The organism is Frankia nepalensis (assembly GCF_016786325.1).
Classification (GTDB): Bacteria; Actinomycetota; Actinomycetes; order Frankiales; family Frankiaceae; genus Pseudofrankia; species Pseudofrankia nepalensis.
The window spans coordinates 1-57,671 of the sequence record NZ_JADWYU010000144.1; the positions used below are offsets into that span (position 1 = coordinate 1).

Genomic DNA, 57,671 nt, shown 5'->3' on the forward strand with positions numbered 1-57,671 from the left:
CCACACCCACGTCCGAGCGGGCAAGGGCCACTGGGGTCATTCTGGCGCGCCCATAGTTACGTTCATTTCCGTTCCAGATCTGCCCGGGCGCCGCCCGCCTCCGCCCGGTCACGGTCGTGGGGTGGCGCCCGGCCGTGGGCGTCGCTGTCAGCGCGTGGTTGCCGGCGGCGTGAAGTGCTCGGCCAGCGGGCCGACGCGCAGGCCGCGGGCGGCGCAGTCGTCGAGCAGGGCCGGCAGCGCGCCCAGGGCCGAACGCCACGACAGCGGGGCCGAGGTGCAGTCGCAGTCGTGCAGCAGGACCGTGCCACCCCCGGCCAGGTCCCGGCGAACCGTGGCCAGCACCGTGGCGGGCGTCGCGCGGCGGGTCCAGTCCCGGCCCCAGGCGGTCCACAGCACCGGGCGCAGGCCGAGCCGCCGGGCCGCCGTCAGGGCCCCGGCGCTGAGCACCCCGTACGGCGGGCGGAAGAACAGCGGTGACCGGCCGGTCACGTCGGTGACCAGGTCGCGGGAGCGCGCCAGGTCGTCGGCGAGTGCCCATGGCGTCCGGAACGTCGTGTACCGGTGCTCCCAGCCGTGGACGGCGACCTCGTGGCCGGCGGCCACCAGCTCGCGGCCCAGGCCGGGCGCGCGGGCCAGCATCGGGCCGAGCACGAAGAACGTCGCCCGGGTGCCGGTCGCCGCCAGTGCCTCCAGGAAGTGCGGCGTGGAGGCCGGGTCCGGCCCGTCGTCGAACGTCAGCGCGACGTGGTCGGCGCGCCCTATGCCGGCGAGCCCCGGCAGCAGCCGCGCCCGCAGCGCCGGCCAGGAGGCGAGCGCGGGCCCCGCGTGCGCGACGGCCACGGCGGCCGCGGCGGTGAGGGCCACCGCGGCGGCCTGTGACCCGGAGGCGCGCGGCCCGGAGGCGCGCGGCGGATCGCTCACCGCGGCCGGCGTTGCCGTTGGCCTGCCACCACATCTGTGTAGCCCAGGCATGACCTGGTCGCCAGGCCGGTCATGCGCACCGCCGGGCACCCCGCCGCCGGAAGGGCTCCCGGGCTGTCGCCCTTCGCTGTCACCCCACTGCGGCGATCAGGTGCGGGAGCATCCCGGCCGGGCCAGCCACCGCCGGTCCGGGCCCGGGCGGTCCGCCGTGGATGGGAAAGACCCGTTTCGGGTGGTCAGCCACGGATGAGAAGGACGACGGCGGCGAGGACCAGGCCGAGGGCGATCGAGGCGAGGCCGACGTCGAGCCGGTGCTCACGCAGGACCGGGAGATGGTGGTCGACCGAGAAGCGGCCTGGGCCGGTCAGGGCCAGGGCCGCGCCGCCCATGGCGAGGACCACCTCGTACTCGATGCCGCCAGAACCGTAGAGGCTGCCGCTCCACACCACCGCCATCGCGTTGATCATCACTCCGAGGATCGCGGCGCCGGCGAGTGGCGTGAGCAGGCCCAGCACGAGGCCGGCCCCGCCCAGGGCCTCGGTGAGCCCGGCTACGACGGCGAACAGCCGGCTCGCCGGGAAGCCGGCCCTGTCGAACGACGCGGCGACGCCGTCGAGCCCGCTGCCTCCGAACCAGCCGAACAGTTTCTGGGTGCCGTGACCGAACATGATCACGCCGATGGTGGCGCGCAGCAGGAGGAGGCCGAGGTCACGCCCGGACCGGGCTGGCCGCGTTCGCGCGGTGCCCGGGTGCCCCGAGCCCAGGCGCCACAGGTCCGGGTGCCACAGGGTGGTGCGCGGTCTGGTGCGCGGACTGGTCTGCGAACTGGTGCGAGGTGTGGTCACGGGAGCTCCTGACCGCCCGGGCGGCCGCCCCATGGCTGGGCAGCGCCCGCCCAGGTTCTCCGTCTGTCCGGCGTCTCGCCTGTCTGGCGTTGCTCACCTTATGTATCCACTCGATTACCACAATACGCTGGCGGGTGACGGTCCCGCGGTGGTCGAGGGCGCCACGGACCTGGCGGCGCTGGGGGAGCGCGAGTTCGCCGGGGCACGGACGACGAGGCGCCCGGAATGCCGGCGATCGGCCGTACGCGCTCCTTGACGCCCGGCCGGGGCGCACGATGGGTCCATGGCGGTCGACGACCTCGCGGACAGGGTGGCGCCCGGGCAGTGCCCGTTCACCGTGGAACGGCCGGTGATGCGGCAGCGCTGGGAGCGGCTGGCGTTCCTGCACTGGCGCTACGAGCCCGACGTGGTGCGGGTGCTGCTGCCGCCGGGGCTGGAGGTCGACACCCATCACGGTCAGGCGTGGGTGAGCCTGGTGCCGTTTCTCATGCGGGTGTCGACCGGGAGGCACGGGCGCCGGGTGCCCGGGGGAGTCTTCCCGGAGACCAACGTGCGTACCTATGTGCGCGACGCCGCCGGCCGGCCGGGGATCTGGTTCTTCTCGCTGGACGCTGCCCGGCTCGGGGCCGTCGTGGTCGCGCGGACCACCTACCGGCTGCCCTACTTCTGGTCGGCGATGCACGTGGACCAGCGCGACGACACCCTGACCTACACCTGCCGGCGGCGCTGGCCCGACCCGCGGCCGGCGGCCAGCCGCGTCGTCGTCCGTGCCGGCGAGCTGATCTCGCATGGCGACCTCGACGCCCGCGATCACTTCCTCACCGCCCGCTTCCGGCTGTTCAGCCCGGTACGCTCCGGCCCGCCGCGCACCGCCCGCGCCTGGCACGAGCCCTGGCCCCTGTGGAGCGCCGAGCTGCTCGAGCTCGACGACACCCTGGTCACCGCGGCTGGCCTGCCCGCGCCGGAGGGCGACCCGCTGGTGCACTGGTCCCAGGGAGTCGACGTGCGGATCAGCCGCCCCGAGACCTGACCGGCCCCTCCGCCCGGACGGCCCTCGGCCGGCAACGGTCGCAGCCTGCCGCCGGCCGGCCGGACGGCGTCGGATTCGAAGCTCACGAGTCCCCGCGACGGAGACGGGTGAAGTGGGTGACGGTGTCCTGCCAGCGAGCCTGATTGGCGTCCTGGCAGGATGGCGGCATGGAGCGTGTGCTTGGAATCGGTGGCTATTTCCTGCGGGCCGCCGACCCGGCGGCCCTGAGCGCGTGGTATCGCGACTGCCTGGGTTTGGACGCGGACGGGAACGGTCTGTGGAGCCAGGAAGCCGGGCCGACGGTGTTCGCGACGTTCGAGGCCGAGAGCGACTACTTCGGGTCCCGCGCCCAGCGGACCATGCTCAATTTCCGGGTCCGTGACCTGGACGCGATGCTCGCGCAACTACGCGCCAAGGGCGCGGACGTCGTCGAGGAAACGCAGGACATGGCGGGTGTCGGTCGATTCGGCTGGGTCACCGACCCCGCGGGCAATCGGGTCGAGCTGTGGCAGCCCGCGTGACCACGTCGTCACGCGGGTACCGCTCCGGGAACTGGATCGAGTGCCCGTTTCGCGCGCGCCACACGCCGTGCGCCGACGGGATTCTTCCGCGGACCTCGGCGTCCTTCTCATGAACTGGATTTGTGGCCGTGGCCACGAGCGGTCCGCCGGCGCCAGCGCGACGGACGAGATCAGGGATGTCCCGCCGTGCGGCGTGTCGCCCAAATGACATCACGGCGAAGATCGAACTCGGGCGCCGCGGGCGACAAGCCCGACGGGCCGTGACCACATTCAGGTCTCATACCTGACAGGCGCCCGCTCGCTTTCCGGTGCCCACGCGCCCTTTGACCGGTTACCTTCGGTCTCAGGGGGCGATCTCGCCCGAATCGGCTGTTGGGGAGATCGTGTCAGTCTTCGTGCGGCTGCTCGGCCCTGTGGACGTGATGCTGGAAGACACCGTGCGGCCGGTGCCGGGCCTGCGCCGCAAGGCCGTCCTGGCCCGACTGGCGCTGCGGCCCGGCGAGGTGGTCAGCACGGACCTGCTGATTGACGCGGTGTGGGACGGACAGCCCCCGGCGACGGCGGTGAACACTCTTCAGCGGCATGTGTCCTACCTGCGGCGCATCCTCGGCGCGCCGGACGCGATCCGTGCCCAGGCGCCGGGCTACCTCCTCGGGGTCACCGCCACGGACCTGCGCCAGGCAGAGGATCTGATTGAGCGGGGCCGCGGAGCCGCGACACCAGCGGATGGCCTGGCCGCGCTGGAGCAGGCCCTTGAGCTCTGGCGAGGGCAACCCCTGATTGATGTCGCCGCGCTCAGCTGGTTCTCTCACGAGGCCGACCGGCTGGAACGCATGCGGCGGGCCGCCGAGCAGGCGGCGGTGGAATGCCGCCTGGCGCTCGGTCAGCACGCCACGCTGATACCGGAGCTCGCGAAGCTGTGCGAGCAACGCCCCTTCGACGAGGACCAGCATGGCCAACTGATGGTCGCCCTCTACCGAGGTGGCAGGCAGGCGGAGGCGCTGTCGGTCTTCCACCAGCTGCGGGCACGGCTGATGGACGAACTCGGCATCGACCCGAGCGGGCCGATCCGTGACCTGCACGCGGCGATCCTGCGTCAGGATCCCGGCCTCGACCTCCCACCGGCGCCGGCCTCCCCCGGACCGCCGGTGAGCGGGTCCACCCACCTCATCGAGCGGGCCGAGGAGACCGCGCTCATCGACCAGGCGCTCAGCCGCGCACTCGACTCCCGAACCGGACGAATTCTGATCTTCGAGGGGCCCGCGGGAATCGGCAAGACGAGCCTGCTCGACCTGGCCAGGAAACGTGGCTCCGTTCTGGGGTACACCGTCGTGTCGGCGCGTGGGACGGATCTGGAGACCGACTACGGCTGGGGGTGCGCCCGGCAGCTCTTTCACCGCTACGGCGAGGCCGAAAGCGCCATCTCGCCGTTTCCGCCAGCCGACCAGGAGGCATCAGGCGGCGAGTACCAGCCGATCACGTCGCTCTTCTGGCTCGCGTGCGACCTGGCGTCGAGGAATCCCCTGATGATCGTCCTCGACGATCTGCAGTGGGCGGACACCCCATCGGTCCAGTTCCTGGCGTTCTTGGCCTCCCGCCTCGACGCCCTGCGTATCGTGATTGTCCTTGGGCTCAGACCCGGCTACGAACGCATCGGCAGGTTCGTCTCGTCCATCGCGGGACTGCCTTACAGCAGCACGGCGGTGCCGCGCCCGCTCAGCCCGCAGGGCTGCGTCGAGCTTCTCGCCGAGGTGATCGATACGCCCGATCCGGAGCTCGCCGACCGCTGTCAGGCCCTCACCCGCGGCAACCCCTTCCTGATGAAGGAACTGGCCCTGTCTCTGTCCGCGGCCGGCGGCGACCTGACGAAGGCGTTGCCCGAAGGCTCGCCCACCGTCCACCGCTTCGTGGCGCGGCAACTGCGCTACCTGCCCCCGTTCTCGGTCGAGGTGGCCCAGGCCCTCGCGGTGCTGGGCGACGGGACCGGCAGCGACTGGTTGGCGACGATGACGAGGACCTCGGCTCAGGACGCGCTCCACGCGCTGCCACCACTGGTGTCGAGCCAGCTGGTCGTCGCCGAGGGCATTCCCGTGCGTTTCTCCTTCGGCCATCCGTTGATCCGCGACAGTGTCTACGAATCGATTCCCGCCGCGCAGCGAACCGAACTGCACCTGCGCGCGGCCCACGCGGCCATGGGAGCCCACGACCCGATCAGGGCCGCGACCCATCTGCTGCGCGTTCCGCCCGGCTACGGCACGTACGACCCCATACCGATCCTCGCCGAGGCGGCGGACATCAGCCTGGCGAAGGGCTCGGTGAACAGCGCGGTCACCTTCCTGCGCCGGATCATGGAGGCGGACCTGGGCGAGCGCCGGACCGAGATGCTGACGCGCCTGGGCTCGGTCGAGGCGCTCGTGGACCCCAGTTCGGCCATCGAGCACCTGTCCGAGGCCCTCGCCCGGTCACCCGGCCCCGAAGCCCGCGCGCGGGTCGCGTGCGGGCTGGCCTCCACGCTCTGGATCGCCGGCCGACCCCGGGAGGCCGCCCGTGTCTGCCTGGCGGCGCTCGAACGCGACCGCGGCATAGCGGACGACACCCGGCAGTTCCTGCGGGGCTGCCTGGCCATGGTGGCGTACGGAACGCGGCACGGCACCGACCTCATCGGGCTGATCGACACCTATCAGGACGAGACGACCGGCGCCTCGATCGGAGGAAGAGTCCTCGACGCGGGCATGGCGCTACACCACATGCATCAGAACCGTCGCGACGACGCGGAGCGCCGGGCTCTGAGCGCCCTCGCCGGCGACCGCCTGATCCACGAGCCGATGGCGGCCGGAGCGTCCTTGACCTGCGCCTGGTACGCGCTGGTGCCATGCGACTCACCGGCTCTGCTGCCGTCCATCGAGAACGCGCTCGACCACAACCGCCGGTCGGGCTCGTTGAGCGGACTGTCCGGCGCCCTCTACCTCCGCTCGGAGGCGATGTACGCCCAGGGCCACCTCAGGGACGCGCTCAGCGATGCCTGGGAGGCATGGGAGGTCAGTGACATAGCCGGCGTTCGGCTCGGCGGATCGTTCATCGCGAGTGTGCTTCTGCGGACCCTGGCCGCGCGCGGCGAGTTCGACCGGGCGGTGGAGATCCTGCGGCAGACGAAGGCCAGGCACGCCACCGGCGTCACTCCTGTGCTCTACGCCCCAGGAGAGATCGCCCTTCATCTCGCGATGGGCCAGACCCGGCGCGCGTTGGCCGCGGCGCTCGCGACACGCGACCAGTGCGCGGGACGCATCTTCAACCCGGTCGTCAGCGACTGGCGGGCTCCGCTGGTCCGCTGCTACAGCCTGCTCGGACGCGAGGACGAGGCACGGGCGACGGCCGAGGAACTGCTGTCCGCGTCGAGGGAGTGGGGCACGGCCCGTGCCGTGGGACGGGCGCTGCGCCATGCCGCCGTCGTCGAGTCCGGTACCCGTGAGCTCGAGCTGCTCGAGGAGTCCGTCCGGCTGCTGGACACCACCAAGGCGGCCCTCGAACAGGCCACCTCCCTGTACGCCTTCGGGAATGCCCTGAATCGTTGCGGCCATCCGGTGGAGGCGTGGCGCCGGCTGGGCGCGGCGTTCGATCTGGCCGAGTTCTGCGGCGCCCGCCTGCTGCGGGACGCGATCGGCTCCGCCCTGCGCCGCGCCGGCGAAGCGCCGCTGACACCGGCGGTGATGGCGGCTCTGTCCCCCACCGAGACGAAGGTGGCGGACCTCGCGGGCCGCGGCATGTCCGCCCGGGAGATCGCGGAGGAGCTGTACCTGACCGTGGAAACGGTGCGGCAACGGCTCGCGGTCATCGAACGCAAACGAGCGGGCACGAGCGGGCCGTCGGCTGCCCGATAGGTCGGGCCACGCCCCGCCGGCGATTTCGAGTACCGGGTCCCCGGCTCCGGGCCTGAGCGGCCGCCCATAGACACGTCGAGGCGCGCCGACGGGTGCGGAAATCCTCGCCGCACCCGTCGACTCAGGCCCGCGCGCAGGGCCGTGGCAACCCGTGGCTGGATGTCCCCATCGCCTCACCCGTGCCCGCCAGGAAGATCCCGCCGGTGCTTCTCCGACGCCGGGGGCGTCGACGGTCATCGTTCGCCCGTGATCTCGGTCCCAGTCGCCGTCGGGACCAGCGCGGCGTTGCGGCGGGTGAGCAGAAGGAGCTCGTCGAGCAGCGCGAGGCCGCCGCGATGGGCAACGAGCCCCGTATCCGGAAGCAGCTCAGGGGTGTAGGTCCGGCGCGCGATCGTCAGATGTTTTCCGCGGAAGACGACCAGGGCGCGCAGCGAGCGAGCAAGCTCCCTCGCGCTGGAGGTGACCGCGGCGGCGGATCGCGCGGGGGAGCCGCCGACCTCCGCCAGCGCGGCCGCGGTCCGGGTCACCAGGGAGGGCCGGTCGGCGAATTCCTCATAACAGCGCCTCCACTGGGGAAGCCCATACTGCGCCACGCCTCGCCAGTAGTCCCGATATCCGGATGTCGCGTGGTCGGACGCCCACAGCTGAAGATCGATCAGCGGTACCGGCACATGCGCCGCCGCCGGTCCGACGTAGCTGCCGTCGCCCACCCGTACCTTGCTCACGAAATACGGGCGCATGGTGAGCGCGAAGAACTCCGGCGTGACATTCGCCGTCACGGAGTCGATGGAGTCCTCGAGCGCCAGCAGTGTCTCGGCCAACTGCTGGGCGCCCTGGGCGAAGTCCGGTTGCCGCGGATCGAGTTCCGCCAGGCGCGAGCCGGCCTCGATGGCGGCCGCGAGCGCGGGCATCGGCTCCCGAACCGACGCGACGAGCGCGCGCTCCATGGGCTCACCGGTGAAGAGGCGCTCCCGTGCTCCGACCGGGTTCCACGTGCAGTAGTGATGCACCGTGTCCCGCGGGATCATGCCGGTACGCGCGCCGAGCGCGAGCAGGACGGGCTCGGCTTCTCGGACCGTCTCGACCGGCTCCGCGCCGTGCCGGCGCAGCGAGCCGACGATCAAGCCGAGGTCCCGCATCGCGGCGAGTGACTCGGGCAGCGAGAACCCGGCGAGACGGTCGTCCGCCGGAAGCGAGTCACGCAGCAGGGATGCCAGCGCGTCGACGTCGGCGCGGGCGTTCATTTCCCACAGCCGAGGCAGACGCGAGTCGACGTCGAGCGGATCGAGAGCGGTCACCGCGGCGGGGCTGACGTCGAGCGTGACGATGTCCGTCGTGGTCATCGTCAGACCCTCGCGATCCCGACGGCGGGCGCGGACATCCCTGCCAGGGCCTGTTCGCCCAGGTCGTCGTACGGGTATTCGACTCCGTGCCGTCAGGGGAACAGGTGGAGGTTCCACGTGTTGAGGCAGTTGGCGTAGAGCGCGAGCGGCCACAGGACCCGGATGAACTCGTCCTTCGTGCGTGTCTCCCGAACGGCCAGCAGTGTGCGTTCCGTGTAGTCCCGCAGCTTCTCGAGCCCGCAGTATCCGAGGAACTCCGCCGGCGTGTGGACGAAGTTCGGTGTGATCAGCTGAAGTGCCTGCAGGGTGAGGTCAGGACGCTGACCGAGCCGGATGAGGCCGTTCAGCGCGCAGTAACCGAGGGGGCGCGTCTCCCCGTTGACGAAGACCTGGGTACTGAAGTACTGGTCGCGCGACCCGGCCCGGCTCCTGATCCGCCCGGTATGAATGTCGAGCAGTTCCTCGGGCGGGTACAGCCAGATGCGTTCGGTCTCACCGATGATCTCCTCCACCAGTTCCTGGAGCCAGGCCCGTGAAAGCGCGGGGAGGCGGGGGAGCCGGCCGACCGGAGTGGGGTCGTCCTTTCGGTGGACCCGCACCTCGACGACCTCCTTCGAGGTGTAGGCGGACTCCCAGCAACGAGCGCCAGCCTCCTTCAGGAGGGCGATGTCCTCCGCGCGCACCCGTCCCACGGGTGCCGCCGGCAGATACTCGGAGAGCGGTCCGTACTTGATCCCCACGTGCTGGAGCTGGGAGAGGAAGATTGTTCCGTCGGGCTCCTTCGTGCGGTCCGCGACCCGCATCGTCGGCTCCGTGTAGATGAGCTCCGGATGCGGGACCAGGTGATACAGATGGTCGCCGGAGACCAGAGCGTGGTTCTGGAGGCTGTTGTAGGGGAGCTTGGACCACAGCAGGTCGACGAGGTTGGGATTGCGCTCCTCGTCCAGGTCCGCGGTCACGCGGATGCCCGCGGGCCGCCACTCGATCTCTATCTGACGCATCTGACACCGCACCTTCCGAGCGGGTGGCTCCCGCGCCGGCACCTAGTGATCACGGGACGAGTGAGTCCAACTCCGGCATGAGGACGACGGTCTCGTCCGCCGTGGGTTCCGTGCGCGCGACGACCCCGACGATCGCGGCGGTCGCGCTGCGGTTCACCGACACGTGTGGACAGCCGGGCGGAACGTAGATGAGGTCTCCCGGGCCGACCTTCATGCAGTTCTCCAGCCGCTCGCCCCACCACATCTCGGCCTCGCCGCTGACCACATAGAGAACCGACTCGTGCCCACCGTGCCGATGAGCCCGGGCGCGACCGCCGGGCGGGATGGTCACCTCGTGCATGCTGATACCCGTGGAACCGGCCGTTTCGCTCGTGATCCCCACCCGGTAGGGAAGGCCTCCCCTCGTCTCAAAGGTCGAGACGTCGCGAAACACCTTGCACTCGAGGGCCACTGAAAAACCTCCACATGGAGCGGAACTGGCGGGGTGAGGGGCCACCGGTCATCGCGCGCGACTCCGGTATCGGCAATCGTGATGAAAGCTCGCGGGTTCCGGAATCCGTCGACCGCCCTCTCGTCGAACGGGATCTCCCGGTCGGTCGCCTCCTGGAGCACAATCGAGAAGTCCATGAAGCGCGGTGACTCGACTACCGGTTGTCGACCAGCTCCAGGTCGTCATCCAGCTCGACGTCGGCACGGGATCCCGCGGCCAGGACGCGACGTCGTCGCCCACGAGTTTCCGCCCTCGCACCCCTTAGATGGATTTGGCGGCTCCGGCGCCCCGACCTATTTAAACGGCTTGTCGAGGTGTCCGTCGCAACGCTTTCGGCGTTTCTTCTGCCACTTCAGCACCGTGCGCTGAAACCGCGCTGATGTGTCACTGAAACCCGGCGCGGACGCCGCCGAACCGAACGAGTTTGAAAACACCAGGGAAACGAGGCGCATTCAACGCCCTCGTAACCCAATATTTACCCGGCGTTGCGTCGACCAGCGTGACGACGAGGTCGGAGGCTGTTCCGGGCCTTGATCCCGGGCGTCCACCCGGCGGTGAGGCGCCGGGTAGACGCCCGGGCCCGGCCAGCGCGACGAGAGCGCCCGCGACGGCGGTGAGCGCGCTGGCGCGCGCCGCGTGGGGATCGTCCGGGGCGCGGGGCCGCTCGGGACGGGCGCGGGGAATGCGGCTGACCGGCGTGCCCTTGAGCTGAAGGTGAGTGGCGTTGAGGGTTCGCTTCCGTTGGCCGTGTTGGACTTCGTCGGGATCGAGCACGGCGAGAGCCCGAGCGCGGCGATCGCCGGCGCGGTGAGCATCGCCCAGTCCGTCGAGGCGGCCGGGTACCGGCGGTACTGGGTGTCCGAGCACCACAACATGACCAGCCTGGCGTGCAGCGCCCCGGAGCTGCTGACCGCGCACGTCGGCGCGCACACGTCCCGGATCCGGGTCGGCGCCGCCGGGATCATGTTGCCCAACCACACGTCGTTGAAGGTCGCCGAGACGTTCCGGACGCTGCTGGCGATGTACCCAGGGCGGATCGACCTCGCGCTCGGCCGCGCGCCGGGCACCGATCCGCTGACCGCGCATGTGCTGCGCCGAGGGGTGTCCACCGACCCGGGCGCGGAGTTCCCCGCGCAGGTCGGGGAGCTGCTGGCCTTCCTCGGGGACGGCTTCCCGGCCGGGCACCCCTACGCGCAGCTGGTGGCCGCTCCGGTGCTCGACGAGCGGCCCGAGCTGTTCGTGCTGGGATCGAGCCCCTACGGCCCACGGTTCGCCGCCGTCAACGGTCTGAGCGCGGTGTTCGCGCATCACATGAGTCCCGACCTCGCGTTCGAGGCGTTGCGCGCCTACCGGCGCGAGTTCACCGCCCGGAGCGAAGGCGCGGCGCCGTACTCGGCGATGTCCGTGCTGGCCTTCGCGAGCGCGGACGAGGAAGCGACGCTCGAGTTCGCGGCGGCGTGGACGCTGACCATCCAGAACATCAGCCGCGGCAGACGTGAGCCGCTGCGACCGGAGGACGTCCGCGAGTTCGCCCGGTCGGCGCGGTTCCGCGCGGCCCGCCACGACGACGGCCGGATGGTCGTCGGCGAGCCGAAGGCCGTCGCCGAACGACTCCTGGAGATGAAGCGGGACGCCCAGGTCGACGAGATCGTCGTCGTCACCCCGAGTCTGGACCGCGATCGCCGCAAGGCCAGCTTCACCGCCCTGGCCGAAGCCTGGCGCCACACGATGTGAACAGACGCCGAGGCTTGTTCGTCCCGGGATATCCGTGGGATGCCCGGGTCCGCGCTCAGCTTGCCGCGGTCACGCTCGAGGTCGCCGGCCGGCCCGCGGCCAGGCTTCGCCGTCTCGCTCGCCGGTCGCTCGGTCCAGGCTGACAGGCCGAGGATTCTCTCGCGGGCCGGGTGCCCGGGTCAGTCGGGCGCCGGCCGCGGCGTCGGCGCGCCGGACGTGTAGAGCCGGGTGACGACCTCCTCGATGGGCGGCTCGCGGATCGACAGGTCCACCAGCGGGTAGCGGGCGGCGATCTCGGCGACGAGCGGCGCGGCGCTCGCGGTGGCGGGGAACGCGAGCCACTGGCGGGGCCCGTCGACCCGGATCACCCGTGCCCCCGGCGTGGCGACGGACAGCGCGGGGAGCGGCTCGGCGAGGTCGACGACCAGGGTGCGGTCGCCGCCGAGGCGCTCGCGCAGGACGGCCAGCTCGCCGTCGAAGCCGAGCCGGCCGTGGTCGATCACCAGGACCCTGCGGCACAGCTGCTCGATGTCGGCCGTGTCATGCGTCGTCAGCATGATCGTCGTGCCGTTCTCGCGGTTCGTCTCGGCGAGGAACGCCCGCACCGCCGCCTTCGACACGACGTCCAGCCCGATCGTCGGCTCGTCGAGGTAGACGATCGCCGGGTCGTGCAGGAACGCGGCCGTCAGGTCACCGCGCATCCGCTGCCCGAGCGAGAGCTGACGCACCGGGGTGTCCAGGAACGGGCCCAGGTCGAGCATCTCGACGAACCGGCGCAGGTTGGCCTGGAACCGGTCGTCCGGGATCCGGTACAGGTGGCGGGCCAACGCGAAGCTGTCCCGCAGCGGCAGGTCGTACCACAGCGTCGAGCGCTGCCCGAACACCACGCCGATCCGGCGGGCGAGCGCGATCCGCTGCCGGGCCGGATCGATCCCGGCGACCCGCAGGCGGCCCGAGGTCGGGGTGAGCACCCCGATCAGCATCTTGATCGTCGTGCTTTTCCCGGCGCCGTTGGGGCCGAGGTAGCCGACGATCTCGCCAGCCCGCACGGTGAACGACACGTCCCGCACCGCCGCCACGTCGACCCGCTCGCGCCGCAGCCGCCGCTCGCCGCGGCGGCGCTGCACGAACGTCTTCGTCGCCCCGGCCACCTCGATCACCACGTCGTCCTGGTCGGTCACCGTCAGCTCCCCGTGCTTCGATGGCGGCGGTCGCCGGCACGCCAGGCCAGCGTCGCGAGGGCGGTGGTGACGAGCGCGACCAGCGGCGAGGCGAACCGGAAGCGAGCGGCAGGCCGAACGCGGGCCTCAAGACGGGGGTTCGCGGAGGTTGGCCGGTCCAGAGGGCGGTGGATGCGTCGCGACTACTCGCGGATGACGTCGTCGAGGGTGGTGGCGGTGACGGCGCGGCGGAGCCAGATGTCGAGCTGGTCGAGGTCGGTGCAGGCGATGATGCGTTCGCGGGCGTCGTCGGGCACGTGCACGCGGCGGATCTCCAGGATGGTCAGCAGGTCTTCGGCCTTGCCCTCCGCCTTGCCTTTGGCCTGGAGGTCGCGGAAGATCTTGCTGCGGTACTCGCGCTTGACCATGGTGGCCATGTAGTCCTCCCAGAGTGACCTGAGCGCCTCGGGTAGCCCGGCCAGGACGATCTCATGATACTTCTCGCCCATCTCGGGGCTGAGTGTCTGCATGCCTTCGGCCAGCGCGGGGAAGGCCTGCCGCGCCTTCGTGCGGTGCCAGAGCATGGAGAGCAGGGCGACCGCGGGATGGTTTTCTTAAGGCCTTGAGAGTAAAAGTTTCGCCGGAACTCCTTCCTTTGGTGGTCAGTTCCCGGTGCTCCGATACCGGCGGACCCCGGCGCGCCAGGCGAGCGTCGCGACGGCGGCGGCGAGCAGCGCCACCAGCGGCGAGGCGAACCGGGTAGCGAACGGCAGGCCGAACGGGTCGGGCCGGTCGAGGACGTACAGCGCCGGCAGCCAGCTGACGAACCCGATCGGCGCGGCGACGGTGAGCAGCAGCCCGAGGCGCCGGCCGTAGATCGTCATCGGGTAGCGCGCCGCCAGCGCCGAGCCCTGGGCGAGCGCGGCGACGGCGACGGTCGCGTCCGGGGCGACGAACAGCACCGACGCGGCGGCGACGAACGCGCTCCCGGCGATCACCGTCCCGCACAGCACCATCGCCGGGACCAGCAGGGTCCTGCCCGCTGTCCAGTCGACGTCGAGCGCCGCGCAGCTGACGACGACGATCACCGCCGGCTGGACGACCCGGCCGATCCGCTGCGGCGCGAAGCTGAGCGTCGCCGCCTGGACGAGCACGCTCACCGGTCGGATCAGCACCACGTCGAACCGTCCGTCCCGGATATGCCAGCCAAGCCGGTCGACGGGCCCGACCAGCGCTTCGGCGAGGGCGAACGCGAGGGCCGAGGTGCCGTACAGGAACGCCACCTCGGCGAGCGAGAAACCGTCGAGCGCCGGCAGGTGGGCGAACACGATCCCGATCGCGGCCAGGTCCAGCATGGTCGCCGCGACCTCGGTGGCGGTCATCAGCGCCAGCGAGGCCCGGTACTGCGCCGCCTGCCGGAACGCGATGCGCACCAGCAGCAGGTAGGCGCCCAGCTGGGCGCGCAGCACACCGACCGGGCCGGCCTCGTCGACGGGCGCCACGGCCGTCAGCCGCCCTGGGTGACGAGCCGGCGCAGCGCGACTCGGGTCACCAGCCAGCTCACGGTGAACAGCGCGGCCGCCCAGCCGGCCTGGAACGCCAGCAGCTGCCCGATCCCGGCCCCGCCGGCCGGGCGCAGGTAGACATCCATCGGCACCTGCAGCACGGCGGCGAACGGCAGCGCCCGGGCGACCGACCCGAACACCCCCGGGAAGATCGTCAGCGGCAGCACCGCGCCGGAGAAGAACGTCAGCGCCAGCGACGACGCCGCGAGCACGCCGCGCACGTCCGTCGTCCAGAACACGGTCATCGCGACCAGGTAGCGGATGGCGAACCCGACGAGCAGCGCCAGCGCCAGGCTCACGGCGAACGCGGCGCCGGCCGCCCGCGAGGCGGGCGGCTGGGCGCCGAACAGCGCCACGCCGACGACACCGGCCGGCACGGCCCGGCTGGCGAAGAACACCGCCGCCCGCCCGAGCTCCCGGGCCAGCCACCAGCGCAGGAACCCGAAGGGCCTCGCCAGGTCGACGACGATCGCGCCGCTCTCCACCCGCCACGGCACGTCGATCATCCCGCCGAACACCGCGAACGTGGTCACCAGCGCCTGCCCCAGCACCACGAAGGTGATCGCGTCGTCCAGGTCATAGCCGGCGAGGCCCGGCCGCGCCTCCCAGACCGCGATCGCGAGATAGCCGCGCAGCACCGTCATGATGACGTTCGACAGTGTCGACGCCGCGACCGTCGCCCGGTAGGCCACGTTGACCTTCGCGGTCGCCGCCGCGACCGCCGCCCACGCCCGGGCCTCGGCCCAGACCTCGCTCGGACGGGCCCGGGTCGCCTCGACAGCCATCGGCACCCTCCCCCGCGGGCTCCGCGCTCTCGCCGGCCGCCCGTCGCCGGCCAGGACTGGCCGTCACCAGTGTCCCCGGCGAGCGCGCCCCGCGCGGGGCCTTGCCCCAGCCGCCGTGACCTCCGCGTGGCCCACGGCGGCGCCCACGGAGGAAACACGACGCGATGTCGCCCAGGCCGGACCGATCAGGACGTGTCCTGGCCGGCCGGTCGCAGCCGGTACACGTGCAGCGGCCCGTGATCGCCTTGCCGCGTGTCGGTCCGCGTCGCCCCGAGGCGGCGCACGAGCGCGAGCGACGCGCCGTTCGCCTCGTCCACCTCGGCGTGGACCTCCGCGAGCCCCAGCGTTGCGAACGCGTGCGCGAGAACCGCTCGCGACGCCTCCTGGGCGAGGCCCTGGCCCCAGCGCGCCGGGGTGAGAGAGCACACCAGCTCGACTCCGTCGCCGGCCGCGCGGTCCATCAGCCCGCACACCCCGACCGGTTCCCCGACCGGTTCACCGGCCCGAGTCTCGGGACCGGGCGTCGCGCGGCGCAGGGCCCACAGGCCGCGCGCGGACGCGGCCATCGTCGTCACGCTCGCCTCGACCAGTTCGGCCACCTGATCCGCGGTAACCGCCACGTCGTCGAACAGGTACCGGCGGACCGCCGGTGAGTCCCACAGGTCACGCAGCCAGGACCGGTCCGCGGCCGTCACAGGACGTAGGACCAGGCGCGCGGTCCGCAGCTCGGGCACGATCCCATGATCCGCGTCACCGACCGGCTCGGCCACCGGGTTTCCGCGCGGCACCGGGTCTACGCCGGTGGGCGTGTCCAGGCGCTGACGGCCAGCTTGCCGGTGGTGCCGAGGTCGACGTGGAGTGCCACGGCCACCGGATCGGCGCCCTGCTGGTCTCGCAACCTGAGCAGCGAGATCCCTGCTCTCGGACGTCGGGTAAACGCCCCAAGACCGGGTCGGAGCAGGCACGCGGGTTTCGCGGGGTGCTTGTTTGGGCGCATCGTGAGCTCAGGTGAGCGATATTGGCTGTGCGACAGGCGTCACATCGGTCCGTGGTCAGGAGGTCCAGCGGTGACGGTCACCAACCAGGATCCGGACGCGGCGGCCGGCCCCGGGGCCGGTCCTGAGGCCGACGCGGAGGCCGACCGGGCCGGGATCTACTACGACCCCTATGACGCCGTCATCGACGCCGACCCGTATCCGGCCTGGCGGCGGCTGCGGGACGAGGCTCCGCTCTACTACAACGAGAAGTTCGACTTCTTCGCGCTGAGCCGGTTCGACGACGTCGAGGCGGGGCTCGCCGACTGGCGCACCTACCGGTCGGGGCGCGGCTCGGTGCTGGAGTTCATCAAGGCGGACCTGGACCTGCCGCCGGGCCTCATCCTGTTCGAGGACCCGCCGGCGCACACCGTGCACCGCGGCATCCTTTCCCGGGTCTTCACCCCGAAGAAGATGCTGGCCCTGGAGGCGAAGGTCCGGGAGTTCTGCGCGCGCAGCCTCGACCCGCTCGTCGGCGCGGGGCGGTTCGACTTCGTCACGGACCTGGGCGCGCCGATGCCGATGCGCACCATCGGCTACCTGCTGGGCATCCCGGAGTCCGACCAGGAGTCGATCCGCGACGGGATCGACGAGGGCCTGCGGCTGGAGGGCGACGGCACCGACCTGGCGCCGACGGTCAGCGACGGCTCCCAGTACGCCGAGTACATCGACTGGCGGGCCCGCCACCCGTCGGACGACCTGATGACCGAGCTGCTCACCACCGAGTTCGAGGACGAGACGGGGACGACGCGCACCCTCACCCGGTCGGAGATCCTGGTCTACGTGAACCTGCTGGCGGCGGCGGGCAACGAGACGACGACCCGGCTGATCGGCTGGGCCGGCAAGGCGCTCGCGGAGAACCCCGACCAGCGAGCGGAGCTCGTCGCCGACCCGGCGCTGATCCCGAACGCGGTCGAGGAGCTGCTGCGCTACGAGGCGCCGGCCCCCGCGCACGCCCGTTACGTCGCCCGCGACGTGGTGCACCACGGCCAGCCGGTCGCTGAGGGCAGTGTCATGGTCTTCCTCGTCGGCGCGGGCAACCGGGACGAGCGGCGCTACCCCGACCCGGACCGGTTCGACATCCACCGCGACGTCGGCCGGCACCTCACGTTCGGCTACGGCATCCACCACTGCCTCGGCGCCGCGCTCGCCCGCCTCGAGGGCCGCGTCGCCCTCGAGGAGGTGCTGCGCCGCTTTCCCACCTGGGAGGTCGACTGGCCGCGCGCGGTGCGCGCCCGCACGTCGGTGGTCCGCGGCTGGGAGTCGCTTCCGGTCCTCACCGGCTGAGCCGCGCGGCGGCGTCACCGGGCACACCCGTCACCCGGCCCGCGAACCCTTCCGAGGGAGGGTTCGCGGGCCGGCCATCGATCATGCGCTGAGCTCCTCACGCCTGGCCGAGCCCGCCCCTGGCGGAGCCACCCGGCTGCCGGCGGGTCAGCCGACGCCCTCCGGCGCCGAGACCGGCGGCGGCACCCGCGTGAAGCCGGCCGGTGGCACGACGGTCAGATTGGCCAGCGCGTCCGGCGTCCGCGCCAGCTCGCTGAAATCGGAACGCACCGTCATCCTGATGCCCGGGGTCGCCTTCTCCGCCTGGGTCCGGAGCACGTCGTAGGTCTCGGCGTCCACCCAGATCTGCTCCGAGCCGCCGGTCCCGGGGGCATCGTCCTTGAAGTCGCGGCGCAGGCAGATCGTGGCCCTGCCGTCGAGCTCCGCCGGACCGACGACCGTCCAGGACTCGGAGGCGCCGGTCAGCGAGTCGCGCACGTCGGACGGCGTCGTGCCGAGCAGGCCGCCGCCGACGTACGGACCTTCGCCGGCCGACCGTGGCGGGAAGGTCTCGGTCCACCAGGTCCGGCTGGCGAAGTCCACGACCGTCGTGACGACGTTGCCACCGGGCGAGGCCTCGGCCATGGCCTGGTCGCGCCGCGGGCTGCTCGGCGAGTCGGCGCCGACGATGCGCTGCGCCCCGGTCACCGTGTCGAACCAGGTCTCGCTCTGGCTGGTCTGACCGTCGAACGTCACCTGGCTCACGACGTGCTGGACGACGTCGCCGGTGTTCGACACCGCCGCGTCGACCCGCGCCGCGACGAACGCGACCGTCGGGAGCTCGGCGATGACGGCCGGCGAGGTCGCGCCAGGCGAGACCGCGCCAGGCGGTGGCGCCGCCGGCCCCGCGGGGCCGCCACCGATCGCGACGACCAGGACGGCACCCGCGACCGTGAGGGTGCCGGTGGCCGACGCCGCGCGGCGCGCCACGACCCGGCGGCGATGCCGGCGGGCCGCCGCCACGAGGACGTCACCGCCGAGGCGGACCGAGGCGACCCGCTCGGCCATGCCGGCGGTGAGTTCCCGTTCGAGATCGGTGGTCATGAGGCAACTCCGTTCCTGGTGTGGGTCTCCTCGACGGCCCAGGCGGCGGTGACGTCCCGCAGGCGGGCCAGCCCGCGCGAGGCGGTGGACTTCACGGTCCCGACCGAGCAGCCGAGCACCGCCGCGGCCTCGGCCTCGGTCAGCTGCTCCCAGTACCGGAGCACGAGAACCGCCCGCTGCCGGGGCGGCAGCGTCCCCAGCGCCTGCACCAGGGCACCGCGCAGGTCCAGGGTGTCGGTGCCGTCCGGCTGCGGCGCCGGCTCGGTGGGGGCGAACACCTCGGGACGCCGGCGGCGGCGCCGCCAGTCGTCGACCGCGAGGTGGTACATCGTCCGGCGCAGGTAACCCTCCGGGTCACCGGACATCCGGTGCCAGTTCCGCATCAGCCGTTCGAGGGCGGACTGGACCAGGTCGTCGCCGGCCGCCCGGCTGCCGGTGAGCAGCACCGCCGTCGCGAGCAGCGCGTCGCCGCGTTCGGCGACGAACGCATCGAGTCCGTCGAACGTGTTCCTGCCACGCACTCGGACCTCCTTCCGTCGCCACCAAGTACGACGCGCGAACCAGAATGGTTGACCCGGTCGACGACGAGACGGCGGTGGGCGGGACGGCTGCCAGCCGAGCGGCCCGCGGACGGCGGGCGTCGGCTACGAGGACGAGGCCGCGGCGAGGCGAGTGAGCTCCTCGCGGGCGAGGTCCGTGGCCCAGGCGGGGTCGGCGTCGCGGGGCTGGGTGAGCAGGTGGAACGCGAGGCCGTCGACGAGGGCGTGCAGCCGCCGGCCGTCGGCCAGGGTGCGCTCGTCGCGGGGCCGAGCGGTGAGGAACTCGACGACCTGGATGCACAGGTCCTCGACCTGCTGGTTGGCCTCGTCGCGGATCGCCGCGAGCCGTGGCACGACCGGGCTCTCGGCGAGCAGCGCGATCCAGATCTCGAGCTCGGCCCGGCTGTCCGGTTCCAGCGGCAGCAGGTGGCGAACGATCCGGAAGGCGTACTCCAGCGGGTCGTCGGCCTGGGGGGTGGCGCGGATGCGGGCGCTGGCGCGCTCGACCGCGAGCTCGGCGGAGAACTCCAGCAACTCGGCCCGGGTCGGGAAGACGTGGCGCAGCGAGCCGACGACGACGCCGGCCTGCTCGGCGACGGTGCGCACGGAGACGGCGCCGATGCCGCGCTCGACGACGATCCGCCAGACGGCCTCGGCGAGCTGGGCCTTGCGGGCGTCGCGGTCGATCGTCCTCGGCACGAGCGCAAACTAGCACGCCCGTGCTACCGTCTTTTTCTAGTACAGCCGTGCTACGAAAAGGAGGAGCTGTGATCGCCGGAGTCATCGTCGCCTGTGAGATCGGCTTCTGGGTGCTCGTCGGCCTTGGTCTCGCCACCCGCTATGTGCTGCGCCGGCGGCGGGCGGGCCTGGTCCTGCTGGCCCTGACGCCGCTGGTCGACGTGGTCCTGCTGGTGGCGACGGCGCTCGACCTGCGCGCGGGCGCGACCGCGAACCCCTTCCACGGCTTGGCGGCCCTCTACCTGGGCTTCTCGGTCGCCTACGGCCACAAGCTGATCCAGTGGGCGGATGTCCGCTTCGCGCACCGGTTCGCCGGCGGCCCCGCCCCCGTCCGGCTGCACGGCGGGGCGTACACGCGGGAGTGCTGGCACAACGTGCGCCGCACGGCGACCGGCGTGCTCGTCGCCGCGGCCGCCCTCTGGTTCCTGACGGTGCTCGTCGGCGACCCGGAGCGGACCAGCGACCTGGAGGCCCGCTACCCGCTGCTGGCCATCATCTTCGTCGTCGACCTGATCTGGGCCACCAGCTACACCGTCTGGCCGCGCAAGCCCAGGCGGCTCGCCGAAACGGGCTGAGGAGGGATCCGAGGCGCGACCGGGCGCGGGCCGCGGACGCGGGCATCCACCCGTGCCGCGGCACCACTCGATCATCGACCTGTTCGGGTCCGCTCCTCGTCGTGCTGGTCACGGTCGATCAGGATCGGCTCGCCGGCCACGGCCACGCCCTGAACGCGATCATCGCGGTGGACTCCAGCTCTCGACGCGAGGCGCCGTCACGTGCCTGTTGGGCCATCCCCTGCAGGACCACGCCCGTGAACACGGCCAGCGACCGCGCGTCGGCGTCCTCCGGTAGCTCGCTGGCGCGGATGGCGGCACGGATCGCGCGCTCGAGCGCGTCGACCCCGCTGGTGCGCAGCGCGCGCAGCGACTGTTCGACCTCGGGCGACCCGCAGTTGACCGCGGCGCTGACGGCGAGGCAGCCGGGCGGCCGGTCCGGGCGCGTGTAGGCGGCGGCGGCCTCGCGCAGCAGCCGTTCCAGCCCGCGCCGGAAGGTCGGTTCCTCGCTGAACGCCCGCACCATGAAGGCCCGGTACACCTCGCAGTACACCTCGAGGACCTCGTCGAACAGCGCCCGCTTGCTGCCGAAGGCGGCGTAGAGGCTCGGGGGACCGACGCCCATCGCGGCGGTGAGGTCGGCGATCGAGGTGGCTTCGTAGCCCCGGTCCCAGAACAGAACCAGTGCCCGCTCGAGCGCGGTGGCTCGGTCGAACTCCCTCGGTCGCCCACCACGGGAGGTGGTCATGACGGGATTCTATAGCGGTCATTAAAGAACCTGCTACGGTGAGCCGGCGAGGTTCTGTAGTGGTCGCTAGGAAAGGGTGGCTGAGCATGGGTACGTTGGCCGGCAAGACGGCGCTGGTGACCGGCGCAAGCCGGGGGATCGGCCGGGGCATCGCCCAGCGGCTGGCCCGCGAGGGCGCCCTCGTCGCCGTTCACTACGGCAGCAACGAGGCGGCCGCCCGGGACACGCTGGCCGCCATCACGACGGCCGGCGGCCAGGCGTTCGTGCTGCGGACCGAGCTCGGACGGGCCGGGGACGCGCACGCGCTGTGGTCGGCCTTCGACAAGGGCGTCCGCGAGTTCACCGACTCGCCGCACGTGGACGTGATCGTCAACAACGCCGGGATCGCGCTTTACGCCCCGGTCGGCGACGTCGCGGACACGAGCTTCGACGAGGTCTTCGCGGTGAACGCCAAGGCGCCGTTCTTCATTCTCCAGCACGGCCTCGACCGGCTCCGCGACGGCGGCCGCATCATCAACATCTCGTCGGGAGCCGCCCGGCTGGCGACCCCGATGCTCATCGCCTACGCGATGACCAAGGGCGCGCTCAACGCCCTGACGCGCACGCTCGCGCTGGAGCTCGGGCCACGCAACATCACGGTCAACTCCGTCGAGCCGGGCATCGTCGAGACCGACATCACGTTCTTCCTCTCCGATCCCCGGATGAGCGAACTGGCGGCGTCGTGGTCGGCGTTCAACCGGCTCGGACAGCCAGCCGACATCGCCGACGTCGTCGCGTTCCTCGCCTCGCCGGACTCGCGCTGGATCACCGGGCAGGCCATCGACGCGTCCGGCGGCCTCCTGCTCGGCCCGACCTTCTAGGGCCGGCGACCAGGACACCGAACGGCGACTACGAGCCCAGCCCGTGGCCGGGCCCGGAGGACCCGCTGGCACGCCCATGAATCGTCGTCCTTGCCACGTCCCGCCAGGGGCTACGACCACGGCTACCTGCGCGCCTTCCTCCGCGAATGCGGGATCATCCCGTGCATCGCGCGGTGCGGCAGCGAGTCGAGCGAGAAACTCGGCTGAACCGGGCGGACCGGCGGACGGGGCGGCAGTGGCGCGGCGCACACTGCTGGCATGTGTGGGCACGGCGACGAAGCCTCGACCCCGGCCACCGCCCCGGCGTCACCGCCGGCGGCCTGGGCCGCACCCCCCGCGGCCGGACCCGCCGCCAGTCCGGCCACGGAGCCAGCGCCGCCCGGCGAACCAGCGGCGCCTGAGACGGCGCCGGACACCGCGCCGCTGGCGCCGCCGGGGCGGTGGCGGCGCTGGCCGTCGCGGCGCGGGCTGATCCTCGGCGGGGCGGCCACGCTCGGGCTCGCCGCCTGCTCGGACGGCGGCGGGTCGAGCGCGGGGGCGCCGCGGGCGACCGTCACGAGCTTCCCACCGGCCCGGCGGGTGGTGCTCACGGCGACCGCGGCCTCCCGCGGCCAGTATTTGTACCTGCCGTTCGACGTCGGCCCGGGGGTGAACCGGGTCCAGGTCGACCTGGAGAAGGCCGACCCGAACGCCAAGGTCGGCGTCGGCCTGTTCGACCATCGCGGCCCGGCCTACGGATCGCCGGGCTTCCGCGGCATCTACGGCGAGGAACGGACCTCGTTCTTCGTCGCGGCGGACAGCGCGTCGCAGAGCTTCCTGCCCGGTCCGGTCGAGCCGGGCCGCTGGACGGTGATCGTGCCCGTGTTCGCCGTGCCCGCCCCGTCGCAGATCAGGGTGACCGTCACGCTGTCCGGCGGGCCGGCGCCGGCGAAGCCGTTCACCGCCGGCGCCACCGTCGGCACCGTGCTCGACCGGCCCGGCTGGTACCGCGGCGACCTGCACTGCCACACCCCGGAGTCGTCGGACGCCTGGAAGCAGCGCACGGCGCTCACCCCGGCGGACTGGGCGCGGACCTGCCGCGAGCTCGGCCTCGACTTCGTCGCGATGACCGACCACAACGTCGTCTCGCAGAACCTGTTCCTCGGCCGCGACGCCGGCTCCGACGTCCTGCTGATGCCCGGAGAGGAGATGACCGACTGGTTCAACGGGCACGCCACGGTCTCCGGGATCGACGTCGGCGACTGGCTCGACTTCCGGCACTCGCCCGAGGGCGTGGCGCTGATCGAGAACGGCGCCCGGATCGACCGCTTCATCGCCACCGCCCGCGACCTCGGCGCCTACGTCGCCGCCGCGCACCCGTCCTTCCCGTCCCTGAAATGGGGGTTCGGCGCCGAGATGGAGCGGCCCGCCGGCCGCACCGACGGCTACGAGGTCTGGACCGGTTCGTTCGGGCCGGACGACGAGGAGTCGGTGCGCGCCTGGGACGGCATGCTGCGCCGCGGCTGGCGGGTCTGGGCGAACGGCGGCAGCGACCTGCACGGCGTCGACAACCAGTACGGCTTCCGCGCGGGCACCCCGACGACCATCGTCTACGCCGACGCCCTCGAGACCAGGGCGGTCGTCGCCGCGCTGCGCGCCGGGCGCAGCTTCGTCACCCGCCGCCCCGACGGCGTCGAGTGCTACCTGACCGCCACCCGGCCCGGCCAGCAGGCGATCGTCGGCGGCACGGTCTACGGCGCCGCCGGCGACCCGGTCGAGGTGAAGGTCCGGATCCGTCGCGGCGGTGGCTACCGGGCGATCCTGCTCACCCAGGACGGCGTGCTGTCCACGACCCCGCTGACCGCCGACGACCAGACCATCGAGGCGACCATCCCGATTCCGGCCGGCGCCACCGACAAGGGGGCCGGGGGCGGCTTCGTCCGTGTCGAGGTGCGCGGCGCCCGCCGCGACTACCCGGGCCAGCCGCTCGCCGGCGAACTCGACATGGAATGCCTCACCAACCCGATCTTCCTCGCCGCCGGCGACCCGCCCGCCGACCTGCGCCCCATGACCGCGCCCCCGCCGGACCGCCCCGGCCCTCGCCGGGTCACCACGGCCTGACACCGCTTGGCCGTACCCGCGCCTGGATCGTCGTCAGGTCCTGGTCGTCGGATCACGGGATCCGGGCCGAGTCCCTCGGCTCGCCCGCGCCGTCAGGAGGTGGTCGTCCGCGCGGGGCGCAGCGCGCCGTCGAGAAAGGCGACGATGCCGGGAAGGCGGTCCGCGAGCGGGAACGCCAGGCCGTGCTCGACTCCGGGCAGGATCGTCAGCTCGACGGACCCGCCGACGGCGCGCAGGCCGGCGGCCAGCTCCTCGGACTGCTGGTAGGGCACCAAGCTGTCCCGGTCGCCGTGCTCGATGAGGAACGGCGGCGGGGTCCGGCCCGGGCTGAGGTAGCTGACCGGGTTGGCCTCGCGGACCAGGTCCGGCACCTTGCTTATCCGCCGGCCCAGGAACAGCGACTCCGGCGACTTGCGGGCGTCGTGGACCATCGGGCGCCGCACATGCGGGTTCGCCCGCTGCTGGGCGTCCATCGTCAGGAAGTTGACCGGGCCGAAGAGGTCGACGACGGCCTGCACGGCGTGCGGGACGCCGTGGTTTCCCAGCGCGGCGTCCTGCGGGAAGACGAGGTCGCCGGAGGTGCCGAGCATCGCGGCGAGATAGCCGCCGGCCGACTCGCCCACGGCCGCGATCCTCGTCGGATCCAGGCCATACCGGTCGGCGTTGGCCCGCAGCCAGCGCACCGCGCCCTTCACGTCCACCACCGCCGCCGGGAAGGCCGCCTCCCCGGAGAGCCGGTAGTTCACGCTGGCCACCGCGTAGCCCCGCGGCACCAGCGCGTGCGCGAACCGGCGCATGTGCTTCTTGTTCCCGCGCAGGAACCCGCCGCCGTGCAGCGCCACGACGACCGGCAGCGCCGCCGCCCGGCCGCCCTCCGACTGACCGTCGGCGGCCGGAGTGGGCGGGCGGAACAGGTCGAGGCGCTGGGCCCGGGACAGCGATCCGTAGGCGAGATCGAGGTCGGCGCGCATGCCGGCTGGCGCCGGCCACCGGTCCTCCTCGGAAACGATGTCCGATCTGACCCCGAGTAGCGCGCTCAGGTCCGCCAACGCCCGACCTCCCGTCGATCCGCCCCTGCTGTGAGCCGGTTTCCCGACCGCCCCGCGCGGGACGGCGCCACCCTCAGCCTGGCAGGCGCCCGCCGGACGCCTTCGGGTGGCCCCGCGATGAGACTTCGGGTGGCCGGGCGACCCGGCCTCGGGCACGGCCGGTGACCCGGACCCGGACCAGCGCGCTCCGGCGCTCCGGTTCAGGTCCTCCAGGTCCAGGTCCGGGTCGAGGCTCAGGATCGAGGATCAGGAGGTGGGGATGGCGACGGGCAGCGTCTCCCAGCCGCGGACCGTGGAGGTGCGGGCCTGGACGGCGCCCGTCCAGTCGACGTCCCACTCGGGGAAGCGCGCGAGGACCTCGTCGAGGGCGACGCGGCCCTCGAGGCGGGCGAGCGCGGCGCCGAGGCAGTGGTGGATGCCGTAGCCGAACGTGAGGTGCCGGCCGACGTCGCGGTGGATGTCGAACCGGTCCGGGTCGGGGTAGCGCCGCTCGTCACGGTTCCCGGAGCCGTTGAGGAACACCATGATGGATCCCTGGGGGACCGTCCGGCCGTGGTGGGTGACGTCGCGGGCGACCCAGCGGGCCTGCACGGGGGAGGGCGCCTCGTAGCGCAGCAGCTCCTCGATCGCGTTCGGGATCAGCGACCGGTCGGCGACGAGCTCGCGGCGCTGGTCCGGGTTCTCGGCGAGCACCTTCCCGGTCCAGCCGATCAGCCGGGTCGTGGTCTCGTTGCCCGCGCCGGCCAGCAGCATGATGTAGGTGAGGATCTCGGTGCGGGTCAGGGTGCGCCGCGTGCCCGTCTCGTCCTCGAACTCGGTCGTGAGCAGCTCGGTCATCAGGTCGTCCGACGGGTGCTGGGCCCGCCAGTCGATGTAGTCGCCGTACATCTCGGCGCCGGCCGTGTAGTCGACCTCCGGGACGAGGTCGGTGCCGTCGCCCTCCAGCCGCAGGCCCTCGTCGATCCGGTCGCGGATCGCCTCCTGGTCGGACTCCGGGATCCCCAGCAGGTAGCCGATCGTGCGCATCGGCATCTGCGCGCCCAGGTCCCTGATGAAGTCGAACCGGCCGGAGCCGACCAGCGGGTCGAGGCTGCGGGCGCAGAACTCCCGGACCTTCGGCTCCAGCGCCAGCATCTTCTTCGGGGTGAAGACCTGAGAGAGGATCTTGCGGTGGACCGTGTGGACCGGTGGGTCCTCGAACAGGATGTTGCCGGGCGGCAGCGTGATGTTCGCCTTGATCAGCTCCAGGACGGAGCCCCGGCCCGACCGGTAGGTCTGCCAGTCGGCGAGCCCCGCCTCGACATCGTCGAACCGGCTGAGCGCGTAGAAGTCGAACTTCTCGTTGTAGTAGAGCGGAGCCTCGTCCCGTAACCGCCGCCACGTCGGGTACGGGTCGACGTCGATCACCGCGTCGTACGGGTCGTAGTAGACCTCGCCACCGGTCGTCGTCGCGTTCTCGTTGGTGGTCGTCACCGCTGCCCTCCTGGACGCCCGTCGCTGTGACGAGCGTCGCACGCCGGGACGGTTCGGGTCACGTTCACACGTCGCCGCGGGTGCCTCGGGTCGTGGCTATGCGGCGTGCGCGACCGGGAAAGAGCAGGCGGCCCAGCCTGTCAACTCGCGGCCGGTGGCCACGACGCCGGCCGTTGGAAGTCCGTCGACAGTCGCGTCCGTGCGTTCCCGCTTGCCACATCCAGCTGTCCCGGGACCAGGCCCCGCGCGTCGACAAGGTCCGCTCCACCCAGCTCCGTCGCGTCCAGGCTGGCGCCGGTCAGGTCCGTCCTGTTCAGCCGGGCGTCGGTCAGGTTCGCGAGGTTCAACGTGGCGTCGGTCAGATTCGCGTCGAACAGCGAGGCGCGCGTCAGGTCCGCGTCGAACAGCACGGCGCGCTTCAGGCTCGCGCCGTCCAGCCGGGCGCGGGACAGGTTCGCCTCGACCAGCACCGCGCCGGTCAGGTCCGCCCCGTCCAGCCGGGCGCCGGTCAGGTTTGCCTCCACGAGCAGGGCGTTGGTCAGGTCCGCTCCGGCCAGCCGAGCGCCGGTCAGGTTCGCCCCTAGCAGCGCGGAACCCGTCAGGATCAGGTTGTTCAGCTGGGCGCCGGTCAGGTTCGTCCGGTGTAGCCGGGCCTCGGCCAGGTTTGCCGAGCTCAACTCGGCGCCGGTCAGGTCGGCGTCGGTCAGATCGGCGCGGTGAACACCTCTACGGAGGGGCAGGCGCCCCAGGATGGTCAGCGCGGCCTGCACATCGGGCTCGAGCCGTCTCGGCCCGGCCGGGGTAGCTGGCCCAGCTGGGGCTGGCGCCGACGGGCGGGCCTTCTCCCGAACGAACGCGGAGACGACCTCGACCACGGTGCGCTGGTCGTCCGGCGAATCCTTCGCGATGCGCTCCAGCGCGTAGATCCCGCCGAGCCGGACCGTGATGTTTTCCGAGCCGAGTTGGTCCACCGCCCGGGTATAGAGCTCGCGGACGTGGGTGTTCGCGTTCGATCGCCGGGTCTCCGCCAGCGCCACGAGGCCGCCCACGACCGCGACCAGTGCCGCGGCCGCCGTCAACAGCCCAGACTGCAACGCCGCCCGCGCATCGGAATGGTCCGCCGTCGGGTCCACCGACCGGTACACCACCGGAGGCAGCAGGAACACCGCCACCACGGTCGCCGCCGCGAACGTCCCCGCGACGCAGATCGCCACCCATAGCCAACGCTGCCCGGAACGCCGCCGCGTTCCCCCGGTACCGGCCATGTACAGGGTTGTACGCCATTGTCACCACACGCCATGACAAGAACGACCTGACCGCTGTCACCCTCAGCACGGCGAGGCGGGCGCGGTGAGCGCGGCTGACGCCATGTCGAACAGGTCGGTGACGTACCGCTCGTAGGGCACGGCCCCGGCCGGGGAGTCCAGGAGGGGGTCCCGGGACGGGCCGGGTGCCGGGAGCCGGTCGTAGTCGGCCAGGGCCGTCAGGCACATGATGGTCGCGTGCCGCAGCCGCAGCCGGCGCAGCGGCTCGGGCACCGCGGTGAGGCGGTCCAGGATCGCCAGGGTCACCTCGTGGCCGACCGGGGCCGCCGGCTCGCCGGCCGACCACCACGGGTGCTGCTCGGGGGGATGGGAGCCGAAGCGGCGCAGGAAGCGGACGTAGTGACTGTCCGGCCGGCGCGCCTCCTCGGCGAGCGGGCGCAGCAGGACGTCGAGCAGCTCCCGCGCGCCCGGCTCGCGGCCCGCCGCCCCCACCGCCGCGAGCAGCGCCGCCCGGCGCTGGTCGAGGGGGCCGACCCGGTAGGCGACGATCGCCCGCAGCAGCCCCGCCTCGTCACCGAAGTGGTACTGGACCGCGTTGTTGTTGCCGTTGCCGGCCGCCCGGCAGATCTCGCGCAGCGACACCGCGTCGTGTCCCCGCTCGGCGTAGAGCCGCTCCGCGGTGAGCAGGAGCCGCAGCCGCGCCTCCCGCGACCGCGGCCCGGCCGCGGGAGGCGCCGGCTCGGGCGCTGTGGCAGTGGTGGGGCTCATCGGCGGCTACTCGGCGCCAACGTCGGTCTCGATGCTCATCTCCTCGCCGGTCTCGCCATCGGTCTCGTCGTCGGTGACGCCGAGCTCGGCGAGCAGGCGGGCGCGCAGGGCGCCGAACTCGCGGTCGGACCGGTGGCGGGCCTCGGCCAGGCGGACCGGCTCGTCCAGGGACAGCCGGCCGTCGGTCAGGACGAGCACGCGGTCGGCGAGCAGGATCGCCTCGTCGACGTCGTGGGTGACCAGCAGCACGGCGGGGCGGTGACGCCGGCACAGGTCACGCAGCAGGGTGTGCATCCGGATGCGGGTGAGGGCGTCCAGCGCGCCGAACGGCTCGTCGAGCAGCAACAGCCCGGGGGAGCGGACCAGCGCCCGCGCGAGCGCGGCGCGCTGCGCCTCCCCGCCGGACAGGGTCGCCGGCCAGGCGCGTTCGTGGCCGCCGAGGCCGACCTCGGCGAGCGCGGCGCCAGCGGCCGCCCTAGCCCCTTTGCCCTTCAGCCCGAGGGCGACGTTGTCGAGCACCCGCGCCCACGGCAGCAGCCGCGGGTCCTGGAAGACGACGGCGTTGCGGTCGGGGACGGTGGCGTGGCCGGTCGCGTCGGGGTCGAGGCCGGCGAGGATGCGCAGCAGGGTGCTCTTGCCGGAGCCGGAGCGGCCGAGCAGGGCGACGAACTCGCCGGGCGCGATGTCCAGGTCGATCCCGGCGAGCACCGCCCGGCCGGCGAACTCGCGGCGCACCCCGCGTACCCGCACCGCCGGTGCCCCTGCCTCGTCGGCGGTCGGGCCGGCCGCGCGGCCGTCGGATGCCGCCAAGGCGGCCGCGAGGGTGGTCATGTCGCCTCCAGGCCGCGACGCCAGGCGAGCGCGTGGCGTTCGAGGAGTCGGACGAGGGCGTCGGACAGCAGGCCGAGCAGGCCGTAGACGGCGAGGCCGACGACGATGACGTCGGTCTGGCCAAAGGTGCGGGCCTGGTCCATAAGGTAACCGATCCCGCTGGAGGCGTTGATCTGCTCGCTCACGACGAGCACCAGCCAGGAGACGGTGAGCGCGAACCGCAGGCCGACGAGGAACCCGGGCAGCGCCCCGGGCAGCACCACCCGGCGGATGACCGCGGCCCGGCTGAGCCGGACGGTGCGCGCCAGCTCCATGAACCGGGCGTCGACGCCGCGGATCGCCGCGAACGTGTTGATGTAGACCGGGAACGCGGTGCCCAGCGCGACCAGGAAGATCTTCACCTGCTCGCCGATGCCGAACCAGAGGATCGCCAGCGGCACGAGGCCCAGGATCGGCACCGCGCGCAGGATCTGCACCGGGGCGTCGACAAGGTCCTCGCCGAGCCGGAACAGCCCGGCGACGACGGCCAGCACGACCGCCGCGCCGACGCCGAGTACCAGGCCGAGCGCGACCCGGCGCAGCGAGACCAGCAGGTTCTCGTGCAGGGTGCCGTCGGCGGCCAGGTCGTAGCCGGTGTGCAGCACCGTCCAGGGCCCGGCGAGCACCGAGGAGTCGATCAGGCCCGCCGACGAGCCGACCTGCCAGAGCGCGACCAGCAGCACCGGCCCGAGCAGCCGGCGCAGCCCGCGCGGGACCGGCCGGCGCGCCGGCCGGTCCGGGTCGGCGAGCGCGATCTCGACACGTCCCGCCGGCCCGCCGCCGGGCGCGGCACGTCCGGGCTTGCCGGCCCGGTGCGGCTGCGTTCCGGGAGCCGCCTGGGCCCCGGGCGCGGCCGGGCCGCCGGAGCCGTCGAGGACGGCTCCGGCGCCCTGACCGTCGAAGACGGCGGTGGTCACGAGAACGAACCGCCCTCGAGGGCCTCGGACGGCTTGCCGTCGGGGCCGACCGGCACGTCGCCGGCCAGCGTGATCCGGTGCATCACGCGGTCGTAGCCCAGGTGGCCGTAGTCGGTCGGGACGAGGTGTGCCGTGGCGCGGTTGTCCCAGAAGGCGATGCTGTCGGGCTGCCAGCGGAACCGGACCGTGAAGGCGGGCGTGGCGAGGTGCTCGTAGAGCAGGTTCAGGATCGCCTTGCCCTCGGTGTTCGACAGCTCGACGATCCGCTTGGTGAAGTTCGGGTTGACGAACAGCGCCCGCTCGCCGGTCTCCGGGTGCACCCGGACCACCGGGTGGACGGTCTCGTACGGCGTGCTCGCGAACTGGGCGGCGAGCTTGTTGCCGTCGCCGTACTCGAGGTGCAACTGGTTGACGTGCACCGCGTGCAGGCCGTCGATGAACGTCCGGACCTCGGGGGAGAGCGTCTCGTAGGCGGTGACCAGGTTCGTCCACTGGGTGTCGCCGCCGTAGGGCGGGACGATCAGGCCGCGCAGGATCGAGCCCATCGGCGGGTTCAGGACGAACGTGACGTCGGTGTGCCACAGGCTCTTGACCCGGAAGCTGTCGCCCAGGCCCTGGTAGGCGCGGCTGTCCAGCGGGAAGACCTCCGGGTGGCCCTCCAGCGTCGGCAGCGTCGGGTGGCCGGGGGTGACCTCGCCGAACAGCCGGCCGAACGCGATCTGCTGGGCCGGGGTGAGCGGCTGGTCCCGGAAGAAGACGACCTTCCACTTCAGCAGCGCCGCGCGGATCTCGGCGACCACGGCGGGCTCCAGCGGCGCCCGCAGGTCGACGCCGAAGATCTCCGCGCCGATGTGCCCGGACATCGGCCGCACGTCGAGCCCGACGGCCGACGGTGCGCTGGTTTCGGATGTGGTGGTCACTTCGTGGCCTCCTCGACCGCTGAGTTGTAACGGGTGTCGAAAAGCTTCGACATGTCGAGCTTCTTGGGGATGACGCCGCTGTCCTTGAACAGGTCGGCGAGTTTCTGCGCGCCCTCGACGACGGAGCCGTCGATCGGCGTGAACGTCGCCACGCCCTGTTTCGTCAGCAGCAGCTTCCCGATCTCGGCCGGCTGGTTCTGCTTCTCGACGTACTGCTTCTGGACGAATTCGTCGACGTGGGTGTCGCGCCAGGTGAGCCCCCTGACCCATCGCTTCACGAAGTCGCCGATCGCCGCGGCCTTCGCCGGGTCGTCGAGCACGTCGCGCGTGGTGATCAGGTACTGGACGAACGGCGCGACCGAGCCGCCGCTGACGACCAGGCGCGCCGTCGGGTTGTCCTTCAGGTAGGGGCTCGCGAGCGGCTCGACGAGCACGCCGGCGTCCGCGTCCCCGCGGGACAGGGCGCTGCCGATGTCGGTCGGCAGCAGGTTGACCTGCTCGACGTCGCGCTGCCCCAGGCCCACGCTGTCGAGCGCCCGCAGCGCGAACGCCTGCAGGATCGTGCCGGTGGAGTACGCGACCTTCTTGCCCTTCAGGTCGGCGAGGTCGTCGATGTCGCTGCCCGGGCGGGTGACCAGCGTCATCTGGTCGCCGGACGACTTCCAGGAGGCGACGACGGCGAGGTCCTGGCCGGAGGCGGCGGCGAGCACCGGCGGGGTGTCCGCGACGAAGCCGATGTCGACGGCCTTCGCGCGAAACGCCTCGAGCAGCAGCGGGCCGGCCGCGAACGTCGACCAGTCGACCGAGTACGGCAGGTCGGTGCCCTGCCCGGACAGCTCGATGGGTCCCCGCAGGGTGTCGCCCTGGTCTCCGACGCGCAGCTTGGTGCCCGCGGGAACGGCGGTCGGATACCCGGTGACGGCCGCGGCCGACGGGGCCGGTGTGCCGTCGTCGCCGCCGGAGCCGCAGGCGGCGAGCCCGGCGACGGCTATCAGCACGGAAAGGACCGGAACGAGGGCGCGGCGCGGCCGCGTTCGGCCGGCCCGGCGAGCAGGCAGCACGGGACGAGCTCCTCACAGATAGGCGGCCGCGAATGCTCGATGCGGCCGTGAAAGGGCGATCCGTGGGCGGAACGCAGCCCACGAAAGACCGGCGCCTGGCAGCGTCCGTAGTAACGGAAAACGGACGGTGACGACGGCGCGTGGTGGTCGGCGCGACGGCGGCAAGGCGTCGCGGACGGCGGGGTCAGTGAGCCGTCGGGCGCCTCGGCGTGTTGCCGGGTTTGTCTTCCGTGCCCTCACTGAAGCAGTTAAGTCAGCTGTTTGTCAACCAACTCGGTGGAAATGCTGCGGTACTGTTACAGGTCGATCTTCACGCGCCCGCCGTGCCCGTCGAGGCCCGTCGTCACGGTGGCCACGGCGGCGGCGTGCCTCGAGCGCGGTCGGCGGGGCTGTGCCGCCATTCGGCCGGCGCCCGCGCGCCGCGCTCCCGTCGGGCGCGGATGTGTCGAATCGGTCGCGCGACCCTTGTGCGGAGCGACCCTCCGGCGGCGATGATGTCTACGCTGTGACGTCGGACACGCCAGCGGGCCGGAACGGGAGCGGGCCCGTTCCCGAGCGAAGGAGCATGCGGTGAGTCGTCAGGTCAAGGGCGTCGTGTCGATGAGGAAGGGCGCGCCGGTGGAGCTGCGCACCGTCGTCGTGCCGGACCCGGGGCCCGGCGAGGTGACCGTCGACGTCAAGGCGTGCGGGGTCTGCCACACCGACTTCCACTACCGGGAGGGCGGGATCAACGACGACTTCCCGTTCCTGCTCGGCCACGAGGCCGCCGGTGTCGTGGCCGAGGTCGGCCCCGGCGTCAGCAACGTGGCTCCCGGTGACTACGTGGTGCTCAACTGGCGGGCCGTCTGCGGCCTGTGCCGCGCCTGCCGGCGTGGCCGGCCCTGGTACTGCTTCGACACGGCGAACGCGACCCAGAAGATGACCCTCGAGGACGGCACCGAGCTTTCCCCCGCGCTCGGCATCGGCGCGTTCCTGGAGACGACGCTCGTCGCCGCCGGCCAGTGCACGAAGGTCGACCCGGCCGCGCCGCCGGAGGTCGCCGGGCTGCTCGGCTGCGGCGTCATGGCGGGGCTGGGCGCGGCGACGAACACCGGCGAGGTCGGCCGCGGCGACAGCGTCGCGGTGATCGGCTGCGGCGGTGTCGGCGGCGCGGCCATCGCTGGCGCCCGGCTCGCCGGCGCCGCGCGGATCATCGCGGTCGACCTCGACGACCGCAAGCTGGAGCTGGCGACGACGCTGGGCGCGACCCACACGGTCAACTCCGGCCGGACTGACGCGGTCACGGCCATTCAGGAGCTCACGGGTGGCTTCGGCGCCGACGTCGTCATCGACGCGGTCGGCCGGCCGGAGACCTGGAAGCAGGCGTTCTACGCCCGCGACCTCGCCGGCACGGTGGTCCTCGTCGGCGTGCCCACCCCGGAGATGACCCTCGAGATCCCGCTGCTCGACGTGTTCGGCCGCGGCGGGAAGCTGAAGTCGTCCTGGTACGGCGACTGCCTGCCCGAACGCGACTTCCCGATGCTCATCGACCTCTACCTGCAGGGCCGGCTGCCGCTCGAGACGTTCGTCTCCGAGAAGATCGCCCTTACCGACGTCGAGGCGGCCTTCGAGGCGATGAAGCGTGGGGATGTGCTGCGTTCGGTCGTGATGCTCTGATGTGCGGCCCGACCCACCGCGCCCCCGGCAAGGGAGATGAGCTGGTCGCCGCGCCGGACGGCGGCCCGCCCGCGGCGCCGCCCGACGACGAGCCGGCCGGCGGCCGGATCCGCGTCGATCACCTGGTCACGTCCGGGGTGTTCACCCTCGACGGCGGCCGCTGGAACGTCGACAACAACGTCTGGCTGATCGGCGACGACGAGGAATGCGTGCTGCTCGACGCGCCGCACAACGCGGCGGCGATCGTCGCCGCGGTCGGCGACCGGCGGCTGCGCGCGATCCTGTGCACGCACGCGCACGACGACCACGTCGACGCGGCCCTCGCCGTCGCCGCCGCCACCGGCGCGAGGATCTGGCTGCACCCGGCCGACCGGGAACTGTGGGACCGGACCCATCCGAACCGCGCCCCCGACCACGAACTCGCCGCCGGCGCGGAGTTCACGATCGGCGCCGGCGACGACGCCGTCAGCCTGACCGCGCTGCACACCCCGGGCCACACCTGGGGGAGCGTCTCGTTCTACGCCCCCGCCCTGAGCACGGTCTTCACCGGGGACACCCTGTTCCAGGGCGGGCCCGGCGCCACCGGCCGCTCCTTCTCGGACTTCCCGACCATCATCGACTCGATCACCGGCCAGCTCCTCGGCCTACCGCCGGAGACCGTGGTCCGCACCGGCCACGGCGGCTCCACGACGATCGGCCGGGAGGCGCCCGCCCGCCAGTCGTGGATCGACCGCGGCCACTGACCGGCCGCGAGGAGGCGTCAGCGGCTGTCTGGTGTCAGCGGCCGCCTCCGGCGATCGCTGGCTCTGGCCAGCGGTGAGCCCGCGGTGCCTGCCAGGGAATGAACGGCAGCATCCGGTGCGCGGCGCGGTGGCGCGACCGGGACAGCCGCCGGCGCATCAACAGGCGCCGGGCGGGCCGTTCCACCGAGTGGTGCAGCACGGCGGCGAGCGCGGTCGCCAGCACGAGGCACAGGAACAGGCCGAGCCCGGCCCTGGCGGCGGTCGTGACGTCGAACAGGCCGAGCTCGACGCCGATGGTCAGCGCGACCGGGTGAACCAGGTAGAAGGCGTAGGAGATCTCGCCGAAGTAGACCACCGGGCGAGAGCCGAGCACTCTGATCCGGCCTCCATCCGCTTCCCGCGTGCCTATCAGGAAGATCAGCGCGCCGAAGGCAGGGATGAGGAAGCTGTCGATCAGGCCGTGCCGGTGGCCGTAGTCGGAACCGAGCAGGAAGGCGGTGGTGATCCAGGCAGTCGTGCCGACGGCGAGCGCGGCGCGGAGCCGCCGCGATCCGCGGACGCCTTCGCGCGCCATCAGGCCGAGCGCGACCCCCAGCACGAACTCGCCGATCCGCAGCCCGGGGTTGGCGTAGGCGGCAAGGTCGAACTGGTTACCAGCGAAGCTGGCCGTCACCGCGACCAGCGAGGTCGGAAGGACGACCACGGCGGCTGCCCGGAGCCGGCCGCGGGTGTCCCGGCCCGCCAGGCGCCGGTAGATGATCGGGAAGGCGAGGTAGAAGAACGCCTCACAGGACAGCGACCACAGCACGGCGCCGCCCCAGCCGAAGTAGATCGACTGATCGGGCACCCAGGCCTGCAGGAGCAGCAGAGCCGGCAGGATCGCGAAGAGCTTCGAGCCGAACTCGCCGAACATCTCGTAATGCCAGGCCAGCGCCAGCCAGATCCAGACCGATACGAAGTACAACGGGTAGATCCGGGCGAACCGCCGCCACCAGAACGCGCTGTCCGTGCCCGACCCGGTCGACCAGGCCAGGACATATCCGGACAAGATGAAGAAGAACGTCACCCCGGCGTAACCGATATCGCCGAGCACGGCGATCGCGGGGATCAGGACCTCGACATCGACGTAGATGTGCCGGGTGAAGACCATCAACGCGGCCACGCCGCGCAGCCCGGTGAGCGTCGGTAGCTGGAGGTTGACGTCCGGCGGCCGCTCGGCCCGTCCTGCCGCCGGGTTGCTCGCCGCCCGCTGGCTGGCGAACAACGGCATGGTCGACGGATCCGGGCCGGCCTGGGCCGCTGGAACGCGATCGTGCCCGGTCGGTCGGCTTCCGCGGATTCTGATCGGAACTGTGGGCCGGCCGGTGCTGCCAGCATGGCCCGCCAACGGTCGAGTCGCCTCGGCCGGAGTCAATGCGCTCTCCCTCGCGGTGTTGGAACGCCCGGTCTGTATACGCGCGCGCCCTCTGCGCAAATCCACCCTAACGTGAGGGTTGTGCGGCCCCGCCCGGGGTCCAGACCGCTGGCTGCCCACCGTCGCAGGCTCTCGCCGTATGGCGCAGCCCAGGCGCGCAGTGGCGCAAGGCAGGGCGGCGCGGCCCGCGCGTGCACGCGGCGCCGCGTCCGGTGACGTTCCGCCGAGACGCGCGCGGGGCGGCCGTCGGATGAGCGCTCCGCGGCTCTCAGTGTCCGACGATCACCCAGAGTGCGGCGAGAGCGAGGGAGAGCGCTCCCGCCAGCAGGGCGCGGCGGAACAGGTCGAACTCTCGGGCGGTGATGGTGGCCAGCGTCATGGCCTGTGTCCAGGCCTCGCGCCGCACGGCCTCCGGTGTGGATGAGCTGGTCGCCGCGCCGGGCGGCGGCCAGCCCGCCGCTTTCCCCGATGACGAGCCGGCCGGCGGCCGGATCCGTGTCGATCATCTCGTGACGTCCGGGGGGTTCACCCCCGACGGCGGCCTGAACCGCGCCGAGCACCAGCCGAACCGCCGGCCGGCGGTCGGCGGCCGTCCGACGGGCTGGGTCAGCTGGGAAGAGTGATGGTGAAGACGGCGAACAGCAGGGCGGCGGCGGCGCCGGCCCGCAGGGCGAGCAGGAAGCCGCGGTACTTCGCGAGAGCTATCCCAGCAAGGGTCTTGGCCTGATCCCATGCCTCACGTCGGATGTCATTCGGCGTCGCCGCCGTCACCACCTCGTCCAACGAGGTCACGGCGAGATAGGAGAAGGAGAACCGGTTGCGACCGTGGTAGGGAGTACGGGGCTTCAGAGCGGAGTACAGGCCGACTCCGGCGACGCACAACGCGACCATCCCCGCCGCGGCGAACACGAGGGCCGCGATTCCCCGGACCCCCGGATCGCGGAATACCGCCTCGACCTCGCCGTGCTTTGTCACAACTGTCCCGCCGAGGATGGCGAGCGCGGCGCCCAAGATGCCCACCTTGCCGTCGGCGTTGTCGATACGGCTGCTGACCATCTCGATGGCCGCGATCGCGTCGTCTCCGGTACGAAGAGCCTCGCCGCTGGGAGGCGCTGATCCCGCCGAGGACTCCCCACCGGGCGACGTCGAACCGGCCGAGTTCCCACTCTCGCCCTGCGTGGCCGTCACCATGTTCCCCCTGACTGACATGCCGAGCGCTGCGATGCCCGGACGACGCGACACCTCGATGATCTGCGGCAAGGTTATCGAGGCCGGCCAGAAGAGACCCCGACAGCGGAGTTGGACTCGGCGGGCGGCGCGGCTCGACGCGGCATCCCCGTACCACCCGCCTCAGCCGCCCGTGACCAGTTGAGAGGTGGGGCCGCGGCGTCGGTGGCGGCTGACCTTCGTGCTGGCCCAGGGAGGACGCCGCCACCAGGCCAGCACGGGCCGGGCTCGAGGGCGGCGAGGATACGAGGGATGACAGGAACAGGTACCGGGTCTTCTTGACGGTCAGGGCGGCGGGCAGTCGTTGTCGGGTGCGCCGGTCGGCGATCCCCGGGTGGCGCCGCGCGGGGCGCTCACCCGGACTCGTCGGTCCAGGGACCGTTGGCGCGGGCAAGAAAAGCCCGCGAGGCGGACGCGTCGGGGTCCACGGCGAGCACCATCAGCAGGTAGACCTTCCCGCCCGGATTCTCGCGGTCGGGCGACGGGCTGCCGACCTGGGTGAACCCGTGACGCCGGTACATTCGCTGCGCGGGGACGTTCCTGATCTCCACCCACAGCCGGACCCCGATCGCGCCGACCGAGCGAGCCCAGGCCACCGCCGCGCTCACCAACAGGTCAGCGGCCCCGGTCGCGCGCATCGCCGGCGCGACCCACATCGCCGCGAGTTCGCGGAACTCCGGTACCAGGGAAGGCTGATGGACGTCGACCATGCCAACCGGTTCGCCGTCGTGCTCCAACAGGAAGGTCGCGTGGGCATGGCCCGCGGCGTTGCGGGCGGCGCGACGCCGCCAGTCGTCGTCCGGGCGGGCGGCCTCGGCCTCCCAGGTCTGCCAGAACGCTCCGGGCGCCTCGGCGAGTGCCGCGAGCCGCACCTCACGCAGCCGCGCGCCGTCGCCGGCGGAAACACGCCGAACTTCGCCCACCATCTTTGTCCGTTTCCCTGGAAACAGGCCGGGTGCCGCCGGGACGGGTGGTTCGTCCAGCCCTCTCATGATTGATTCTCGAGCCTAGACGCCATAGCGGGACTGGTATTTGTCGAGTATGGCCGCCGTGCGGTTCCTCATTCTGTTCTCCGCGCGGGACCGCGCGAGTTCGCCAATGCTCGCCGGATCGTTGCCGAGCCAGCGCATCAGGTTCAGGGCGACGCTTATCAGGTCGATGACCTCGTACTCCGCGCCCTTGCGGTTGTCTGACGCCAGATGCGCCTCCATCTCGTCGAACTGGATCTCCAGCACGCGACGGAAATGTGACAGGGGCTTTTCCGTGATCTCTCGGTGCGACTCCTCCCACGCGTCCCAGAGGGGTTGGAACGGGCCCAGGTCCTCGTTTGCGGGCCCGTTTTCGGCGGTGATCATTGTCGTGCGGCCCTCCGTTATTATTCCGTTGAAGTGAGATCATCGGAGCGTCGGGTGACCTTCGACGCGGGAGCCGCGGGCCAAAGTCGAACGCCGACAGGAAGATCAAATGGCCGAGGTTGTCGGATGGCGGCGCCCGGGCGAGCGTTCTTCGGTGGTTCTGCGCCTCAACGGGCACAGGCCGCTCGTGGCTTGGCGGGCACCACGGCGCCCCGCTCGTCACCGACTGTCCAGACTTGGGGGGAATTGTCGCCGTCCGGGTCGCTGTTGTCAACAAGCGACGCCGAATACCGCGACCCGATGACGAGGGCGCGATATCAATGACAGAACGTGTCGCGGGCGATCGGCGCCCCGCGTGGATCATCGGCTCCCCGCGCAGGCCGTCGAAGGCGGGTCCAGCGCCACCTCATGGGCACGATCGGAGCCATGGCCTGGCGGCTACGTTGATGGCCGGTACCACTCTTGGCGACGTTCGCCCGGTCAGCAGGCGCCCGACCACCGGCATGATCACCGAATGCTCGCGAAAACTGCTCGCGTCATCATTTCCGCGAGCAAACTGGTGATCAGCGGGCCGGGACGCAATCATCCGACACCAGGCGCTGGCTGGGTGTCGGTCGTCTTCGAGGACGAGGTCGGCCGAAAGGGGCGCCCGCGGTCGCCCCTGGCCTCCGGGATCCCAACGCGCGGATCCCGGAGAGCCGGGTCCTGGTGAAGACGGTAGGTCAGTCGTTGACGAGCATCTCGCCGGACTGCTGCTGCCAGAGGCGGTAGTAGTGGCCCTCGGCGTCGAGAAGGTGCTCGTGGCTGCCCTGCTCGACGATCCGGCCGGCGTCGAGGACGACGATCCGGTCCATCCGCAGCAGGGTGGACAGGCGGTGAGCGACCGCGATGACGGTGCGCTCCCGCCACAGCTCCTCCAGGGCGTGCTGGACGAGCAGTTCGCTCTCGCTGTCGAGCGCGCTCGTGGCCTCGTCGAGCACGAGCAGCGGCTTGTGGTCCAGGAACGCCCGGGCGATCGCGATCCGCTGCCGTTGGCCGGTCGACAGCCGGATGCCGCGCTCACCGACGAGCGTGTCGTAGCCCTTGGCCGCGCGAACGATGAAGTCGTGGGCGTGCGCCCGGCGGGCCGCCCTCTCGACTTCCTCGTCCGCGATCCCCTCCAGAGCGCCGTAGGTGATGTTGTCCCGAATCGATCGGTGGAACAACGAGATGTCCTGCGGAACGTAGGAGATCGCGCGGGCGAGCTGGCGGTTCGGCAACGGGCGGCCGTCGAGGGCGATCATGCCCAGAGGCAGCGGGTAGTAGCCGAGCAGCAGCTTCAGCAGTGTCGTCTTGCCGCTGCCCGAGCGCCCGACGATCCCGACCTTCTCGTGCGGGGCGAGCGTGAGCGTCACCCCGTCGAGGACCCGGACCGCCGAGTTGTCCGGGTAGGCGAACGTGATGCCGCGCAGCTCGAGGCTCCCCAGCGGCCCGCCGCCGATCCCGCCGCCGTCGTCGCGGGGGCGGGTCGCGGCGACGCCGATCGCAGCCTGGGCCGGGATCTCCTCGGGGCCGGGGGCGTCGGCGTCCGGGAAGTTCTTCGGGTCGAGGATCTCGCGGTCGCCGAACAGGTAGCCGTAGGCCTCCTCGACCCGGGCGAGCCGCAGGTTGAGCTGCGAGAACTCCCAGATCATGGCCCAGATGTAGTCCGAGAAGATGACCAGCGCCGCCAGGAAGGTGGTCAGCTCGCCGATCGTCAGCCTGCCGTGCAGGAACAGGTACAGGTTGAGCAGGATCGCGGTCGGCCAGATGAGGTAGCGCACCACGAGGCTCATCGAGCCCCAGAAAACGATGGCCCAGAACATCGACCGGTTCGCGGCCTTCACGACCGCGTGGCGGCGCTCGACGACCAGCGTGTGCTCGACGCGCTCCCGGCGGAACGACTTCACGCTGACGAAGTTGGCGACGACGTCGAGAATGTAGCTCTCCATGTCGGCGTTGACGTCGGTGAATCCCTTTTCCTCCTTGGCCGACCGCCGCGCGGTGTACCGGCCGATGAGGAACAGCAGCGCGATCGCGCCGGTGAACAGCAGGCCCGTGGGCACGTTCACGGCGAACATGATGATGACGATCGACGGGAGCCGGACCACCAGCTCGACGTAGTTGAAGCAGGTGTTGTCGAGGAAGTCGCGGTACTCCTGGCCGAGGGTCCTGACGTACCCGCCGATCTTTCCGGTCGCCCGGTCCGCGAAGAACGGGTACTCCTGGTGGACGACCCGCCGGAACAGCAGGTTCTGGTAGTCGAAGCCACGCGGGTTCAGTAGCTTCATGTAGAACAGCTCGGCGCCTCGCCAGAACAGGTCGTGGCCGACGCTGCAGGCGATCAGCGCCGCCGTGTAGAAGACGACGTCGTCGTGCGGGATCGGGTTGCTGTCGAGTGTGGCGACGAACCGGCCGATGAACAGCGGAATGATCGCGATCAGGACGTCGGCGACGACGAACAGCGCGATCACCAGCGCGAGCGGCCGGCGGAAGGTGGCCGTGAACCGGAGGTAGGAACGAAGCCCGGCGTGCCGTGCGCGCCGCGTCGCCTTGTCCATCGTCTCCTTGTCCCGCGCGGAATTGCCGGGCGTGCTGACCGGAGCGCCGTCGTCCGGAGCGATGACGTCCAGAGAGCCGTCGTCCCGCGTGGAATATTTGGCCGGCTGAGGGCCGCTTCGACTCGGCTCAGGGGAGGTGACGAGGGAAATCCCGGTCACCGGCCGTCGCCGCCGAGACCGCCGGCGGGCCTGTGCTCGTTTTCGCCAGGGTCCGCGCGGGCGGCTCCCTACCGGTTCTGCCCCGTTGTCCACCGAGACAGGATCGCCGCCCTCGCCGAAAGCCGCATCCCATTTTCCGGCGACCCGGAATGCCGCGGTCTCCCGCCCGGCGTCCCACGCCGTTGTCCACGCCGTTGACGGCCCGGCCGTGAACGAAACGATCTTGGGTGGGGTGTCTCGGCGAGGCGAGGACTTCGTAGTCCTATTGACCCGTTGTCATCAGGTGGGTCACATCGGCCCAGGACCTGGCCGGGGTGGCCCATGGCGGCGGGGAGAGGAGGGAGACCACCCTGGCAACCACGCCGGTGAGCGAGGCGGACCAGAAGGCGATGTGGAACGGATCCGGTGGAAACGGCTGGACTTCGGCGCAGGACCTGATCGACGGCGCGGACCGGCCCTTCGAGGCTTTGCTCGCCGACGAGGTCGCTTCCGGGGCGAATGTGCTCGACGTCGGCTGCGGCACGGGCGCGACGACGGTCGCGGCCGCGCGGCGAGCAGCGTCGGCGGAGGATATCGCGGCGGCCGGAAGGTATCTGTTCAGCGAGCCTGACCGAAGGTCCGGGTCGTCGCGAGCACGGCGAGGCGGTCGTCGGCGCCGCTGTCGCGCACCTCCACCCGGCCAAGGCCGCCGCGGACCCGCGCGGTGGCGACGACCGGGCCGACCCGGGCCGGGCGCAGGTAGCGGATCGCGAGGGAGGCCAGCGTCTCGCCCGGAGTGAGGGACAGGGCCGCCTCCTCGGCGGTCAACGCGAGCAGCCCGCCGTTGATGGTGTTCGACGCGTTGAGCGCGTCCTCGGCGCGGGGCAGTGTGGCCACGCCCGGCTCACGGATCTCGCAGCGGGCTCGCTCGGCCAACGGCCTGCTCAGGCGTCGCCGTGGGCGCGGGCGGGTCCGTAGGTCCGCCAGGTCGGGCGGCATGACCACGGCGGGGTTCGGCGCGGCCATGAACGAGGTGACGGCGAACCCGATCCGCCCACCGTCGCTGCCGGTGAACTCGACCTCGACGACGCCGACCGACTGGCCGGCCTTGACCAGCCGGGCGGCCGCGTGGATCGTCTCGGACTCGCGCGGCGGAGCGAAGACCTGGACCTCCAGGTCGAGCGTGACCGGGACGCGTGGCGCGAACCGGTCCATGACCGTGTAGCCGGCCGCCGTGTCGGCCCAGATCGCCAGGATCGAGGTACGCACGCTACGCGTCCCGGGGGCGAACATCTCCGGGACGACCGGCGCCGACCCGCGCCACTCGCCGTCGACCAGGTCCAGGCCGAAACCCAGCTCGAGCAGGATGTGGTCGTCAGGGTGCCTGACGGGCTGGACGCTGTCGATCGTGGTCATCGCCGCTGCCCCCGGGCTGTGCGGCCGCCCGGCTCGCCGGGCCGGCGACGGCGCGCGTGCCTACGTCGGCTGAAACGGCTTGGGCCGGGCACTGATCTCCGATCCGTTCCTCGGGGCGGAGCACGAGCAGGCGTCCAGCTGGCAGCCGCGGAACTCCGTGGTCCACCCATACTGGCGTCCTGGTCAGGACACGCGACCGTAGGTGTGGCGCACCACCCATCCATGGCGCCGACGGCGCTCAGACGAGCGCGCGCCGCGTGTCCGTGTCCGTGCCCGGCGCGGGGCACGCAGCCCTTCCTGACGGCGGTCGTACCGCGCGCGACTCCAGGATTCTCGGCGCTAGGCCACGTCGGGGACGCGGTCGAACCAGGGGCGGGCGGTCTCCAGCTGGGCGGCCAGGCGCAGCAGGGTGCCCTCGCCGCCCAGCGGGGCGACGAACTGGACGCCGAGCGGGAGCCCGCCGGGCGTCCAGTACAGCGGCACGCTCATCGCCGGCCGGCCGGTCATGTTCGCCAGCTGCGTGTAGGGCACCCAGCTCAGGTTCGCGAGCACCGCCTTCTCGACGAGGCCGAGTCGGCGCAGCAGCTTCCCGCCGCGCAGCCGGACGAACGCGCCTCCGGCCGCCCGTTCCCGGGCCGACGTCGCGACCTCGCCGACCCGCAGCGGCGCGCGGCCCAGCGTCGGGGTGAGCAGCAAGTCATAGGAGCGGTGGAAGTCGGCCAGCGCCCGGATGTGCGCGTGCCAGCGGGCCCGGCTGCGCTCCAGCTCGACGGCCCCGGTCGCCCTGCCCAGCTCGGCGGCGATCAGTGTGTCCGGCTCGAAGCCGCCGTCGCCGCCGCCGAGCTCGCGGGCCCGCTCGACGAGCACCGCCGACTTGGCGAACCAGGTCGTCAGGAAGTCGGTGGCCACGGCGGCCTCGTCGACGATCTGCTCGACGGGCTCGACGGTGTGCCCGAGCTCGGCGAGCAGCGCGGCCGCGTCCTCGACGGCGGCCACGGCCTCGGGCGCGGGCGTCGGGTTGAGCGCCGACGCTGTCCGCATCCCGATCCGCAGCCGCCCCGGCGCGCGGCCGACCTCGGCGAGGTAGTGCCCGGGCGGGGCCGCCGCCGGCAGGTACGGGGCGTACGGGTCGGCGCCGGCGAGCACGTCGAGCATCGCCGCGCTGTCGCGCACCGAGCGGGAGACGACTCCGTCTGTCGCCATCCCGGCGCCCTCGCCCTCCGTGGGCCCGTGCGGGACCAGCCCGCGCCCGGGCTTGAGCCCGAACAGGCCGCAGCAGGCGGCCGGGATGCGGATCGAGCCGCCGCCGTCGTTCCCTCCGGCGACGGGAACGATCCCGGCGGCGACGGCGGCCGCCGAGCCCCCTGAGGACCCGCCGGGGGTGTGGGCCAGGTTCCACGGGTTGCGGGCCGGCCCCCACAGCGTCGGCTCGGTGATCCCCTTGGAGCCGAACTCGGGCGTGTTGGTCTTGCCGAAGATCACCAGGCCGGCGTCCAGCCACCGCTGGACGACCGTCGCGTGCTCGGTGGCCGGCACGTCGGCGAGCGCCCGGCAGCCGCCCGACGTCGGCACGCCAGCATAGTGCTGGCCGAGATCCTTGATCAAGAACGGCACTCCGGCGAATGGGCCGGTCAGGTCCTCGGTGAGCCGCTGGTCGGCGATGTCGTCCATCGGGCGGACGATCGCGTTGATCTTCGGGTTGACGGCGGCGGCGCGTTCGCGGGCGGCGGCGAGCAGCTCCGCCGGCTTCACCTCGCCGTTCGCCACCAGCTCGGCCATCGCCACGCCGTCGAGGGACCGGTACCGCGTGAAGTCCATCAATCCTCCGGGTGGCCGACGGTTTCGCGCACGTTAGCGCACCGGGTGGGCCGCGGCGTGCCCGGCGCGATGCGCCCACCCCGGTCGGCCACCCCGCTCAGGCCACCCCCGACAGGCTGGCACGGTGCTCGGCGGGGCTCACGCCACGGACCCGCTTGAACGCGGCGCTCAACGCGAACGCGCTGCCGTACCCGACGCGGCGGGCGACGGCCTGCAGCGTCACGTCGCGCTCGTCGCGCAGCAGGCTCGCGGCGAGGTCCAGGCGCAGCCCGGTCAGGTAGGTCATCGGCGGTTCACCGACCAGGTCGGTGAACCGGCGGGCGAGCGCCGCCCGCGACACCCCGGTGTGGGCGGCGAGCACGGCGACCGTCCACGGATGATCCGGGTTGTTGTGCAGCAGCCGCAGCGCCCGCCCGACGACCGGGTCGGTGTGCGCGCGCAGCCACGGCGGCTCGCCGTCGCCGTCGCCGCCCTCCGGGCCGTCCTCGCCGTGGCCGCGGGCGAACCAGGTCCGCAGCACATCGATGAGCAGCAGGTCGAGCAGCCGGTCGAGGACCGCGTCCTGGCCAGGCCGGTCCCGGGGGATCTCGCTGGCGAGCAGCGGCAGGACGGGGCTGTCCCAGCTGTCGGCCGCGAGCACCAGCAGCCGCGGCAACGCGTCCAGCAGCCGCCGGTTCACCTCGCCGGCGAGCTGGTAGACGCCGACCAGCATCACCGTCTCGCCGTCGGCGGCGTCGCCCCAGGTCCGCACGCCGAGGTCCATGTCGTCGCACAGGTCGACGCCGCCCGGGGTGGTGGTCCGCTGGCCGGGATGGATCACGACCCGCGGTGGGGTCGACGGGTGGTCGGCCACGGTGTACGGCTCCGGGCCGCGGACCACCGCCACGTCGCCCGGCCCGAGCCGCGTCGGCCCGCCGTCGTCGAAGGAGATCCAGGCCTCGCCGCGCCACTGCGCGACGACCGTGAGCGGCGACCTGTCCTGGACCCGCAGCGACCAGGGCGGGTCCAGCACCGCCCGCAGCAGGAAGGCGCCGCGTGCCCGCGCGCCGTCGAGCAGGTCCGCGAGGGCGTCCACACCAGCGAGTCTAGATCGCCGGGCACCTGGACGACGGCGTATGCGCCGAAGCCTCTCGGCGATGGCCGCGACCCCCGCGCACGCGGCTTCATGGAGGGGACCTGAGGGACGAACCGGAGGAGACGGACGTGACCGGCGTACGGATCGGGACACTGCTGGGGGCGACCCTGGCGACGGGGCTGATGGCGGGCATCTACTTCGCGTTCGCCTGCTCGGTGATGCCGGGCCTGCGCGCCACCGACGCGCGGACGCTGGTGGGCACCATGCAGTCCATCAACGTGGCGATCGTCAACGGCTGGTTCCTGCTGGTCTTCGTCGGCGCCCCGCTGCTCACGCTGGTCGCCGGCGCGGCCCATCTGCCGGTCGCCGGCCGCGGCGCGCTGCCGTGGATCGCGGCCGGTCTCGCGCTCAACGTCGTCGCCTTCGTCGTCACCGGCGCCGCGAACATCCCGCTGAACAACGCCCTGGACGCCGCCGGGCCGATCGACCAGATCGCGGACCTGGAGGCGGTCAGGGACCGTTTCGAAGATGCCTGGATCCGCTGGAACCTCGTGCGCACCGCCGCGACGACGGCCGCCTTCGCCTGCCTCGGCTACGCCCTCGTCCTCACCCACCGCCCGCGCTGAAGCCACCGCCCGCGCTGACCGTCAGGCCAGAACGCCTTCCTCCGGGTGAAGCAAATCCCCGGTCACGAAACGCAGGTCGCCGGACGGGGTGACGTAGGTGATCGCGCAGGTGAAGGCGCGGCTGCCGGCCCGCCAGCTCTCCTCGGCGATCGGCAGCCAGCCGACGCGGACGGTCTCGGTCTGCTGGAACGATGGCCCGAGATAGTCGCGCGCCACGGCCGCGCAGAGCGGCTGCGCCTGGGCCTTGAACTCCTGCTCCGACGGCGCCGCGCCATGCCGGGTGTCCGCGAGCCGGGCGCCGCCGATCGCCACCTGCTGATGAGGCTCGGCGCACGCGACGCCGACCACGCCGTCGGCGTCGGACGCCAGGCAGGTTCCGGCCGGGAAGACCCATGCCTGGTCGGCGCCCTCGGCGCTGCCGGTGAAAAGGTCGTGCCGGCCGGGCGTGGCGGCGTACGGGGTGCGCCCGCTCAGCCCGCAGTGGACGTCGCGCTCTCCGCGCTGCCAGCCGTCCAGTGAGGGATGGACCGCCGACAGGTAGAACCTGCCGTACGGGTCGAGTGGGTGGCCAAGAAAGCGTTCCACCGGGTCGACGCAGTACCTCTCCTCGAGGGCGATCCACGTCTGGTAGTCGGGGTAGGGGGCTCCTAACCGGTATTCGGATCCAATATCTACGGCGTCGCCGCTGACCGACTGGAACAGGTGGGGTTCGGCGCAGGGGACGGTCCGCACGCTCGTCTGGGCCGCGTCCTGGTCCCAGCGGTAGCAGTCCCCGCGCCGGTAGTCGTGCCGCCACAGGTCAGGCCCGGTTGTGCCTTCCGGGCCGGGCGACGGATCACCGGCCGGTGGGCGACCGGAGGCAGCCGGCCCGTCGTCAGCGCCGTTCCCGCCGCTCCACGGGAACGGGAGGCCCACGACGAGGTAGCCGGCGACGAGGGCGAAGATCAGGATGACGGCCGTGCTGATCACACGCCGTTTGCGCCGCGCCGGTGTCGTCTCCTCGGTGGGGGTCCAGGAGCGGGGCGACGCCGGGGTGACCGGCGGCGCGGGCCTGGAGCGTCGCCGCCGGCGCGACGGGGCGCCGGGCGCGCCGGCGAGCTCACGGCGCACGGCCAGCCGGCTGCGGGCCGGGGCCTCGTAGACGGAGGCCGCCCTGACGAACGCCTCGTCGAGGACGAGACCGGCGAAAGGGTCGTCCGGATCGGCCAGGTCGCTGGGCTGGTCGTCGGTCACGGCGGTCGCTTCCTCGTCGGTCGGGCCTGTCGGTGGGGCGGCGCGCGGGGCGGCGCCGGGAGCGCACGCCCACGGCGCCGGCGCGCGGGCCCGGATGTGTGGCGCCGCACATTACAGCGCCGGGTGTCCGGATTCGACCGGTAGGACCCGGTAGTAGGCCATCGGCGATGGCGGCGGCCCGGACCGGTCCGGGCCGCCGCGGTCGAGCTGGCCCCGGTCAGGCCGGGATCGGGTTGCGCGCGTCGCCGGTCACCGGCCTGGGATCACCGGTCGGGGTCACATAGCTGACCAGGCAGCTGAAGGACCGGCTTCCAGCCGCCCAGCTCTCCGGGGAGAGCGTGAACCAGCCGACGTAGACCGAGTCCGTCTCCTGGAAAGGCCCCCCGAAGAACGTGCCCGCGACGGTCGCGCACTCGCGCGCGGCCTGCTCGTCGAACGCGTCGTCGGTCGGCGGCGGGCTGCCCGGGGCGCCGGGAAGGTGGACGTCCCCGATCGCGACGTGGTGGTGCGCCGTCGCGCAGGTCACCGCGTACAGGCCGTCCGCGTCCTCCACGAGGCAGGTGCCGGGCCCGTAGACCATCGACTGGTCGGCGCCCTTCGCCGACCCGGAGACGAGGTCGTTGTCGGGGTTCTCGGCGGTCGGGGCGTACCCGCCGATGCCGCACTGCAGATCGCGGTCACCGAGCGCCCAGCCCTCCTCCGTCGGCCTGATCGTCGAGATCCCGAACCGGCCGTACGGGTCGAGCGGGGAGCCGAGGTAGGCCGCGACCGGGGCGCCGCAGTGCTCGTCGGCCAGCCGCGACCACTCGTCGTCGGTGGCGGGGAACGGGGCGTCCGGCGGGAACGACGCGGCCATGCTCACGGGGTTGTCGCTGACTGCCTCGAACCGGTGTGGCTCGGCGCAGTCCACCTCGTCGACCTTCGAGGAGGCGCCGTCGAGGTCCCACAGGTAGCAGCGCCCACGCTCGTAGGTCCGGTCGGTGAGCTCGGGATCAGTGGTCGCCGACGCGGCGCCCGACGGCACGGGCGCCGCCGCCGGCCCCGAGCCGCCGTCGTCGTCACCGGCGGCGAAGCCGATCGCGGCCAGGCCGACGAGCACGACGACGACGCCGCCGGCGACCACGGCCGCGACGCGCCCACGGGTCCACCGCGACCGCCGGGGCGGGGGCGGGGAGGGCCGCCAGGGCTGCGGCGTGCCCGGTGCCGGGGCACCGGGCTGCCCGTACGGCTGCCAGGGCGCGCCCGGCGCGCCCCAGGAAGGCGTGCCCGGCGCCGGGCTCCCGCCCGGGGCGGGCCAGCCGGCGGGCGGGGGCGCGCCGCCCGCCGCGGGCTGCCCCGGGCCCTGCGGCCAGGGTGTTCCCGGCTGCTGGGGCCACGGCGTGGCCCCTGGTCCCGCCTGCGGCGGGCCGGCCTGTCCTGCCCCGGGTCCCTGCGTCGGGGGCGTCTCGTCGGCCACGGTCGTCTCGCTCCACCCATCGTGTCGGGCGCCGCCGACGGTCGGGTGAGCGCGCCGCGTGGCCAGGCCACGCCGCTCCGCTCGGCCCGCTTGGCGTCGCGGCGCGCAGATTGTGGCGCGCAGAATATCGGCGGCCTGCGACGGTTTGCGCGCAGGGTGCCGTGTGCCCGGAATGGCCCGTCACCTGGTCGTTCACCCGGCTGCCCGCCGGCGCGGCCGGAACTGTCGGCGCCGGGTCCTAGGCTGATCCTGTCCGCGGTGGGTTCGCGCCCGCGGACGTGGGTGACTGGCTCGGTGGGTTGGCTGGGCGCATTGGGTTGGCTGGCTCGGCGGGCCCGGCCAGGGGCGCAGGGGAAGGGGGCGGTCGGTGACCGCGGTGCCGGCGGCGCGGGGGCAGCGGCCGACAGGGCCGGCGGGGCCGGGGGAGGCGCCGCGCTGGGCGCTGCTCGACGCCGTCCTCGAGCGGATCACCTACGCGAACGAGGAGAACGGCTACACCGTCGCCAAGGTCGACACCGGCCGGGGCGGGGACCTGGTGACCGTCGTCGGCGCGCTGCTGGGGGCGCAGCCGGGGGAGTTCCTGCGGATGCGGGGCCGGTGGGGGAGCCACCCGCAGCACGGCCGGCAGTTCCAGGTCGAGGACTACACCCAGGTCCTGCCGGCCACGGTCCAGGGCATCCGCCGCTACCTCGGCTCGGGCCTGATCAAGGGGATCGGGCCGCGGCTGGCCGAGAACATCGTCGACCACTTCGGCGTGGACGCCCTCGACGTGATCGACCGGGAGCCCGAGCGGCTCATCGAGGTGCCCAAGCTCGGCCCGAAGCGGACGAAACTGATCGCCGCCGCCTGGGAGGAACAGCGCGCGATCAAGGAGGTCATGGTCTTCCTGCAGAGCGTCGGCGTCTCCACGTCACTCGCGGTCAAGATCTACAAGAAGTACAAGGACGAGTCGGTGGACGTCGTGCGCCGCGAGCCGTACCGGCTGGCGAACGACGTGTGGGGGATCGGTTTCCGCACCGCGGACACGATCGCCCGGGCCGTTGGCATCCCGCACGACGCCCCCGACCGGATCAAGGCCGGCCTGCAGTACACCCTGTCCGAGTCGACGGGCGACGGGCACTGCTACCTGCCCGAGCAGCGGCTGATGGCCGACGCGGCGCAGATCCTCGAGGTCGGCCTGGAAGGGGTCATCGACGCGCTAGGCGAGCTGGTCGCCGAGGAGGGCGTCACCCGGGAGGAGATCCCCGGCGACGACCCGGAGCAGCCGGTCGCCGCCGTCTACCTGGTGCCGTTCCACCGGGCCGAGGTGTCGCTCAGCAACCAGCTGCTGCGCCTGCTCGACGCCGACGCCGACCGGCTCGCCGCGTTCGGGTCCGTCGACTGGGACGCGGCGCGGCGCTGGCTGCGCGCCCGCACCGGCGCGGACCTGGCACCCGCCCAGGACGAGGCGGTGCGCCTGGCGCTGACCCGCAAGGTCGCGGTGCTCACCGGCGGCCCGGGCTGCGGCAAGAGCTTCACCGTCCGCTCGATCGTCGAGATGGCGGCGGCCAAGGGCGCCAAGGTGCTGCTCGCGGCGCCGACCGGCCGGGCCGCCAAGCGGCTCACCGAGCTGACCGGCCACCCGGCGGCGACCGTGCACCGGCTGCTGGAGCTGCGCCCCGGCGGGGACGCCGCCTTCGACCGCGACCGGCCGCTGGACGCCGACCTGGTCGTCGTCGACGAGGCGTCGATGCTCGACCTGCTGCTCGCCAACAAGCTCGCCCGAGCCGTCGCGCCGGGCGCGCACCTGCTGCTCGTCGGCGACGTCGACCAGCTGCCGTCGGTCGGCGCCGGCCAGGTGCTGCGCGACCTGCTCGCCGAGGGCACGCCCGTGCCGCACGTCCGGCTGACCCACGTGTTCCGCCAGGCCGCCCAGTCGGGCGTCGTCACGAACGCGCACCGGATCAACGCCGGCGAGTTCCCCCAGGTCCAGGGCTTGCCAGACTTCTTCCTGTTCGCCTGCGACGAGGCGGAGGACGCCGCGAAGATCACGGTGGACGTGGTGGCGAACAGGATCCCGCGCAGGTTCGGCCTCGACCCACGGGTCGACGTGCAGGTGCTGACTCCGATGCACCGCGGCCCCGCCGGCGCCGGCTCGCTCAACGGCCTGCTGCAGGAGGCGCTCACCCCGAGCGGGCCCGGGACGGCGGAGCGGCGTTTCGGCGGCCGGGTGTTCCGCGTCGGCGACAAGGTCAGCCAGATCCGCAACAACTACGACAAGGGCGCGAACGGCGTCTTCAACGGCACCCTCGGGGTCGTCACCGCGCTCGACCCCGTCGAGCAGACCCTCACCGTGCGCACCGACGAGGGCGAGACCGTCTCCTACGACTTCGCCGAACTCGACGAACTGACCCACGCCTACGCGCTGACGATCCACCGGTCGCAGGGCAGCGAATACCCGGCCGTCGTCGTCCCGGTGACGATGAGCGCCTGGATGATGCTGCAGCGCAACCTGCTCTACACGGCCGTGACCCGGGCGAAGAAGCTCGTCGTCCTCGTCGGCTCGAAGAAGGCGATCGGCCGCGCCGTGCACGCCGCCTCCGCCGGCCGCCGGCACACCGGCCTCGCCCACCGGCTGCGCGCACGCCGCATCGTCACCCTCGCGCCGCCGCCCGGCCCCGCGGACGCGTAGAAAAACCTGTTTGCGGCCGGTGGGGCGACCGTTAGGCTTTGTCCTGTCCGAAGTGAGGACCGCGGGCTACTTCGTTTGCCGAATGATCGAGCCCTCGGTCGGCTGGTTCTCGGACGTCACCGTCGGATATGTCGGTGCCGAAGTGCACGGCGAAGCGTACTTCTGATCTGCGGGTCGCGGGTTCGATTCCCGTCCGGGTTCTCTGTGAGCGCCCGGTAGCTCAGTGGAGAGAGCTGCAGAAGCGCGCGCGCTTCCCGAACCTGGTTCTCGGCACCGTCTTCCGTGATGCGACACCGAAGTGCAGGGTGGGGTTCCTTCCGCTGTCAACGGGGTAACGCGGGTTCGAATCCCGTCGGAGCTTCGGGCTCCGTCGTCTAGTGGCCTAAGACGCCTTGGTCCGCACCCGACCTGGTTCTCGGTGTCGTTTCACGGAAATCCGATGTGGCGTCCCCGACAGGAAGGGGTCAAGGTGGGAAAGCTCGCGAAGGCGATGTCGAAGCGCGGTATCACCGGTCCCGTCCGCACCACGGGCCGGCGTACGGTCACCGCCGAGGGCGGCGCGGGCTGGTCGCGGGATGTGAAGGGCGAGCTGTTCACGCTCGCGGTCACGAACCTCGTCGCGGAGGACACCTTCTACGAGCGTGGCCGCGACCGTGACGACCGGTTCGTGAGCCTGCTGTGGGAGGCCGTCGCCCAGGACGCCGGCTGGGTCGCCCGGTTCGTGCCGTGGCTGCGCGACGGCGCGAACATGCGCACCGCGTCGGTCGTCGCCGCCGCCGAGTACGCCCGGGCGCTGGCCGCGCTGCCCGCCGACGCCCGCGCGGCCGCGCCCACGGCCCGGTCGGTCATCGCGGGCGCGCTGCAGCGCGCGGACGAGCCCGGCGAGTTCGTCGCCTACTGGCTGGCCGGGCGCCGCCCGGCCCGCAACAGCCTGCCGGGTGGTGTGCAGCGCGGCGTCGCCGACGCGGCGACCCGGCTGTTCACCGAGCGCGCGGCGCTGAAGTACGACGGTGTGGCGCAGGCGGTCCGCCTCGGTGACGTCGTCGAGCTCGCCCGGCCGACCCCGGCCGCGCCGTGGCAGAACGACCTGTTCCGCTACCTGCTCGACCGCCGCCACCACGGCGACGGCGTCGCGACCGAGAACCTGCCGATGCTGCGCGCCCGCGCCCAGCTCGAGGCGGTCCCCGCGCCGCGGCGCGGCGCCGAGCTGCGGGCCTGGGGCGCCGACGCGCCGCGCCGGCTCGCGGAGGCGGGCGTGACGTGGGAGGCGCTCGCCGGCTGGCTCGGCGGGCCGATGGACGCCGTCGCCTGGTCGGCCGTCGTGCCCTCGATGGGCCTGATGGCCGCCGTGCGCAACCTGCGCAACCTCGACCGGGCCGGGGTGGACGACCAGGTCGCGGAGCAGGTCGCGGCCCGGCTCGCCGACGCCGCGCAGGTCCGCGCGTCGCGGATGTTCCCGCTGCGGTTCCTGTCGGCCTACAAGGCGGCGCCGTCGGCCCGCTGGGCGCGGCCGCTGGAGCAGGCGGTGGGGCACTCGCTGGCGAACGTGCCAGCGCTGCCGGGGCGGACCCTGGTGCTCGTCGACCAGTCCGGGTCGATGGCGGCCCGGCTGTCGGCCCGCTCCGACCTGACCCGGGCGGAGGCAGCGGCGCTGTTCGGCTTCGCGGTCGGCCTGCGCGCCGAGGAGGCGGACGTGTACGTCTACGGCGCGGACGGCGGGTGGAAGGACATGACGCCGAAGCACCGTCAGGTGCGGATGCCGAAGGGAGGCTCGCTGCTGCGGCTCGTCGAGAAGCACGGCCGGGCGGACCTGGGCGGCACCCTCACCTGGACGACGCTGCGGCGCACCTACCACGGCCACGCCCGGGTAGTGATCGTGACGGACGAGCAGGCCCATGACTCGCCGGACAACCTGCCGGACGTTCCGATCATCACGTTCAACGTGGCCGGCTACCGCGCCGCGCACGTCGAGGCGGCCCCGAACCGGGTGACGGTCGGCGGCCTGTCGGACGCCGGGTTCACCATGCTCGGCCACCTCGACACCCGCCACCGCGGCGGCTGGCCGTTCTGAGGCCCGGGCCCTGGGCCGGAGGCGGCGCGGCGGATCCCCACCGCCCGCGCCGTCTCCGGCCTCCGCGCGTCTCGGTGCCCCTCTGAGGCGCCGGCTCACCCGGAGCCGGGCCGGGCCGGGCGTCGCGCCGGCCCGGAGGCCGGCCCCGTGCCCTCGGCCCGGCGGACTACCGGGTGCCGGTGGCCGTCCCGCGGCGGTTCTTGTTGCGGGTGACGGCGTCGGCGGGGCCTCCAGGCCCGGGTTGGCCGGTGTCGCGCCTAGCCAGCGGCGGGGGTCGCGGGGTCGGCGGGTCCGCCCATGCTCGAGGTCGCCGTTGCCGTCACTGCCGACGACGGCGACGGCAGGCGGGTCTGGGCGACCTCCGGGGCACTGCCGCACACCGGCACCGGGTTGCACATGGTGGCCGTGGACCGGGCGAGCAGTTCGCCGGCGGAGCTGTAGGCGTAGAGGGTCAGCGGCATCTGGCCGATGGCCTGGAACTGGGCGAAATTCGGGGCGGTGACCTGGATACGGACGATGAATGCGCCGGTCGAGGGCTCGAAGGGGACGACGACGGCGTCCGTGGTGGGGAGCGCGGCGACGAGCAGGGCGACCTGCGGGGACACCTGGCCGACGGCCCACTGCCGCGCGTTCCACTCGATTGGCCCGCCGGACCCGTCCCCGCCGGAGCTGAACACCTCGACAGGGCTGGTGGGCGGCTTCGTCAGGTCGTGGCGGTCGCCTGACCAGAGGATCGGGCCGTTGATGTCGGTGAGGTCGGGGACGGCGGCGGGGCCATTGAAGGTCCGGCACATCCCTGCGCCGTAGTCGCCCGTGAGGAAGGCCAACACGCCCCACCGATCGGCGACGGCGATGATCAGGCGCGCAGCCTCCGGCGCGCAGTGGGCGTCGATCTCGTCGCGCTGGGCGTCGGTGAGGGTCAGCAGCCGGGGGGTATCGACGTAGCGTAGCTGCAGCGGCGGGCCGCTCGCGGCGGCGGGGACCTCGGAGGGGATCGCCGGCGCGGGGCCGCGGACCACGGTCGGGGACCCGGCGGCAGGCTGGATCGTCGTCTGGCTGCCCGCCCGGCCGCCGACGAGCACGCCCGCCCCGATCACGACGGCCGCCAGGACGGCGGCGCCGGCCGGGACGGCGACGGCGAGGCGGCGCCGCCGCCGGGCGGCGGGCACCGTGGCCAGCGCGGCGGGCAGCAGACCGGCCGGCGGTCGGACCTCCAGCTGGCCGGCTGCCGCGCGCAGCCAGCCGGCGACCGTGTCGTCGGAGCTGGCGGGCGGGGTGCCGTTCATGGCGACTCCTCTCGCTCCCGCGCAACGACGGGGTACGCGACCTGGGAAGGGACTGGCGCGCCGGCCGAACCGGTGAGCGCGGGGTGGGCACGCAGCTTGGCGAGGCCCTTCGCCGCCTGGCTTTTCACCGTGCCTGCCGAGCAGCGCAGCAGCGCGGCGACCTCCGCTTCGGGCAGGTCCTCGCAGTAGCGCAGCACGACGACGGCCCGCTGCCGCGGTGGCAGCGTGGCGAGCGCCGCGGCGAGTCCTGCCCGGTCCTCGACGGCGGCGAGCTGCGGCGACGGCTCCGCCCGCTCCGGCGGCACGTCGACGAGCACCTGGCGGACCCGGTGGCGGCGGAACCGGCTGGCGTTCGCGTTGACCATCACCCGGCGGGCATAGGCGTCGGGCCGGTCATGGCCGCGGACCCGCCCCCAGACGACGAACACCCGGGCCAGCGTCGTCTGCGTCAGGTCCTCCGCCTCACCCGCGTCGCCGGTCAGCAGATAGGCGAACCGCAGCAGGCCGGCAGCCCGCGGCGTGAAGTACGCCGTGAATCCGCCGTCGTCGCCCTCGTCCATACGCAACACGACCTCCCTTGCCTACAGAGGCCGGCGGGCCGTCTCCAGGTTGCCCGGCTTGCGAACTTTCCGAGGGCGTTGCCCGGCTGTGCGCGGCGGGGCAACGCCCTGGGCGTCAGGGCATACCCGGCGCCGCGGCGAGCTGGGCGAGCGGTTGTCGACGCCCCGCGGGGTCTGCGGGCAAGCGCGGGGCCGGGTGGACAGGCGACCGTTTGGCGACGAGATCGCGCGACGTGCCCGGCCGCGCGGAGCTACCTGTTGTCTTCTTACGTCGACCGAGCACCGGGCTCTACACGGTCCCGTTGTACGGATGGCCGGTCCCGAGCGCTCAGAACACTCGAACCTGTGGCCTAGTCGTTGTCCTGCGGGATCATGGGCCTGAACAGGCGCTTGTCACGCTGGACGGCGGTGGGGTCCGCTGCGAGCCTGCGGTCGAAGCCGAACCAGGGGGCGGGCGTGAACGCACAGGTCAACCGGTACGTCGGACGGGCGCGTCGTGTAGCCCAGGACGCCGGTCTCGGCCCGGCACTGAAGCTGGCCCGGCGCCACATGCTGCCGAGCGCGCGCCGCAACCGGATCGACGACCGGAACCTGGGTCTGCTGATCTCGTTCCTGCTGCGCGAGGACTCGAACTGCATCGACGTGGGCGCCCACCGAGGCGACGTGCTGCGGGCCATCGTGAACCGGTCGCCGCGGGGCCAGCACATCGCCTACGAGCCGATTCCCGACCTCTACGCGGAGCTGTGCGCCGAGTTCCCGGGTGTCATGGTCCGGCGGGCGGCGCTGGCGGACCGGGTCGGAGTCAGCTCGTTCGCCTACGTGCGCAGCCGCCCCGCCTACAGCGGGCTGCGGCAGCGGGTGCCGGACGGCATGGAGGAGATCGAGCAGATCAGCGTGGACGTCGAACGGCTCGACGACATCGTGTCTGTCGACCGCCCGGTGACCCTGATCAAGATCGATGTCGAGGGCGGCGAGTACGGCGTCCTGGCGGGCGGGCAGAAGCTGGTGACCCAGTCCCGCCCCCATGTGGTGTTCGAGTTCGGCGCCGCGGCCCGCGAGTACGGCGTCAGCCCGGACGACATGTACGGCCTGGTCGACTCCGACCTCGGCCTGCGGATCTACGACCTGGACGGATCCGGCCCGTTCACCCGCGTCCAGTTCCGCCGCATCGCCGAGACGGGCCGCCGGTTCAACTTCGTCGCCCATCCCTGAACGGGGCGCGCGGCATTCGGCCGTCCGCGCGCCCCGGCCGTCGCGGCAGTCCCTGACAGCGGGCCCCATGAGTGCCGCACCCGGCAACGTTCGCCCGTCCCAGAACGGCAGTCGGGAGATCACGTCGCATCGACGTTCCGTTCAGTCAGACATTCCGCGTCAGGGGCGGCGCGCCCTGTCTGCCAGCAACGTTCGCCCTGTGCCCGCGTGCGGCCGGGTGCTCGTCCTGTCCGACGTGGCGGGGAATCGTGTCCGACACCAGAGCCAGGACCAGCGCCGTTTCGTGCCCCTGATGTCTGAGCGGACGTCCGGGATCTCTCGGGTGCCTTCCACGGTGCGGGAGAGGGTGGCGGGGGCGCGGGCTAGTCCCAGTGCTCGGCGAGGCCACCGGTGGTGGTGGGCCGGAAGACCGGGATGCGGCCGAGCGAGACGACCAGGTCCGCGTCGTCGCCGAGGGCGGCGCGCCAGCCGGAGCCCTCGACGAGCAACGCGCCGATCGCGACGACGTCGGCCCCGGCGGCGCGCAGCAGCCGCAGCGACGCGGCGATCGAGCCGCCGGTGGCGATCACGTCGTCGACGAGCGCCACCCGCCGCCC

The 57,671-nt window shown here is 72.6% G+C and carries 50 protein-coding genes (1 of these 50 running past the window's edge); 15 read left to right on the plus strand and 35 right to left on the minus strand.

Features of this window, described 5'->3' with window-relative positions; genetic code table 11:
• Positions 1 to 147: 147 nt before the first annotated feature.
• Together I6A81_RS21945 and I6A81_RS21950 are read right to left on the minus strand one after the other, a co-directional pair.
• Entirely contained in the window at positions 148 to 921 is a 774-nt protein-coding gene (locus tag I6A81_RS21945; RefSeq protein ID WP_407661345.1) for a polysaccharide deacetylase family protein, read from the minus strand.
• Between the two features lie 236 nt (positions 922 to 1,157).
• On the minus strand, positions 1,158 to 1,709 hold the full coding sequence (locus tag I6A81_RS21950) for a DoxX family protein (protein WP_238429894.1): 552 nt from the start codon (positions 1,707 to 1,709) through the stop codon (positions 1,158 to 1,160).
• Positions 1,710 to 2,049: 340 nt separating this feature from the next.
• On the opposite strand from I6A81_RS21950, the gene I6A81_RS21955 reads away from it, so the two are divergent.
• From I6A81_RS21955 to I6A81_RS21965, 3 genes are all read left to right on the plus strand, one after another.
• On the plus strand, positions 2,050 to 2,796 hold the full coding sequence (locus I6A81_RS21955) for a YqjF family protein (RefSeq protein ID WP_203005357.1): 747 nt from the start codon (positions 2,050 to 2,052) through the stop codon (positions 2,794 to 2,796).
• 167 nt (positions 2,797 to 2,963) lie between these two features.
• On the plus strand, positions 2,964 to 3,317 hold the full coding sequence (locus I6A81_RS21960) for a VOC family protein (RefSeq protein WP_203005358.1): 354 nt from the start codon (positions 2,964 to 2,966) through the stop codon (positions 3,315 to 3,317).
• Between the two features lie 383 nt (positions 3,318 to 3,700).
• A complete protein-coding gene (locus I6A81_RS21965; protein WP_203005359.1) occupies positions 3,701 to 7,195 on the plus strand; it encodes a BTAD domain-containing putative transcriptional regulator in 3,495 nt (1,164 codons plus the stop codon).
• 233 nt (positions 7,196 to 7,428) lie between these two features.
• Here the strand turns inward: I6A81_RS21965 and I6A81_RS21970 are convergent, their stop codons facing one another.
• From I6A81_RS21970 to I6A81_RS21980, 3 genes are all read right to left on the minus strand, one after another.
• Positions 7,429 to 8,538 (minus strand): monodechloroaminopyrrolnitrin synthase PrnB family protein, encoded by a 1,110-nt coding sequence (locus I6A81_RS21970; RefSeq protein WP_203005360.1) that lies wholly within the window; start codon positions 8,536 to 8,538, stop codon positions 7,429 to 7,431.
• A gap of 92 nt (positions 8,539 to 8,630) precedes the next feature.
• Positions 8,631 to 9,539: a cucumopine synthase-related protein gene (locus I6A81_RS21975; RefSeq protein ID WP_203005361.1), complete on the minus strand. Its 909-nt coding sequence runs from the start codon at positions 9,537 to 9,539 to the stop codon at positions 8,631 to 8,633.
• Positions 9,540 to 9,588: 49 nt separating this feature from the next.
• A complete protein-coding gene (locus tag I6A81_RS21980; protein ID WP_203005362.1) occupies positions 9,589 to 9,990 on the minus strand; it encodes a cupin domain-containing protein in 402 nt (133 codons plus the stop codon).
• Between the two features lie 753 nt (positions 9,991 to 10,743).
• Here I6A81_RS21980 and I6A81_RS21985 point away from each other — a divergent pair.
• Positions 10,744 to 11,763, plus strand: coding sequence for an LLM class flavin-dependent oxidoreductase (locus I6A81_RS21985; protein ID WP_203005363.1), 1,020 nt, complete (start codon positions 10,744 to 10,746; stop codon positions 11,761 to 11,763).
• A 179-nt stretch (positions 11,764 to 11,942) separates the two neighbouring features.
• On the opposite strand, the gene I6A81_RS21990 is transcribed toward I6A81_RS21985, so the two are convergent.
• The 5 genes from I6A81_RS21990 to I6A81_RS22010 form a co-directional block, all read right to left on the minus strand.
• Positions 11,943 to 12,944, minus strand: a complete 1,002-nt coding sequence (locus I6A81_RS21990; RefSeq protein ID WP_203005364.1) for an ABC transporter ATP-binding protein — start codon at positions 12,942 to 12,944, stop codon at positions 11,943 to 11,945.
• 182 nt (positions 12,945 to 13,126) lie between these two features.
• Positions 13,127 to 13,507, minus strand: coding sequence for a hypothetical protein (locus I6A81_RS21995; protein WP_203005365.1), 381 nt, complete (start codon positions 13,505 to 13,507; stop codon positions 13,127 to 13,129).
• A gap of 78 nt (positions 13,508 to 13,585) precedes the next feature.
• A complete protein-coding gene (locus I6A81_RS22000; protein ID WP_307874815.1) occupies positions 13,586 to 14,425 on the minus strand; it encodes an ABC transporter permease in 840 nt (279 codons plus the stop codon).
• A 5-nt stretch (positions 14,426 to 14,430) separates the two neighbouring features.
• The gene (locus I6A81_RS22005; RefSeq protein WP_203005366.1) at positions 14,431 to 15,273 is read right to left on the minus strand and encodes an ABC transporter permease; all 843 of its coding nucleotides are present in this window, start codon (positions 15,271 to 15,273) and stop codon (positions 14,431 to 14,433) included.
• Between the two features lie 185 nt (positions 15,274 to 15,458).
• Positions 15,459 to 16,007: a GNAT family N-acetyltransferase gene (locus I6A81_RS22010; protein WP_203005367.1), complete on the minus strand. Its 549-nt coding sequence runs from the start codon at positions 16,005 to 16,007 to the stop codon at positions 15,459 to 15,461.
• Between the two features lie 417 nt (positions 16,008 to 16,424).
• Here I6A81_RS22010 and I6A81_RS22015 point away from each other — a divergent pair, with 417 nt between their 5' ends.
• Positions 16,425 to 17,594, plus strand: coding sequence for a cytochrome P450 (locus I6A81_RS22015; RefSeq protein WP_307874824.1), 1,170 nt, complete (start codon positions 16,425 to 16,427; stop codon positions 17,592 to 17,594).
• Positions 17,595 to 17,741: 147 nt separating this feature from the next.
• Here I6A81_RS22015 and I6A81_RS22020 read toward each other — a convergent pair whose 3' ends face one another.
• The 3 genes from I6A81_RS22020 to I6A81_RS22030 all read right to left on the minus strand — a co-directional run bounded on the left by I6A81_RS22020 (position 17,742) and on the right by I6A81_RS22030 (position 19,915).
• Positions 17,742 to 18,677: a hypothetical protein gene (locus I6A81_RS22020; protein WP_203005369.1), complete on the minus strand. Its 936-nt coding sequence runs from the start codon at positions 18,675 to 18,677 to the stop codon at positions 17,742 to 17,744.
• Positions 18,674 to 19,198, minus strand: a complete 525-nt coding sequence (locus I6A81_RS22025) for a SigE family RNA polymerase sigma factor (protein WP_203005370.1) — start codon at positions 19,196 to 19,198, stop codon at positions 18,674 to 18,676. The genes I6A81_RS22020 and I6A81_RS22025 overlap by 4 nt, the downstream gene beginning before the upstream one ends.
• Before the next feature lie 123 nt (positions 19,199 to 19,321).
• On the minus strand, positions 19,322 to 19,915 hold the full coding sequence (locus I6A81_RS22030) for a TetR/AcrR family transcriptional regulator (protein WP_203005371.1): 594 nt from the start codon (positions 19,913 to 19,915) through the stop codon (positions 19,322 to 19,324).
• A 68-nt stretch (positions 19,916 to 19,983) separates the two neighbouring features.
• Between I6A81_RS22030 and I6A81_RS22035 the strand changes: the two genes are divergently transcribed.
• Positions 19,984 to 20,529 carry a hypothetical protein gene (locus I6A81_RS22035; RefSeq protein ID WP_203005372.1) on the plus strand — a complete coding sequence of 182 codons (546 nt, stop codon included), beginning with the start codon at positions 19,984 to 19,986 and terminating at the stop codon, positions 20,527 to 20,529.
• A 118-nt stretch (positions 20,530 to 20,647) separates the two neighbouring features.
• Here the strand turns inward: I6A81_RS22035 and I6A81_RS22040 are convergent, their stop codons facing one another.
• On the minus strand, positions 20,648 to 21,256 hold the full coding sequence (locus I6A81_RS22040) for a TetR/AcrR family transcriptional regulator (protein WP_203005373.1): 609 nt from the start codon (positions 21,254 to 21,256) through the stop codon (positions 20,648 to 20,650).
• 86 nt (positions 21,257 to 21,342) lie between these two features.
• Here I6A81_RS22040 and I6A81_RS22045 point away from each other — a divergent pair, with 86 nt between their 5' ends.
• Both I6A81_RS22045 and I6A81_RS22050 read left to right on the plus strand, forming a co-directional pair.
• Entirely contained in the window at positions 21,343 to 22,116 is a 774-nt protein-coding gene (locus I6A81_RS22045; protein WP_203005374.1) for an SDR family oxidoreductase, read from the plus strand.
• Positions 22,117 to 22,374: 258 nt separating this feature from the next.
• Positions 22,375 to 24,216 (plus strand): CehA/McbA family metallohydrolase, encoded by a 1,842-nt coding sequence (locus tag I6A81_RS22050; RefSeq protein WP_203010288.1) that lies wholly within the window; start codon positions 22,375 to 22,377, stop codon positions 24,214 to 24,216.
• 92 nt (positions 24,217 to 24,308) lie between these two features.
• Here the strand turns inward: I6A81_RS22050 and I6A81_RS22055 are convergent, their stop codons facing one another.
• From I6A81_RS22055 to I6A81_RS22090, 8 genes are all read right to left on the minus strand, one after another.
• The gene (locus I6A81_RS22055; RefSeq protein ID WP_238429495.1) at positions 24,309 to 25,265 is read right to left on the minus strand and encodes an alpha/beta hydrolase; all 957 of its coding nucleotides are present in this window, start codon (positions 25,263 to 25,265) and stop codon (positions 24,309 to 24,311) included.
• A 246-nt stretch (positions 25,266 to 25,511) separates the two neighbouring features.
• Entirely contained in the window at positions 25,512 to 26,738 is a 1,227-nt protein-coding gene (locus I6A81_RS22060; RefSeq protein WP_203004210.1) for a cytochrome P450, read from the minus strand.
• Between the two features lie 140 nt (positions 26,739 to 26,878).
• Positions 26,879 to 28,003, minus strand: coding sequence for a pentapeptide repeat-containing protein (locus I6A81_RS22065; protein ID WP_203004211.1), 1,125 nt, complete (start codon positions 28,001 to 28,003; stop codon positions 26,879 to 26,881).
• 63 nt (positions 28,004 to 28,066) lie between these two features.
• Positions 28,067 to 28,771, minus strand: a complete 705-nt coding sequence (locus I6A81_RS22070) for a TetR/AcrR family transcriptional regulator (protein WP_203004212.1) — start codon at positions 28,769 to 28,771, stop codon at positions 28,067 to 28,069.
• 6 nt (positions 28,772 to 28,777) lie between these two features.
• Entirely contained in the window at positions 28,778 to 29,602 is an 825-nt protein-coding gene (locus I6A81_RS22075; RefSeq protein WP_203004213.1) for an ABC transporter ATP-binding protein, read from the minus strand.
• Positions 29,599 to 30,558 (minus strand): ABC transporter permease, encoded by a 960-nt coding sequence (locus tag I6A81_RS45710; protein ID WP_307874816.1) that lies wholly within the window; start codon positions 30,556 to 30,558, stop codon positions 29,599 to 29,601. The genes I6A81_RS22075 and I6A81_RS45710 overlap by 4 nt, the downstream gene beginning before the upstream one ends.
• Positions 30,555 to 31,421, minus strand: a complete 867-nt coding sequence (locus tag I6A81_RS22085; protein ID WP_203004231.1) for a TauD/TfdA dioxygenase family protein — start codon at positions 31,419 to 31,421, stop codon at positions 30,555 to 30,557. Before I6A81_RS22085 ends, I6A81_RS45710 begins: the two co-directional genes overlap by 4 nt.
• 53 nt (positions 31,422 to 31,474) lie before the next feature.
• A complete protein-coding gene (locus tag I6A81_RS22090; RefSeq protein WP_307874817.1) occupies positions 31,475 to 32,476 on the minus strand; it encodes an aliphatic sulfonate ABC transporter substrate-binding protein in 1,002 nt (333 codons plus the stop codon).
• Between the two features lie 633 nt (positions 32,477 to 33,109).
• On the opposite strand from I6A81_RS22090, the gene I6A81_RS22095 reads away from it, so the two are divergent.
• Together I6A81_RS22095 and I6A81_RS22100 are read left to right on the plus strand one after the other, a co-directional pair.
• Complete coding sequence (locus I6A81_RS22095) at positions 33,110 to 34,195, plus strand: S-(hydroxymethyl)mycothiol dehydrogenase (RefSeq protein WP_203004215.1); 1,086 nt, start codon at positions 33,110 to 33,112, stop codon at positions 34,193 to 34,195.
• Positions 34,195 to 34,938: an MBL fold metallo-hydrolase gene (locus I6A81_RS22100; RefSeq protein WP_203004216.1), complete on the plus strand. Its 744-nt coding sequence runs from the start codon at positions 34,195 to 34,197 to the stop codon at positions 34,936 to 34,938. The genes I6A81_RS22095 and I6A81_RS22100 overlap by 1 nt, the downstream gene beginning before the upstream one ends.
• Positions 34,939 to 34,972: 34 nt before the next feature.
• Here I6A81_RS22100 and I6A81_RS22105 read toward each other — a convergent pair whose 3' ends face one another.
• Positions 34,973 to 36,208: an acyltransferase family protein gene (locus I6A81_RS22105; RefSeq protein ID WP_203004217.1), complete on the minus strand. Its 1,236-nt coding sequence runs from the start codon at positions 36,206 to 36,208 to the stop codon at positions 34,973 to 34,975.
• A 560-nt stretch (positions 36,209 to 36,768) separates the two neighbouring features.
• Here I6A81_RS22105 and I6A81_RS22110 point away from each other — a divergent pair.
• A complete protein-coding gene (locus I6A81_RS22110; protein WP_203004218.1) occupies positions 36,769 to 36,975 on the plus strand; it encodes a hypothetical protein in 207 nt (68 codons plus the stop codon).
• Here I6A81_RS22110 and I6A81_RS22115 read toward each other — a convergent pair.
• From I6A81_RS22115 to I6A81_RS22145, 7 genes are all read right to left on the minus strand, one after another.
• Positions 36,959 to 37,408: a hypothetical protein gene (locus tag I6A81_RS22115; protein WP_203004219.1), complete on the minus strand. Its 450-nt coding sequence runs from the start codon at positions 37,406 to 37,408 to the stop codon at positions 36,959 to 36,961. The two genes, I6A81_RS22110 and I6A81_RS22115, sit on opposite strands and share 17 nt — an antisense overlap.
• 524 nt (positions 37,409 to 37,932) lie before the next feature.
• Positions 37,933 to 38,505: a GNAT family N-acetyltransferase gene (locus tag I6A81_RS22120; protein WP_203004220.1), complete on the minus strand. Its 573-nt coding sequence runs from the start codon at positions 38,503 to 38,505 to the stop codon at positions 37,933 to 37,935.
• 81 nt (positions 38,506 to 38,586) lie between these two features.
• Positions 38,587 to 38,934: a hypothetical protein gene (locus tag I6A81_RS22125; protein ID WP_203004221.1), complete on the minus strand. Its 348-nt coding sequence runs from the start codon at positions 38,932 to 38,934 to the stop codon at positions 38,587 to 38,589.
• Positions 38,935 to 39,656: 722 nt separating this feature from the next.
• On the minus strand, positions 39,657 to 41,513 hold the full coding sequence (locus tag I6A81_RS22130; protein ID WP_203004222.1) for an ABC transporter ATP-binding protein: 1,857 nt from the start codon (positions 41,511 to 41,513) through the stop codon (positions 39,657 to 39,659).
• Between the two features lie 756 nt (positions 41,514 to 42,269).
• Complete coding sequence (locus I6A81_RS22135; RefSeq protein ID WP_203004223.1) at positions 42,270 to 43,067, minus strand: hotdog domain-containing protein; 798 nt, start codon at positions 43,065 to 43,067, stop codon at positions 42,270 to 42,272.
• Between the two features lie 339 nt (positions 43,068 to 43,406).
• Entirely contained in the window at positions 43,407 to 44,885 is a 1,479-nt protein-coding gene (locus tag I6A81_RS22140; protein WP_203004224.1) for an amidase, read from the minus strand.
• 97 nt (positions 44,886 to 44,982) lie between these two features.
• Positions 44,983 to 45,960 carry an AraC family transcriptional regulator gene (locus I6A81_RS22145; protein ID WP_203004225.1) on the minus strand — a complete coding sequence of 326 codons (978 nt, stop codon included), beginning with the start codon at positions 45,958 to 45,960 and terminating at the stop codon, positions 44,983 to 44,985.
• Positions 45,961 to 46,088: 128 nt separating this feature from the next.
• On the opposite strand from I6A81_RS22145, the gene I6A81_RS22150 reads away from it, so the two are divergent.
• Positions 46,089 to 46,586, plus strand: a complete 498-nt coding sequence (locus tag I6A81_RS22150; RefSeq protein ID WP_203004226.1) for an anthrone oxygenase family protein — start codon at positions 46,089 to 46,091, stop codon at positions 46,584 to 46,586.
• 21 nt (positions 46,587 to 46,607) lie between these two features.
• Here I6A81_RS22150 and I6A81_RS45715 read toward each other — a convergent pair whose 3' ends face one another.
• Together I6A81_RS45715 and I6A81_RS22160 are read right to left on the minus strand one after the other, a co-directional pair.
• Entirely contained in the window at positions 46,608 to 47,819 is a 1,212-nt protein-coding gene (locus I6A81_RS45715) for a septum formation family protein (protein WP_203004227.1), read from the minus strand.
• Positions 47,820 to 48,036: 217 nt separating this feature from the next.
• Positions 48,037 to 48,942: a septum formation family protein gene (locus I6A81_RS22160; protein ID WP_203004228.1), complete on the minus strand. Its 906-nt coding sequence runs from the start codon at positions 48,940 to 48,942 to the stop codon at positions 48,037 to 48,039.
• 775 nt (positions 48,943 to 49,717) lie between these two features.
• Here I6A81_RS22160 and recD2 point away from each other — a divergent pair.
• Positions 49,718 to 51,946 carry an SF1B family DNA helicase RecD2 gene (gene recD2 / locus I6A81_RS22165; protein ID WP_203004232.1) on the plus strand — a complete coding sequence of 743 codons (2,229 nt, stop codon included), beginning with the start codon at positions 49,718 to 49,720 and terminating at the stop codon, positions 51,944 to 51,946.
• 490 nt (positions 51,947 to 52,436) lie between these two features.
• Complete coding sequence (locus tag I6A81_RS22170) at positions 52,437 to 54,017, plus strand: TROVE domain-containing protein (protein ID WP_238429503.1); 1,581 nt, start codon at positions 52,437 to 52,439, stop codon at positions 54,015 to 54,017.
• A gap of 257 nt (positions 54,018 to 54,274) precedes the next feature.
• On the opposite strand, the gene I6A81_RS22175 is transcribed toward I6A81_RS22170, so the two are convergent.
• Together I6A81_RS22175 and I6A81_RS22180 are read right to left on the minus strand one after the other, a co-directional pair.
• Complete coding sequence (locus tag I6A81_RS22175; protein ID WP_203007067.1) at positions 54,275 to 55,303, minus strand: hypothetical protein; 1,029 nt, start codon at positions 55,301 to 55,303, stop codon at positions 54,275 to 54,277.
• Positions 55,300 to 55,863: a SigE family RNA polymerase sigma factor gene (locus I6A81_RS22180; protein WP_238430819.1), complete on the minus strand. Its 564-nt coding sequence runs from the start codon at positions 55,861 to 55,863 to the stop codon at positions 55,300 to 55,302. The genes I6A81_RS22175 and I6A81_RS22180 overlap by 4 nt, the downstream gene beginning before the upstream one ends.
• 456 nt (positions 55,864 to 56,319) lie before the next feature.
• On the opposite strand from I6A81_RS22180, the gene I6A81_RS22185 reads away from it, so the two are divergent.
• Complete coding sequence (locus I6A81_RS22185) at positions 56,320 to 57,075, plus strand: FkbM family methyltransferase (RefSeq protein WP_203007069.1); 756 nt, start codon at positions 56,320 to 56,322, stop codon at positions 57,073 to 57,075.
• Between the two features lie 362 nt (positions 57,076 to 57,437).
• On the opposite strand, the gene I6A81_RS22190 is transcribed toward I6A81_RS22185, so the two are convergent.
• On the minus strand, positions 57,438 to 57,671 hold the end of the coding sequence (locus I6A81_RS22190; protein ID WP_203007070.1) for a phosphoribosyltransferase family protein. Its footprint extends 378 nt past the window's final position; 234 of the gene's 612 nt are visible here — the last part of the coding sequence; the start codon falls outside the window, past its right edge — the gene reads right to left on this strand; the stop codon is at positions 57,438 to 57,440.

Excerpts from the sequence above, each read along its gene's own strand:
- I6A81_RS21955 (WP_203005357.1), top strand. The coding sequence starts at position 2,050 with ATGGCGGTCGACGACCTCGCGGACAGGGTGGCGCCCGGGCAGTGCCCG.
- I6A81_RS21960 (WP_203005358.1), top strand. The coding sequence starts at position 2,964 with ATGGAGCGTGTGCTTGGAATCGGTGGCTATTTCCTGCGGGCCGCCGAC.
- I6A81_RS21970 (WP_203005360.1), bottom strand. The coding sequence starts at position 8,538 with ATGACCACGACGGACATCGTCACGCTCGACGTCAGCCCCGCCGCGGTG.
- I6A81_RS21975 (WP_203005361.1), bottom strand. The coding sequence starts at position 9,539 with ATGCGTCAGATAGAGATCGAGTGGCGGCCCGCGGGCATCCGCGTGACC.
- I6A81_RS21995 (WP_203005365.1), bottom strand. The coding sequence starts at position 13,507 with ATGCTCTGGCACCGCACGAAGGCGCGGCAGGCCTTCCCCGCGCTGGCC.
- I6A81_RS22005 (WP_203005366.1), bottom strand. The coding sequence starts at position 15,273 with ATGGCTGTCGAGGCGACCCGGGCCCGTCCGAGCGAGGTCTGGGCCGAG.
- I6A81_RS22020 (WP_203005369.1), bottom strand. The coding sequence starts at position 18,677 with ATGACCACCGATCTCGAACGGGAACTCACCGCCGGCATGGCCGAGCGG.
- I6A81_RS22040 (WP_203005373.1), bottom strand. The coding sequence starts at position 21,256 with ATGACCACCTCCCGTGGTGGGCGACCGAGGGAGTTCGACCGAGCCACC.
- I6A81_RS22045 (WP_203005374.1), top strand. The coding sequence starts at position 21,343 with ATGGGTACGTTGGCCGGCAAGACGGCGCTGGTGACCGGCGCAAGCCGG.
- I6A81_RS22050 (WP_203010288.1), top strand. The coding sequence starts at position 22,375 with ATGTGTGGGCACGGCGACGAAGCCTCGACCCCGGCCACCGCCCCGGCG.
- I6A81_RS22065 (WP_203004211.1), bottom strand. The coding sequence starts at position 28,003 with ATGGCCGGTACCGGGGGAACGCGGCGGCGTTCCGGGCAGCGTTGGCTA.
- I6A81_RS22070 (WP_203004212.1), bottom strand. The coding sequence starts at position 28,771 with ATGAGCCCCACCACTGCCACAGCGCCCGAGCCGGCGCCTCCCGCGGCC.
- I6A81_RS22075 (WP_203004213.1), bottom strand. The coding sequence starts at position 29,602 with ATGACCACCCTCGCGGCCGCCTTGGCGGCATCCGACGGCCGCGCGGCC.
- I6A81_RS22085 (WP_203004231.1), bottom strand. The coding sequence starts at position 31,421 with ATGTCCGGGCACATCGGCGCGGAGATCTTCGGCGTCGACCTGCGGGCG.
- I6A81_RS22100 (WP_203004216.1), top strand. The coding sequence starts at position 34,195 with ATGTGCGGCCCGACCCACCGCGCCCCCGGCAAGGGAGATGAGCTGGTC.
- I6A81_RS22105 (WP_203004217.1), bottom strand. The coding sequence starts at position 36,208 with ATGCCGTTGTTCGCCAGCCAGCGGGCGGCGAGCAACCCGGCGGCAGGA.
- I6A81_RS22115 (WP_203004219.1), bottom strand. The coding sequence starts at position 37,408 with ATGGTCAGCAGCCGTATCGACAACGCCGACGGCAAGGTGGGCATCTTG.
- I6A81_RS22120 (WP_203004220.1), bottom strand. The coding sequence starts at position 38,505 with ATGGTGGGCGAAGTTCGGCGTGTTTCCGCCGGCGACGGCGCGCGGCTG.
- I6A81_RS22125 (WP_203004221.1), bottom strand. The coding sequence starts at position 38,934 with ATGATCACCGCCGAAAACGGGCCCGCAAACGAGGACCTGGGCCCGTTC.
- I6A81_RS22130 (WP_203004222.1), bottom strand. The coding sequence starts at position 41,513 with ATGGACAAGGCGACGCGGCGCGCACGGCACGCCGGGCTTCGTTCCTAC.
- I6A81_RS22135 (WP_203004223.1), bottom strand. The coding sequence starts at position 43,067 with ATGACCACGATCGACAGCGTCCAGCCCGTCAGGCACCCTGACGACCAC.
- I6A81_RS22140 (WP_203004224.1), bottom strand. The coding sequence starts at position 44,885 with ATGGACTTCACGCGGTACCGGTCCCTCGACGGCGTGGCGATGGCCGAG.
- I6A81_RS22170 (WP_238429503.1), top strand. The coding sequence starts at position 52,437 with ATGTCGAAGCGCGGTATCACCGGTCCCGTCCGCACCACGGGCCGGCGT.
- I6A81_RS22175 (WP_203007067.1), bottom strand. The coding sequence starts at position 55,303 with ATGAACGGCACCCCGCCCGCCAGCTCCGACGACACGGTCGCCGGCTGG.
- I6A81_RS22180 (WP_238430819.1), bottom strand. The coding sequence starts at position 55,863 with ATGGACGAGGGCGACGACGGCGGATTCACGGCGTACTTCACGCCGCGG.